Consider the following 57,461-nt stretch of genomic DNA (forward strand, 5'->3'; position numbering starts at 1 on the left):
CAATAGCCCGGCCCGTAAGGGTCCAGGTGTGTGGGTGGGTAGGGGAGCGTCGTGTGGCGAGTGAAGCAGCGGTGTGAACCAGTTGTGGACGCCACACGAGTGAGAATGCAGGCATGAGTAGCGAATGCAGGGTGAGAAACCCTGCCGCCGGATGACCAAGGGTTCCAGGGTCAAGCTAATCTGCCCTGGGTAAGTCGGGACCTAAGGCGAGGCCGAGAGGCGTAGTCGATGGACAACGGGTTGATATTCCCGTACCCGCGAAGAAGCGCAAACGCTGAACCTTCCTGTACTAACCACCTCCTGAGACGGATCCCTTCGGGGTGAGGTTGATGGGGCTGGGAACTTGGGGGGTAGTAGGTGAGCGATGGGGTGACGCAGGAAGGTAGTCCAGCCCGGGCGGTGGTTGTCCCGGGGTAAGCCTGTAGGGCGAGACATAGGCAAATCCGTGTCTCATACAGCCTGAGAGGTGATGCCGAGCCGATTATGGTGAAGTGGATGATCCTATGCTGCCGAGAAAAGCCTCTAGCGAGTTTCGAGCGGCCCGTACCCCAAACCGACACAGGTGGTCAGGTAGAGAATACCAAGGCGATCGGGTGAACTGTGGTTAAGGAACTCGGCAAATTACCCCCGTAACTTCGGGAGAAGGGGGGCCGGAGACGTGATCCCACTTGCTGGGGGAGCGTTGTATGGCCGCAGAGACCAGGGGGAAGCGACTGTTTACTAAAAACACAGGTCCGTGCGAAGTCGTAAGACGATGTATACGGACTGACGCCTGCCCGGTGCTGGAACGTTAAGGGGACCGGTTAATCCTTCGGGGTGAAGCTGAGAACTTAAGCGCCAGTAAACGGCGGTGGTAACTATAACCATCCTAAGGTAGCGAAATTCCTTGTCGGGTAAGTTCCGACCTGCACGAATGGCGTAACGACTTCCCCACTGTCTCAACCACAGGCCCGGCGAAATTGCAGTACGAGTAAAGATGCTCGTTACGCGCGGCAGGACGGAAAGACCCCGGGACCTTCACTATAGCTTGACATTGGTATTTGAATTAACTTGTGTAGGATAGGTGGGAGACTGTGAAGCGGGCACGCCAGTGTTCGTGGAGTCAACGTTGAAATACCACTCTGGTTGATTTGGGTATCTAACCTCGGACCGTGATCCGGTTCAGGGACAGTGTCTGGTGGGTAGTTTAACTGGGGCGGTTGCCTCCCAAAATGTAACGGAGGCGCCCAAAGGTTCCCTCAGCCTGGTTGGCAATCAGGTGTTGAGTGCAAGTGCACAAGGGAGCTTGACTGTGAGACTGACAGGTCGAGCAGGGACGAAAGTCGGGACTAGTGATCCGGCACTCGCATGTGGAAGCGGTGTCGCTCATCGGATAAAAGGTACCCCGGGGATAACAGGCTGATCTTCCCCAAGAGTCCATATCGACGGGATGGTTTGGCACCTCGATGTCGGCTCGTCGCATCCTGGGGCTGGAGTAGGTCCCAAGGGTTGGGCTGTTCGCCCATTAAAGCGGTACGCGAGCTGGGTTTAGAACGTCGTGAGACAGTTCGGTCCCTATCCGCCGTGCGCGTAGGATACTTGAGAAGGGCTGTCCCTAGTACGAGAGGACCGGGACGGACGAACCTCTGGTGTGCCAGTTGTTCCGCCAGGAGCACGGCTGGTTAGCTACGTTCGGAAGGGATAACCGCTGAAAGCATCTAAGCGGGAAGCCTGCTTCAAGATGAGGTATCCCACCCCTAGAGGGTTAAGGCCCCCAGCTAGACGACTGGGTTGATAGGCCAGAAATGTAAGCCCGGTAACGGGTTCAGTTGACTGGTACTAATAGGCCGAGGACTTCACCACCACACCAAAGCAAATAAGTCGCGTCCACTATACGGTTCACAGAAAACAACCCCCAGACGGTTGAGATCATGCCAGGAGCACATCCCGGTAGGTTTCCCATCCGGAGGATTGTTGTTCTGAGAGAGTTACGGCGGTCATAGCGAAGGGGAAACGCCCGGCAACATTCCGAACCCGGAAGCTAAGCCCTTCAGCGCCGATGGTACTGCCCTGGGGACGGGGTGGGAGAGTAGGACGCCGCCGGACACACTTTTAGCGAAGGCCCAACCCTGAAAAGGGTTGGGCCTTCGTCTATTTCCGCTCCCTATGGCTTTGCTGTGTATTCGGTAAGAAGACTGGCGGTGCCGTGCCGTGCCCGGGCATGCTCGTGGACATGACTGAGACTCGAGAACAGTTCGGGCTGTGCCGGCGGGCGTTGTTCGTGGGGGCCGGTGGGGTCGGGGCGGCGGCGTTGCTGGCGGCGTGTGGCGGGTCGGATCCCGCGACCCCCGAGGCGAAGAGCACGACCGCTCCGGCGCAGGGCGGGGCCACCTCGGCGGCGTCGGGGGTGTTGGCGAAGGCTTCGGAGATTCCGGTCGGTGGCGGCAAGGTCGTCAGCGGTGTGCTGCTTGTCCAGCCCCAGGCCGGTGTGATCAAGGGCTTCAGCGCCCGGTGCCCACACCAGGGCACCACAGTGGAAGCGCCGGAGAACGGTGTGATCACGTGCCCGGGGCACGGGTCGCAGTTCAAGGCGGAGGACGGGTCGTTGGTCCGGGGGCCTGCGACGAAGGGGCTGAACCCGGTGCTGTTGAAGATCACCGGGGACGACATCGCCAGAGAGTGATCTCGGGGCTAGTCTTCTACGGTGCCGGATTCGTCGACTGTCCTGACCTATCGTCCCGCCCCGGGGACGATTCCCGTCACACCGGGCGTGTACCGGTTCTTCGACCCCGCCGGCAAGGTGATCTACGTCGGCAAGGCGAAGAACCTGCGCAGCCGGTTGAGTTCGTACTTCGCGGATCCGTTGACGTTGCATCCGCGGACGTTCCAGATGGTCACCACCGCCGCCCGGGTGGAGTGGGCGGTGGTGAACACCGAGGTCGAGGCGCTGCAGTTGGAGTATGCCTGGATCAAGGAGTTCGATCCGCGGTTCAACGTGCGGTACCGGGATGACAAGACCTATCCGTATCTGGCGGTGACGCTGGACGAGGAGTACCCCCGGCTGCTGGTTCTTCGCGAAGCGAAGCGCAAGGGTGTCCGCTACTTCGGGCCCTACTCCCACGCCTGGGCGATCCGGGAGACCCTGGACCTGTTGCTGCGGGTGTTCCCCGCGCGGACGTGCTCGAAGGGGGTCTTCGCGCGGGCCCGGAAGATCGACCGGCCGTGTCTGCTGGGGTACATCGGGAAGTGTGCGGCGCCGTGCGTGGGCCGGGTGTCCGCCGACGAGCACCGGCAGATCGTGAACGACTTCTGCGACTTCATGGCCGGCAACACCGATCCGCTGCTCCGCAAGGTGGAGCGGGAGATGAACGAGGCCGCGGAGGAGTTGGAGTTCGAGCGTGCTGCCCGGCTCCGCGACGACCTGACGGCGTTGCGCAAGGCGATGGAGAAGCAGGCCGTCGTGTTCGACGAGGCGACCGACGCGGACGTGGTGGCGTTCGCGGAGGACCCGTTGCAGGCTGCGGTGCAGGTGTTCCACGTCCGCGACGGCCGGGTGCGGGGTCAGCGCGGCTGGATCGTGGAGAAGGTCGAGGACCTGGACCCGGGCGCGCTGGTGCACAGCTTCTGCACCCAGGTGTACGGGGACGGCGGCGACCCGCCGCGCGAGGTGCTGGTGCCCGAGCTCCCGTCCGACGCGCCGGCGCTGGCCGCGTGGCTGTCCGGGCTGCGCGGCTCGAAGGTGCAGCTGAAGATTCCTCAGCGCGGCGACAAGCGGGCGTTCCTGGAGACCGTGACCCGCAACGCCGAGCAGGCCCTGGCCCAGCACAAGCTGCGTCGGGCCGGGGACCTGAGCCTGCGGGGCAAGGCCCTCGAAGAGCTGACCGACGCGCTGTCGCTGGATACGTCGCCGCTGCGGATCGAGTGCTACGACGTGTCGCAGCTGCAGGGTACGGACGTGGTCGCGAGCATGGTGGTGTTCGAGGACGGGGTGGCGCGCAAGAGCGAGTACCGGCGGTTCATCATCCGGGGCGCGACCGATGACCTGTCGGCCATGTCGGAGGTGTTGCGGCGGCGGTTCGCCCAGCGCGGCGACAAGGCCGGGCCGGCGGGCGACGGGACGGTCGAGGAGCTGGCGGTGGGGCCGGCGCGGAAGGGGTTCGCGTACCCGCCGCAGCTGGTCGTGGTCGACGGTGGCGCTCCCCAGGTGGGGGCTGCGGCGGAGACCCTGGCCGGGATGGGCGTCACGGACGTCGCGGTGTGCGGGCTGGCCAAGCGGCTGGAGGAGGTGTGGCTGCCGGATGACGAGTATCCGGTGATCCTGCCGCGTACCTCGGAAGGCCTCTATCTTCTGCAACGGTTGCGGGACGAGGCGCACCGGTTCGCGATCACGTTCCACCGGGAGCGGCGTTCGAAGCGGATGACGGCCTCGGCGCTGGACACGATCCCGGGGCTCGGCGAGATCCGGAAGAAGGCGTTGCTGAAACGGTTCGGCTCGTTGAGGAAGCTGGCCGCTGCGAGCCTCGTGGAGATCAGTGAGGTGCCCGGGATCGGGCCCCGGACGGCGGAGGCGGTGCTCGCCAGCCTCGCTGGTGCGGAGAGTAACCCCACGACCGTGACGAGTGACCCAGGGGGTGCCGAAACCCCTGGTGAGGGGGCGGGGGACACTGGCGGATCGAGGACCGGAGACGAGGGGGGAGCGTGACGGAGCGCGGTGACCTGGACCTGGTGATTGTCACCGGGGTGTCGGGCGGTGGGCGGAGTACCGTGGCGCGGGCCCTGGAGAACGTCGGCTACTACGTGGTCGACAACCTGCCGCAGACGATGCTCGTGCCGATGGCGGAGTTGGCGTTCGAGGCCGGCGAGCCGGCGCGCCGGACCGGGATGGTCCTGGACGTGCGGAGCCGGGCGTTCTCGACCGACCTGACCGGTGCGGTGCGGGACCTGCGGGAGCGGGGCTTCCGGCCGAAGGTCGTCTTCGTGGACTCCGATCCCGACGTGCTCGTGCGCCGGTTCGAGAGTGTGCGCCGGTCGCACCCGTTGCAGGGGACCGGTCGGTTGTCCGACGGGATCGAGGCCGAGCGGCTGCTGCTCGCCGAGGCCCGCGAGCACGCCGACGTGCTGATCGACACCTCGCACCTCAACGTCAACCAGCTCCGGGCCCGGGTCGAGGAGCTGTTCGCCGCCCCGGACCAGCGGCAGCTGCGGGTGACGGTGCTGTCGTTCGGGTTCAAGTACGGGCTGCCTGTGGACGCGGATTTCGTGCTGGACGCGCGGTTCCTGCCCAACCCGTTCTGGGTGCCGGAGCTGCGGGAACGCAACGGGCGTGACGAGCCGGTCAGTGACTACGTGCTCGGTCAGCCGGGTGCGGAGGAGTTCGTCGGCGGGTACGCGCGGCTGCTGGAGGGCACGGTGCCGGGCTTCGAGCGGGAGGGCAAGCGTTACCTCACGGTCGCGGTCGGCTGCACCGGCGGCAAGCACCGCAGCGTCGCCATCTCCGAGGAGCTCGCCCAGCGGCTGCGGGGAGCGGGGCTGTCGGCCCACGCCCAGCACCGGGATCTGGGGCGCGAGTGATCCGGGTGGTCGCCTTCGGCGGCGGACACGGGCTCAGTGCCTCCCTGCGCGCGCTGCGGGCCATGCGCGACGACCTGAAACTGGACATCACGGCCGTGGTGACGGTCGCCGACGACGGCGGTTCCTCCGGCCGGCTGCGCGCCGAGCGGGGCTCGCTGCCGCCGGGTGATCTGCGCCAGGCCCTGGCGGCGCTGGCCGGTGACGAGCAGGCTCTGACGGCGGAGCTGTTGCAGCACCGGTTCGCCGGCGTTGATCCGCTCGCAGGGCACACCGTCGGGAACCTGATGCTCGTTGGACTCATGGAGCTGCTCGGTGACCCCGTGGCGGCACTTGACCACGCGGCCGGGCTCGTCGACGCGTGCGGCCGGGTGCTGCCGATGACCCGGACGGCGCTGGAGATCGAGGCGCAGGTCCTGGTCGACGGAGAGGTGGTCACGGTCCGGGGGCAGCACGAGGTGGCGGTCACCCCGGGCGACGTCCGGGAGGTCCGACTGCTTCCGGTGTCCCCGCCGGCCTGCGCCGAGGTGCTGGAGGCGGTGGGTGTCGCCGACTGGTTGGTCTTCGGACCCGGCTCCTGGTTCACGAGCGTGATCCCGCATCTGCTGGTGCCCGAGTTACGCCGGGCCATCGTCGCCAGTGACGCGCGGCGGCTCGTCGCGTTGAACCTGGCAGCCGAGAAGGAGACGGCGGGGCTGTCCCATGCGGACCACCTCGCCGCGTTGATGTCGTACATGCCGGAGTTGCGGGTGGATGTGGTTCTCGCCGATGACCGGGCCGTGGGGGATCCCGGTCCGGTGGAACGCGCGGCCGCGGCGCTCGGCGCACGCCTGGTGCTCGCGCCGGTAGCGGTCGACGAAGACACCCCACGGCACGATCCCGCCGCGCTGGCCGCGGCCCTGCAACCGATTCTGGGCTCCCCTGGGGCCCGCAGCACACGAGGTGGGCGACACGATGGCGATGACAGCCGCGGTCAAGGATGAGCTGAGCCGCGTTGACGTACCGAAGCCCTGCTGCCGCAAGGCCGAGATGGCTGCCCTGTTGCGGTTCGCGGGCGGGTTGCACATCGTCAGCGGTCGGGTGGTCGTCGAGGCGGAGCTGGACACCGGGGCGGTGGCCCGACGGCTGCGCCGGGACGTCGCGGAGGTCTACGGCTACCCGAGCGAGATCCACGTCCTGGCATCCGGCGGCCTGCGCAAGGGCAGCCACTACATCGTCCGGGTCGTGAAGGACGGGGAGTCCCTCGCCCGGCAGACGGGCCTGCTGGACGTGCGGGGCCGGCCGGTCCGCGGCCTGCCGCCGCACGTGGTCTCCGCCGGGGTGTGCTGCGCGATCGCGGCGTGGCGGGGCGCGTTCCTGGCGCACGGTTCCCTGACGGAGCCGGGCCGGTCCTCGGCGATGGAGATCACCTGCCCGGGGCCGGAGTCGGCGCTGGCACTGGTCGGGGCCGCCCGGCGGATCGGCGTGACGGCCAAGGCCCGCGAGGTGCGGGGCGTGGACCGGGTCGTGATCAAGGACGGCGACGCGATCGGGATGCTGCTCACCCGGCTCGGCGCGCACAGCAGCGTGCTGACCTGGGAGGAGCGCCGGGTCCGGCGTGAGGTCCGGGCCACGGCGAACCGGTTGGCGAACTTCGACGACGCGAACCTGCGCCGGTCGGCGCGCGCGGCCGTGGCGGCGGCGGCCAGGGTGACCCGGGCGTTGGAGATCCTCGAGGACGAGTCCCCGGGGCACCTGATCGCCGCCGGCCGGCTGCGGCTGGACCACCGGCAGGCGTCGCTGGAGGAGTTGGGCGCGCTCGCCGAGCCGCCGCTGACGAAGGACGCGATCGCCGGCCGGATTCGCCGGCTGCTGGCGCTGGCGGACAAGCGGGCCCGTGACCTGGGGATTCCCGACACGGAGTCGGCGGTCACCCCGGACATGCTGTCGGTGGACGTCTGAGCCGGGGGGCCGTCGGTCGCCGCCCGGCCCCGTGCGGAGCTGCCGACGCGGGGAGCTGGGCGGACGGCTGATCCGGGCGGGCCGCCGGGCTTCGCCGTACCCGGAAAAGGGTCTGGTTTGCCAGGGTGTGGGCACCCGGACAGCCGCGCGACACCCCGGACCGGGCCTCCGATAGGGTCGGGGTGTTCGGCGACGAGGCCGGGAGCGTTATCCCGGCCGCGCACCCATGGCCGGGTCAGTGGCTACCTTCGCCGGCGCGAGCTGCGCCGGCTCGAGCGGCGAGGAGATGGAACCTGTGACCATCCGGGTTGGCATCAACGGATTTGGCCGGATCGGCCGTAACTTCTACCGCGCGGTTCTCGCGTCGGGCGCGGACATCGAGATCGTCGGCGTCAACGACCTGACCGACAACGCGACGCTGGCGCACCTGCTGAAGTACGACAGCATCCTCGGCCGCCTGGGCCTCGAGGTGAAGGCGTCCTCGGACGAGATCACCGTCGGCGGCAAGACCATGAAGGCGTTCGCCGAGCGCGACCCGGCGAACCTCAACTGGGGCGACATCGGCGCGGACATCGTCATCGAGTCGACCGGTTTCTTCACCGACGGCCTCAAGGCGAAGACGCACATCGACAACGGTGCGAAGAAGGTCATCATCTCGGCTCCGGCCAAGAACGAGGACATCACGATCGTGATGGGCGTGAACCACGAGCTGTACAACGCCGACGAGCACAAGATCATCTCGAACGCGTCGTGCACCACGAACTGCCTGGCCCCGATGGCGAAGGTGCTCAACGACACCATCGGCATCAAGCAGGGTCTGATGACGACGATCCACGCGTACACCCAGGACCAGAACCTGCAGGACGGTCCGCACTCGGACCTGCGTCGGGCCCGCGCCGCCGCCCTCAACATCGTTCCGACGGGTACCGGCGCGGCGAAGGCCATCGGCCTGGTCCTCCCGGAGCTCAAGGGCAAGCTGGACGGCTTCGCGCTGCGGGTGCCGATCCCGACCGGTTCGGCCACGGACCTGACCTTCACGGCCAACCGCGAGACCTCCGTGGAGGAGGTCAACGCCGCGATCAAGGCCGCCGCCGAGGGCGCGCTGAAGGGCATCCTGGTCTACACCGAGGACCCGATCGTCTCCTCCGACATCGTCACCGACCCGGCGTCGTGCATCTTCGACTCGGGCCTGACGAAGGTCATCGGCGACCAGGTCAAGGTCGTCGGCTGGTACGACAACGAGTGGGGCTACTCCAACCGCCTCGTCGACCTGGTGAAGCTGGTCGGCTAGTCGGATGCGTACCCTCGACGATCTTCTGGCCGAGGGCGTGACGGGTCGGCGCGTACTGGTACGCGCCGACCTCAACGTTCCGCTCGACGGCGACCGCATCACCGACGACGGCCGGATCCGGGCCGCGTTGCCGACCTTGACGGCGCTGCTGTCGGCGGGCGCACGGGTGGTGCTGATCTCGCACCTGGGCCGCCCGAAGGGTGCTCCCGAGGACAAGTTCTCGCTGCGCCCGGTCTCTGCCCGGCTCGCTGAGCTGCTAGGTGCTCCGGTGGCGTTCGCGACCGACACGGTCGGGGACTCCGCGCGCGACGCCGTGGCGGGCCTGGCCGACGGTCAGCTCGCCCTGCTGGAGAACCTGCGGTTCAACGCCGGCGAGACCAGTAAGGACGACGCGGTCCGGGGCGCCTTCGCCGCCGAGCTGGCGTCTTTCGCGGACGCCTATGTCGACGACGCCTTCGGGGCCGTGCACCGCAAGCACGCCAGTGTGGTGGACATCGCGGGGCTGCTGCCGGCGTACGCCGGTGGGCTGGTGCTCCGCGAGGTCGAGGTGCTCCAGCGCCTGACGGAGAGCCCTGAGCGGCCGTACGTGGTCGTGCTCGGCGGGGCGAAGGTCTCCGACAAGCTGGCCGTCATCTCCAGCCTGCTGCCCAAGGTGGACCGGCTGCTGGTCGGCGGGGGCATGTGCTTCACGTTCTTCAAGGCGCAGGGCCACGAGATCGGGGCCTCGCTGCTGGAGGCCGACCAGCTCGACGCCTGCCGGGAACTGCTGGCCACGGGCAAGATCGTGCTGCCGACGGACGTGGTGGTCGCGGACAAGTTCGCGGCCGACGCTGCTGTCCGCACGGTACCGGTCGACGGGATCCCGGAGAACTGGCTGGGCCTGGACATCGGCCCCGAGTCGGGCGCGGCCTTCGCGGCCGAGGTGCTCGGCGCGCACACCGTCTTCTGGAACGGGCCGATGGGCGTGTTCGAGCTGGCCCCGTTCGCGGCGGGCACCCGGGCGGTGGCCGAGGCGCTGACGAAGATCGACGGCCTCGGGGTCGTCGGCGGCGGGGACTCCGCGGCGGCGGTGCGGGCCCTGGGGCTCGACGAGTCGGCGTTCGGGCACATCTCGACCGGTGGCGGCGCGTCGCTGGAGTACCTCGAAGGCAAGACCCTGCCCGGCCTGGAGGCCCTGGATGTCTGAGCGTCGTCCGCTGATCGCCGGCAACTGGAAGATGAACCTCAACCACCTCGAGGCCATCGCACTGACCCAGAAGCTGGCCTTCAGCCTCACGGAGAAGCAGCTCACGGCCGTGGAGGTCGTCGTGCTGCCGCCGTTCGTGGACCTGCGCAGCGTGCAGACGCTGATCGACGCGGACAAGCTGCTCCTCGGCTACGGGGCGCAGGACGTGTCCCCGTTCGACTCGGGCGCCTACACCGGGGACGTCTCCGGGGTGATGCTCGCGAAGCTGGGCTGCTCCTACGTGGTCGTCGGGCACTCCGAGCGCCGGCAGTACCACCAGGAGGACGACGCGGTCGTCAACAGCAAGGTGAAGGCGGCGATCAAGCACAAGATCACGCCGATCCTGTGCGTGGGCGAGGGCCTGGACGTCCGCGAGGCCGGCGCGCACGTGGCGCACACCACCGCCCAGCTGGCGGCGGCCCTCGACGGGGTCACCGCCGAGCAGGCGGCGAAGCTCGTCGTGGCGTACGAGCCGATCTGGGCGATCGGGACCGGCCGCACGGCCACCCCGGAGAACGCCCAGGAGGTCGTGGCGGCGCTGCGGGCCCAGTTGGCGGAGCTGTACGGCGCCGAGCTGGCCGGTGCGACCAGGGTCCTCTACGGCGGTTCGGTGAAGTCCGCGAACATCGCGGGCATCATGGACCAGCCGGACGTGGACGGCGCGCTGGTGGGCGGGGCGAGCATCGACGCGGAGGAGTTCGCGCGGATCTGCCGGTTCCCGGAGCATGTCAGCGTGTAGTCAGAGTTGTGCCCATGACCTGTGCGAAAGCTGTAAGCACGGGTGAGAATGGTAACTCTCCGTGACCGCCCGGACGCGTACAGCGTCCGGGCGGTCACGATTCGAAGCTGGTACTCAGGGTGGGTTTTCTCCATGCCTCAGGTGCCCCTACAGTGTCTCGAGCGGGTCGTTCCGCGCCGCCCCTGAAACCACCCCGAGGATGACGATGCACCACGGCACCCCTCTCACGGGTACACCGCGCCGAGCGCGGCGCGCAGCGTTCGCCGGCATCGTGGCGGTGACACTCGCGCTGTCCGCCGCGTGCACCCCCGACGGCGAGAAGGCCGCCCCGGCAGAGGTCAAGCCGCAGGCGGGCGGGACGCTCAACCTGATCCTGAGGGCCCAGCCGGACTTCCTCGACCCGACCCAGGTGTACCTGACCACGGCCATGAACATCAGCCGGTTGATCGACCGGACCCTGACCACCTTCAAGGACGCCGGCGGCGCCGAGGGCTCCGAGATCGTCCCCGACCTGGCCACGGACCTCGGCCGGCCCAGCGAGGGCGGCAAGGTGTGGGAGTTCACCCTGAAGAAGGGTGTGACCTGGGAGGACGGCTCGCCGATCACGTGCGCGCACGTGAAGTACGGCATCGAGCGGCGGTTCGCCAAGGAGTACACGAACGGGCCGACGTACCCGTCGCAGTACCTGGCGAACTCGGAGAACTACAAGGGTCCCTACGTCAACAAGAACAACAACGGCGCCGGCCTGTCCTCGATCCAGTGCCTCAACGAGAGCACGATCAAGTTCATCCTGAAGCTGCCGGTGGGCGACTTCCCCTACTCGCTGACGATGCCCGTGTGGAGCCCGGTGCCGCCGGAGCAGGACACGAAGGCCAACTACACGAACCGGCCGTTCGCCAGCGGGCCCTACAAGATCGCCCAGCAGTTCGACGGCAAGGGCGGGCCGATGGTGCTGGAGCGCAACCCGCACTGGAACCCGAGCACGGACGGCGTCCGCAAGGCGTACCCGGACAAGATCAATCTGATCATCCGGGAGAACCAGGACGAAGAGGTCACCGACGAGCTGATCAAGGATCAGGGCGAGTCGAAGACCTCGATCGCGCTGCAGACGGACGCGACCCCCAACTTCGTCCAGCAGATCGTCAACGACGCCGACCTGTCCAAGCGCGCGATGTCGGGGGCGATCCCGGGTACGGCGTACATCGGCATCAATACCACCAAGGTCACCGATCCGCGCTGTCGGCAGGCACTGATCCTGGCCTTCAACAAGCGCCGGTTCCGGGGCATGCTCGGCGGCTCGATCTTCGGCGACTACGCGACGACGATGATCCCGCCGGACCTCAAGGCGTACAAGAAGTTCGACGTGTTCGGCGTGGACGCCTCCGAGGAGGGCGCGCCCGAGAAGGCGCGGGCCCTGATGGAGCAGGCGGCCAAGGACGGCAAGCCCTGCGCCAAGACCCTCTCGGCGAACTTCCAGGACACCAAGCGCTGGCAGCGGGCCATGTCGACCGTGGTCGAGGCGTTCGCGCTGATCGACATCACGGTCAAGCTGGAGCCGTTCCCGGCCCGGGGCTATTACACGACGGCCGGCACCCCGAACAAGCAGGGCGACCTGACCGTCGGGACCTGGCTGCCGGACTGGCCGGGCGGGTCCAGCGTGATCCAGCCGAACTTCGACGGCCGGACCATCCCCAAGGACCGCAACACGTCGGGCAACTACAACTTCGCCCAGCTCAACGACCCGGACATCAACAAGAAGATCGACGCGGCGATGGCGGAGTCGAACCTCGACAAGCAGCAGGTCATGTGGGGCGACCTCGACGAGGAGATCCAGAAGAAGGCGCCGATCATCCCGGTCATCCACCCCAAGGTCCTCCGGATGTACGGCAGCAAGGTGCACAATGCCTTCATGCACCCGGCCTTCGGTGAAGCGGACATCTCGGCGATGTGGGTGGGCTAGTAGGCAGTGGCCCCGCCGGCTATCCTTGGTTCGGTTTTGTTGGACTCGAGAGGACTTCCCCCCAGATGGCTTACGTATTCGCAGGTGTGCTGATCGTCACCAGCATCATCTTGACGCTGCTCATCCTGCTGCACCGCGGCAAGGGCGGCGGTCTGTCGACCATGTTCGGCGGCGGTGCGGCGAGCACCCTCACCGGGTCGTCGGTGGCGGAGAAGAACCTCGACCGGTACACGATCCTGGCCGGCCTGCTGTGGCTCGCCTCGATCGTCGGCCTCGGGCTCCTGATCAAGGCCAACTCCGGCTCCTAGCTGCGACGACGCCCTCGTCGACGCACAACGGTCGTCTGGACACCTCACATCGGTCGTCTGGACATATATCCATAACCGCTTCGGTTGTTTAGACTCATGCGCGCGGTCCGATTACGGACCGCGCGCACGTGTATTCGCTATGTCGTACCCCCCGACGACAGGAGCAGCCGTGGCGAGCGGAAGCGCCATCAGAGGCACCAGGGTCGGCTCAGGGCCGATGAGCCTGGCGGAGCGTGGCCAGCCGGCCCCGCGCCACCGGGTCTCGTACTGGTGCGCCAACGGACACGAGACCGAGGCGGCCTTCTCCGCCGAGGTCCTGGAGCCCGATACGTGGGACTGCCCCCGTTGTGGGCTCCCCGCTGGACAGGACCGGGAGCACCCGCCGGACCGGCAGCGGACGGAGCCGTACAAGACACATCTGGCGTATGTGAAGGAGCGACGCAGTGACGCCGAAGGCGAGGTCATTCTCGCCGAGGCGTTGGCACGTTTGAGGCAGCTACGCGCCGGCTAAAGCCCTTGACCTAAGGCTCTTGGTCCAAGGCCCTTGATCTAAGGCCGGTGGCCGGCTGAGGGCGAATCTGGCAAGCGAAAGGCCGGTCCGCTAGGGCAGCGCCCTGCGGACCGGCCTTTCGTTAGCTAGCTCTCTGTGCGCAGTCCAGATTAGTTCTCAGCCGGCCTCAACGCAGCAGAGAGCGGTAGCTGGGTTCTAGGCGGGACGCCGCCGCCTCGTCCAGCAGCCACAGGGTGCGGTTGACGCCCCGGACCCCGGCCGCCGGGATCTGCACCGGCCCAGCGCCGTGCAGGGCCATGCCGACCGCGTCGGCCTTGCCGTCGCCCGCGGCGATCAACCACACCTCCTCGGCGGTGTTGACGGCCGACGGGGTGAGCGTGACCCGGATCGGCGGCGGCTTCGGGGCGCCCCGGACCGCCGTGACCGTCCGGCGGTCGTGGGTGGCCGGCGCCTCGGGGAACACCGAGGCGATGTGGCCGTCCTCGCCGACGCCCAGCAGGAGGACGTCGAAGTGCGGGAGCTCCTGGGGGTGGCCGGAGCGGCCGAGCAGCTCGGCGTACCGGGCGGCGCCGGCCTCCGGGTCCGCGCCGTCCGGACCGTCGGTCGCCGGCATCGGGTGCATCCGGGCCGGGTCGAGGGGCACCGAGTCCAACAGGGCCGCGCGGGCCTGGGTCTCGTTGCGCTCCGGGTCACCGCCGGGCAGGAACCGCTCGTCGCCCCACCACACGTCCACCCGGGACCAGTCGATCGCGTCCCGGGCCGGGCTGTCGCGGACCGCCGCGTACACGGCGGCGGCGACCCGGCCGCCAGTGAGCACCACCGAGGCCACGCCGCGGGCCGCCTGGGCGTCGATCAGCCGGGTGATCAGCCGGGCCGCCACGGCCTGGGCGAGCACCTCGGGGTCGGAGTGCACGACAACGCTGCCTGTCACAGGTCGCTCCTCTCGGGAACCACGGAAAATCGCGACCGCCGCCCGGGTTCGACGATGAACCGGAGGGCGGCGGGGGCGTACACGAAAAAGGGTCTAGACCGGTTCTTCCTCTGGCTCCGAGAGCGCCGGGTCGTGCCAGATGTGCACCCGAGTCGGCGAGCGCTCGCTGAGGCCCCGGATGCCGGTGGCCGCCTCCAACGCCGCAGCGTAGGGCTGGTCCGCGTCGATCCGGCGCAGCTCCTCGGCCAGCTCCTCGCCGAGGGGCCGGGCCATCAGCGGCAGGGTCCGGTCCGGGTAACCGGTCCGGCGCAGCACCGCCGTGGTGCCGTGCTTCTCCAGCGCCATCTGGTCGCCGTTGGCGAGGGTGACCGCCACGGACGCCAGCTCGGACGCCGGCGTGACCGTCGGGGTCACCCCGAGCCGGGCCTTGAGCCAGCCGGCCAGCAGGGTCGCGCTCGGGTCGCCCACCGGCGCGCCGATCGCGATGCTGGCCGCCGGTGCCGGTGCCGCCTCGAACGCGCCGGCGACCAGGGTGCGCCACGGGGTGAGCCGGGTCCACGCCAGATCCGTGTCGCCCGGCGCGTAGTCGTCGGCCCGCTGCTTCACCGCGAGCGTCGGATCCGCCGACAGGTACGCGTCGCTGATCCGCCGGTCCGCCACCACCCCCAACGGGTCGTAGGCGATGCCCTCCGGCGGGTCGCAGTGCCACCACGTGACCACCGGGACGTCCGGGGCCAGCAGCGGCATGGCCACCGACTCGGCGTGCAGGGCCAGCCGGCCGTGCATCCGCATCACGATGGCCTCGCACGGCCCGAGCCGGCCGCCGACCACGATCTCCGCGTCGAGCCGGGAGTTCGGGTTCAGCACGTCCCGGCGGACGATGATGAGCAGCCGGCACGGGTGCTGCTGCGCGGCGATCGTCGCCGCCGCCTCGGCCTCGCGGACGTGTTTCTCGTCCACGACGGCGATCAGCGTCAACGCGAGACCACTGGTCAGGCCGCCGGCGCTGCGCCGCTCGGCGGCGAGGGCCTTGACGACGTCGATGCCCGTGGTGTCCCACAGCGCGATCACGCGGGCCTCCCTTCGGTCGCGCCCGCGAGATCGCGCACGCGGCAGAGCTTCCTGACCGCTCGCTGGCGCTCGCTCATGCCCATGTCCCCCTGAGCCTCGTCATGCCCGCCTCCACTGGCGTCCGGTACGGGCCAGCATCTCGTCGGCGGCGCGCGGGCCCCACTCGCCGGCCCGGTAGGTGTGCGGCTTCGTCCCCGCCCAGAACTCCTCCAGCGGATCGATCACCCGCCAGGACGCCTCCACCTCGGCCGCGTCCGGGAACAGCGTCTTGTCGCCGATCAGCACGTCGAGAACCAGGCGCTCGTAGGCCTCGGGGCTGGACTCGGTGAACGCCTCGCCGTACTGGAAGTCCATCGCGATGTCCCGCAGCTCCATCGCCGTCCCCGGCACCTTGGAGCCGAACTTGAGCATCAGCCCCTCGTCGGGCTGCACCCGGATCACGAGCTGGTTGTTGCCGAGCATCTCCACGTCCGCCGCGTCGAACGGCAGGTGCGGGGCCTTCTTGAACAGCACGGCGATCTCGGTGACCCGCCGCGGCATCCGCTTCCCGGTCCGCAGGTGGAACGGCACGCCAGCCCAGCGCCGGTTCTTGATGTTGAGCTGCACTGCGGCGTACGTCTCCGTCGTGGAGTCCTGCGGGACGTTCTCCTCCTGGTGGTAGCCGTCCGCGCGCTGGCCGGCGACCCAGCCCTGCACGTACTGGCCCCGGATCGCGTGCGATTCCAGGTCCTCCGGCAGGGTGATCGCCCGGAGCACCTTGAGCTTCTCGGTCCGGATCTCCTCGGAGTCGAAACTCGTCGGCTCCTCCATCGCGGTCAGCGCCAGCAGCTGCAGCAGGTGGTTCTGCAGCACGTCGCGGGCGGCGCCGGCCGTGTCGTAGAACCCGGCCCGCGAACCGATCCCGACGTCCTCGGCCATCGTGATCTGCACCGAGTCCACGTAGTGCGAGTTCCACACGGGCTCGAACAGCGAGTTGGCGAAGCGCAGCGCCAGGATGTTCTGGACCGTCTCCTTGCCGAGGTAGTGGTCGATCCGGAACACGTCGTGCCCGGTGAACACGTCGTCGACCAGGTCGTTGAGCGCCTTGGCCGACTCCAGGTCGTTGCCGAACGGCTTCTCCACCACGACCCGGCGCCAGCCGCCGGACACGTTGTTGTTCGCCATCCCGGTGCGCTCGAGCTGCTTGAGCACCATCGGGAACGCCGGCGGCGGGATCGACAGGTAGAACGCGGCGTTGCCCGGGATGCCGTGCGTGGCGCGCAGCTCGTCGAGGGTCTCGGCCAGGTGGTCGAACGCCACGTCGTCGTCGAACGAGCCGCCCACGAACTTGATGTTGCCGACCAGCCTGGACCACACCTCGTCCCGCCACGGGGTCCTGGCGTGCTGCTGGGCCGACTTGCGGGCCAGTTCCTCGAAGTCGCCGTCGCCCCAGTCGCGCCGGGCGAAGCCGAGCACGACGAAGCCCGGGGGCAGCAGCCCCCGGTTCGCCAGGTCGTACACCGCGGGGATCAGTTTCTTGCGTGACAGGTCGCCGGTGACGCCGAAGATCACCAGGGCGCAGGGCTCCGGGATCCTCGGCAGCCGCCGGTCCTGCGGGTCGCGAAGGGGGTTGGTCACCGCAGCGCCGCCAGGAGCTGCGCGATGCCGGCGGCGCGGTCGGTCAGGTGCAGGTGCAGCACCGGGCGGTCCCGCTGGGCCAGCGCCTCGCGGTCACCGGCGGCCTGGGCCGCCTGCAACGCCCCGAAGGTGTACTCCTTGCCGCCGATCGGCAGATCCTCGGCCACGGCCCCCGTGATCTGCAGGAACACGCCCTTCGCCGGCCCGCCCTTGTGGTACTGCCCGGTCGAGTGCAGGAACCGCGGCCCCCACCCGAAGGTGACCGGCCGCCCGGTGCGCTCCGCGATCAGCGCGCGCAGCTTCTCCGCGTCGGCGTCGGCGTGCCGGTCGAGGTAGGCGAGCACTGCGACGTAGTTGTCGTCGCCGACGCCGTGGAAGAAGGCTTCCATGTCCCCGTACACCTCGACGGCCCCGTCGACCGACGACGCCTTCTCGGTCGGCAGCCCGGAGGCCAGCAGACGGTTCGTGTTGTCCTTGCTCTCCTGCACGTTCGGCTGGTCGAACGGGTTGATCACCAGCACCCGGCCAGCGAGGGCCGTGGCGAATTCCCAGGCCAGGAAGTGCGCGCCGAGCCCGCCCGACACGCTCAGCTCCGGGGCCGCCAGGCCGCCGCTGAGGAAGGAACCGCTGCTCATCGCCCCGCCGACCGTGCAGCGCAGCACGTCCGGACCGCCGGCCACGGGAGCCGTCGGGCTCTCCAGGACCACGGGCAGGATGCCGACGCCGGCCTTGCCGGTCGACTCCGCGATCAGCTGCTCGATCCAGTCGCCGAGGCCGACGATGCCGCTGCCGTCGTCGGCGATCGCGAGCTTGTCCCGGCCGGCCAGCGCCGCGGCGCCCAGGATCGCGCCCAGGGCCGTCGCCGGGCCCGCCGGGTCGGCCAGGGTCGCGTGCAGCGCAGCGGCCTCCGCGAGGAGCTCGGACACGTCCACGCCGGCCAACGCCGAGGGCACCAGGCCGAACGCGGTGAGCGCCGAGTAGCGCCCGCCGACGGTCGGGTCCGCGAGGAAGACCTCACGGGCCACGCCGGTCACCGCGGCCTCGAGCGGGGAGCCCGGGTCGGTGACCACGATCAGCTGGCGCGCCGGGTCCAGGCCCGCGTCCAGGTACGCCCGGCGGTGGCTGTCGGTCTCCACCGTCCCGCCGGACTTGCTCGACACGACCAGCACCGTGCGGTCCAGCCGGTCGGACACGGCCGCGCGGACCTGGCCCGGGTCGGTGGTGTCCAGCACGGTCAGGTCGACGCCCAGGGTCCGGCAGATGACCTCCGGGGCGAGCGAGGAGCCGCCCATCCCGGCGAGCACGACGTGGTCGAGCCCGTCGGCCAGCAGCTCCGCGCGCAGCTTCGCCAGCCGGTCGACGAGCTGCTGGGACGCTTCGAGCACCTTCAGCCAGCCGAGGCGGATGCTCGCCTCGGGCTCGGCCTCAGGGCCCCACAGGGTGGCGTCGCCGGCGGCGAGCAGCGCCGGCACATCCTCGGCCGTGAGCGCGGCCAGCACGCCCCCCGCGTCGACGGAACCGCGGACGGTCAGCCCGCCGCCGGCGATCAACGCGCGGCCTTGAGCTGGGCCTCGACGCTGGCGAGGAGCTCGTTCCAGCTGGTCTCGAACTTCACCACGCCGTCGCGCTCGAGGTGGTCGACCACGTCGTCGTAGTCGACGCCGGCCGCCGCGATGTCGGCCATCACCTGCTTGGCGTCGGCGTAGTGGCCGGTGATCGTGTCCGGGAGGGTCACGCCGTGGTCGGCGAAGGCCTCCATGGTCGCCTGGGGCATGGTGTTCACGGTACCGGGGGCGACCAGGTCCGCCACGTACATCACGTCCGAGTAGGCCGGGTTCTTCACGCCCGTGGACGCCCACAGTGGCCGCTGGGGACGGGCCCCGGCGTCGGCGAGCGCCTGCCAGCGCGCGGAGGCGAAGACGTGCTCGTAGGCCTCGTACGCGAGCCGGGCGTTGGCAACCGCGGCCTTGCCTGCGAGCGGGTGGCCGTCACCGAGCCGCTTGTCGATCTCGGTGTCCACCCGGGACACGAAGAACGACGCGACCGACGCGATCTTGGACACGTCGTGGCCGTTCGCGCGAGCCTGCTCCAGGCCGGCCAGGAACGCGTCCATCACGCCCTTGTACCGGTCCAGGCTGAAGATCAGCGTCACGTTCACCGAGATGCCGGCCGCGAGCGTGGCCGTGATCGCCGGCAGCCCGGCCAGGGTCGCCGGGATCTTGATGAACAGGTTCTCCCGGTCCACCAGCCACCACAGGCCTTTGGCCTCGGCGATCGTCTCCGCCGTCCGGTCGGCCAGCCGCGGGTCGACCTCGATCGACACCCGGCCGTCGAGCCCGTGGGAGGTGTCGAACGCCGGCCGCATCACGTCGCACGCCCAGCGCACGTCGTAGGTGGTCAGCATCCGGGTGGCCTCCTCGACGGAGAGCCCCCGGGTGGCCAGGTCCTTGACCTGCTCGGCGTAGTCCGAGCCCTCGGCCAGGGCCTTGGCGAAGATGGTCGGGTTGCTGGTGACCCCGCTGACGTGGTCCTCGCGGCGCAGCCGGTCCAGGCTGCCGGACGCGAGCCGTTCGCGGGAGAGGTCGTCCAGCCACACCGCGACGCCGGCCGTGGTCAGTTCGGCGAGTTTGTCGGACATGACTTATCCCTTCACTCGGGCGAGGGTCCTGCGGGCCGCCGCGACGACGTTGTCGACGGTGAAACCGAACTTCTCGAACAGCGTCTGGTACGGGGCGCTTGCCCCGAAGTGCTCGATGCTCACCGACTCGCCGGCGTCGCCGACCAGGTGCCGCCACGGCATGGCGATCCCGGCCTCGACGCTGACCCGGGCCCGCACGGCAGGCGGCAGCACGTGGTTGCGGTACTCCACCGGCTGGGCGTCGAACCACTCCTGGCAGGGCACGGACACGACCCGGGCGCTGATCCCCTCGGCGGCCAGCACCTCGCGGGCGCCGACGGCGAGCTGCACCTCGGAACCGGTGGCCATGATGATCACGTCGGTGCCGTCGGCGAGCACGTACCCGCCCTTGTCGGCGTCCGCCGCGGCCTCCGGGTCCAGGGTCGGCACGTTCTGCCGGGTCAGGGCCAGGGCGGTCGGCCGGTCGGTGTGCTCGAGGGCCTTGCGCCACGCGACGGCGGTCTCGTTGGCGTCGGCGGGGCGGACCACGTCGAGGCCGGGGATGGCCCGCAGTGCGGCCAGGTGCTCGATCGGCTGGTGGGTCGGGCCGTCCTCGCCGAGGCCGATGGAGTCGTGCGTCCAGACGTAGATCGTGGGCAGCTTCATCAGCGCCGCGAGCCGGACGGCCGGGCGCATGTAGTCGCTGAACACCAGGAACGTGCCGCCGTACGGCCGGGTGCCGCCGTGCAGCGCGATGCCGTTGAGGATCGAGCCCATGGCGTGCTCGCGGATGCCGAAGTGCAGCGTGCGGCCGTACTCGTTGCCCGGGTAGTCCTTCGTTGCGAACTCCGCCGGGACGAACGACTGCGCGCCGTCCATCGTCGTGTTGTTGCTGCCGGCGAGGTCGGCCGAGCCGCCCCACAGCTCGGGCAGCGTCTCGGCGAGGGCGTTGAGCACCTTGCCGGACGCGACCCGGGTGGCCTGGCCCTTCGGGTCGGCGGGGAACGTCGGGAGCTTGTCCGTCCAGCCGGCCGGCAGCTCCTTGCGGGCGAGCCGCTCGAACAGCGCGTGCCGCTCCGGGTTCGCCGCGGCCCAGGCGTCGAACGACTCCTGCCACTCGGCGCGGGCGGCCTTCGCCCGGTCGTTGACCGTGCGGGCGTGCGCGAGGACGTCGTCGGCGACGACGAACGACCGGGTCGGGTCGAACCCGAGCACCTTCTTGGTCGCGGCGGCCTCCTCGGCGCCGAGCGCCGAGCCGTGCGCGGCGTAGGTGTTCTGCTTCTTCGGCGCGGGCCAGCCGATGATCGTCCGCAGCGCGATGAAGGACGGCTTGCCGGTCTCGCTCTTAGCGGCCTCCAGCGCGGCGAACAGGGCGGCCACGTCCTCGTGGTACTCGCCGGTCTTGAGCCAGTCGACCCGTTGCACGTGCCAGCCGTACGCCTCGTACCGCGCGCACACGTCCTCGGAGAACGCGATGTGCGTGTCGCCCTCGATCGAGATCTCGTTGTCGTCCCAGACCACGCACAGGTTGCCGAGCTTCTGGTGGCCGGCGAGGGAACTGGCCTCGGAGGTGACGCCCTCCTCCAGGTCGCCGTCGGAGGCGAACACCCAGATGTCGTGGTCGAACGGGCTGGCGCCCGGGGCGGCCTCGGGGTCGAACAGGCCGCGCTCGCGCCGGGCGGCCATCGCCATCCCGACCGCGTTGGCCAGACCCTGGCCGAGCGGGCCGGTGGTGGTCTCGACGCCGGCGGTGTGCCCGTGCTCCGGGTGGCCCGGGGTCAGCGAGCCCCACTGGCGCAGCTGCTCCAGGTCCTCGAGCGTCAGCCCGTAACCGGACAGGTACAGCTGGATGTACAGCGTCAGGGACGAGTGCCCGCAGGACAGGACGAAACGGTCCCTGCCCGCCCACGCCGGATCGGCCGGGTCGTGCCGCATCACCTTGTTGAACAGCAGGAATGCCGCAGGGGCCAGGCTCATCGCTGTGCCCGGATGCCCGTTGCCCGCCCGCTCCACCGCGTCGATCGCCAGTACCCGCGTCGTATCCACCGCACGACGGTCGAGGTCGGACCAGTCCAGAGTCACGATTCCAAGCCCCTCATATCCCGAGAACGTCTCCGTTGACCCTACCTATCCGGGTCGGGGGCCGAGCGCTGAACCACCCGTGTACCCCGCGCTGCTGCGAACCAGGTCACGGGCATACCCTGTTCTACGTTTTGTAGACACAGCCGGAGGGTGGCCAGATACCGGTGAGTACCGTCGCCGAACGCCCGGCAGAGCAGGTCGCGCGCGTGGGACTGGTCCGGGCGTACATCTCCCTGACGAAGCCGCGCATCGTCGAGCTGCTGCTCGTCACGACCGTGCCGGCGATGCTCCTGGCGAAGCGCGGGATGCCGTCGCCGTGGCTGATCCTGGCCACCGTCGTCGGCGGCACGCTCGCCGCCGGCAGCGCCAACGTGCTCAACTGCTGGTACGACCGCGACATCGACCCGCTGATGCGCCGTACCCAGTCCCGGCCGCTGGTCACGGGCCGGATCACGCCGCGCGGGGCCCTCACGTTCGGCCTCACGCTCGGCACGGTGGCCGTCGCGCTGATGGCGCTGACGACCAACTGGCTGGCCACGGCCCTGACATTCGCCGCGATCGTCTACTACGCGGTGATCTACACGATGTGGCTGAAGCGCACGACCCCGCACAACACCGTCCTCGGCGGGGCCTGCGGCGCGGCGCCGGTGCTGATCGGTTGGGCCGCGGTGACCGGCGGCCTGTCGTGGAGCGCGTGGCTGTTGTTCGCCGTGATGTTCTTCTGGCAGCCACCCCATTTCTGGGCGCTGGCCATGAAGTTCAAGGACGATTACGCGGCGGCGAGCATCCCGATGCTCCCCGTGGTCGCCTCGGCGCGGCGGGTCGCGCTGGAGAGCGTGATCTACACCGTGCTCACCGTGGTCGCCTCCCTCGCGCTCTGGCCGGTCGCACACCTCAGTTGGGTGTACGGGGTCCCGGCCGCCGCCGCGGGTGCGGTCTTCACCCGTGAGGCCGTCCGGTTCTACGTCCAGACGAGGCGCGGCGGCGAGCTCAGGACGATGCGGTTGTTCCACTGGTCGCTCACCTACGTGACGGTGTTGTTCGTGGCCGTGGCGGTTGACGCATTGTTGACAGGCTGATCTATCCGTTTCGGATATGTCGAGATTTAGCATCCTCGATAAGAGTAAGCATCGTCACACTCTTGGTCCGATGTTAAGCGCGGGTAAGCAGAAGGTGCCTACTGTGGTGGCATGGCTGACGCATCGACTGCACCCGCAACGGAGCCGGACAGTACCGGCTCGCTCGAGATCCCGAGCGGACTCGTGGCGGACATCGAAGAGTTCAAGGAAGCCCACGACGGCGCCAGCGCCGTGATCGAGTACGTGGGCCGGAAGGGCGCCCGCATCGTGCTCGTCGGCGAGGACGGCTCCTGGGGTGACCAGTTCGCCCCGGCGACGGACGTGGCCCGCGAGGCCTGCTCCCAGGCCGGTGTCTCGATCCTCTCCTCCTGGGAGCGCGAGATCAGCGACCGGATGCGCGGCGGCTCCAAGCTGCTGCGGGCCATGAAGCGCAGCGTCTTCGCCCGTTAGACCTCCCGCCAGGTGTGATGTGATGGGCCGATGAAGATCGTCGCCCTCGCCACCTGCGCGAAACTGCCGGAACTCGACGAGGAGGAGCGGCTCGTTCTCGGGCCGCTCTCCGATCTCGGCATCCGTGCCGTCCCCGCCGTGTGGGACGACCCGACGGTCGACTGGTCGTCGTTCGACCTCACCGTCCTCCGCACCACCTGGGACTACGCCACCCGGCGCGACGAGTTCCTCACCTGGGCCCACACGGTCCCCCACCTGCTCAACCCGGCCGCGACGGTCGAGGCGAACACCGACAAGCGGTATCTGGCCTCCCTCGCCGTCCCCACGGTCCCCACCGTCTTCCTGGCCCCTGGCGAGGCCTTCACGGCCCCCGACGGCGAATACGTCCTCAAGCCCACGGTGAGCGCCGGCAGCCTCGACACGGGCCGCTACGGCCCCGCCGACGCGCCCCTGGCCGCCGCGCACGTCGCCCGGCTGCACGCCGCCGGCCGGACGGTGATGGTCCAGCCCTACCTCGCGGCCGTCGACGACGCGGGGGAGACGGCTCTCCTGTACTTCAACGGCGAGTTCAGCCACGCGATCCGCAAGGGCCCGATGCTGACCGGCCCCGACCTCGGCACGGACGCGCTGTTCCACGGGGAGGAGATCACGGCCCGGGTGCCGTCCGCCGCCGAACGGGCGCTGGGCGACGCCCTGGTCGGCACGCTCGACGCACCGCTGTACGCCAGGGTGGACCTGATCCCCGGCCCGGACGGCACCCCGGTCCTCGTCGAGCTGGAGCTGACCGAGCCGTCGTTGTTCCTCGGCCAGGACGCGGGCGCCCCGGCCCGGTTCGCCCGCGCGATCGCCGCCCGGCTCTGATCCGCCAGCCGGGGTGGGCGTGGACCCGGACCTGCAGTGCTGTCCGCCCGGCGGCAGCGCAGGAACCGACCACGTTTCCCGGAGCGGGTGGCGGGTTAGGGGACGCTGGAGTGCCGCTGGAGACCGGGGCAGGTGTCGCCGTAACCGGAAAAAGGGGTTCGGGGTCGGGCGCCGTCGGGAAACGGCGCCCGGCCCCGGTCGCTAGGCGTCCGTGATGCCCCACCGGCGGCGGATCGCGCGGTCGGCGAACCCGAACACCGTGTCCACGCCCAGCCCGATCACCAGGATCACGATCATCGTGGCGATCAGCCCCGGCGCGTCGTTGAACTCCCGGGCGAAGTTCAGGTTCGCGCCCAGCGACGGCTGCCCGGCGATGCTGACCAGTAGCTCACCGGCCATCAGGCTCCGCCAGGAGAACGCCCAGCCCTGCTTGAGGCCGGCCACGATCGAGGGCAGGGACGCCGGCGCGATCACCCGGTAGTACAGCTGGAAGCCGCGCGCGCCGATGTTGCGGCCCGCCTTGAGCAGCAGCGGGGGTACGTAGTCCACACCGGCGATCACCCCGTTCGCGATCGACGGGGCGGCCCCGATGACCACGACGAACATGATCGCGCTCTCGGTGAGCTTGTAGAGCAGGATCGCCAGCGGGAACCAGGCGATCGACGGCATCGTCTGCAACGCCGTGATCATGGAGCCCACCGCGGCCCGCAGCAGTTTCACGCGGGCGACGGCGAACCCGACCACGAACCCCACCCCGACGGACAGCAGGAACCCGAGCAGCGCCCGGCGCATCGTGGTGAGGACCGAGTGCCAGAAGTGCCAGGTCCCGGCGTCCTTCCACAGCTGGGCGAAGCTGTCGGCCGGCGAGGCCAGCGCGTAGGAGGGCCGGAACTCCGTCCAGACGGCGATCTGCCAGACGAGCAGCACGAGGCCGAGCGCGAGCAGCTTCGGCCACAGGCCGGCCCACAGGGACCTGGTGCGCCGCCGGCGCGGACGCGGACCCGGGGCGAGGAAGCCCGCGTCGAAGGCCATGATCCCGGAGCCCGGATCAGGCGCTGGTGCGTCGGTCGTCGTGTGGGTCACGGTGTCACCCGACATGCTGGGCCACCTCCTCGCGGAGCCGGTCGGTGACCTCGGCGGCCAGCGCCGAGACCTCGGGGGAGTCGATCCGGCGTGGCCGGGGGATGTCCACCGAGCCCTGCCACTTGAGCCGGCCGGGCCGGCTGGACAGCAGGACGATCCTGTCGCCCAGCCGGGCGGCCTCGCGGACGTTGTGCGTCACGAACAGCACGGTCAGCCCGCGCTCCTGGGTGATCCGCTCCAGCTCGTCGTGCAGCAGGTCGCGGGTCATGGCGTCCAGCGCGCCGAACGGCTCGTCCATCAGCAGCACGGGGGAGTCCAGCGCCAGGGTGCGGGCCAGGGCGACCCGCTGCCGCATGCCGCCGGACAGCTCGTGCGGCCGTTTGCCGGCGAAGTCGGACAGGTTCACCGTGGCCAGCAGCTCGGCCACCCGGGCCTCGCGGGCGGGCCTGGGCACCTTGCGCAGCTTCAGGGGCAGGCCCACGTTGCCCGCGACGGTCAGCCACGGGAACAACGCCGGCTCCTGGAACATGAGCGCCGGGTTGGGGCCGGCCTCGATGATGCCCGAGCTGGGGGTGTCGAGGCCTGCGACCAGGGACAGCAGGGTGCTCTTCCCGCAGCCGGACGCGCCGACGATGCAGACGAACTCGCCGGGGGAGACGTCCAGGGACAACCGGTCCAGCGCGGTCACGGCCTCGGGGCCGTGACCGAAGGTCCGACTGACCTCCCGGATGGAGATCATGACTTCACCGAGGGCTTTCCGTTCGCCTTGAGGACCTCGTTGAGCAGGCTCAGGTCGTAGAGCCCCTTGAGTTCGGTCTTGTCGAGCAGCCCGACGGCCGTGGCGTGGTCGGCACCGCTGACCAGAGAGGACGCGATCGGGTCGTTGGTGAACTCCAGCGTCTTCCACGCCGCGGCGATCTGCTTGGGGTCCAGCGGCTTGCCGGTGAGCTTGCCGATCCCCTCGGAGACGGCCTTCTGGGCGTCCTCCGGGTGCGCGTTGACGAACTCGTTGGCGGCGACCTGGCCGGCGATCAGGTTCTTCACGACGTCGCGGTGCTTCTTGAGGAAGTCGGCGCGCACGACCAGGTTGGTGATCACGAAGCGCTTGTCCGGCCACAGGTCCCGCTCGTCGACCAGGACCTTGCCGCCGGCGGCGACGAGCCGGCTCGCGAACGGCTCCGGCACCCACGCGCCGTCGATGGCGTTGTTGTTGAACGCGTCGACCGTGACGCTGTTCTCCTGCGGGACGACGTTCACGTCGCCGCCGCCCTCCTTGGTGGCGGTCAGCCCGTGCTCCTTGAGCCAGAACCGCAGGGCCACGTCCTGGGTGTTGCCCAGCTGCGGCGTCGCGATCTTCTTGCCCTTGAGCTGCGCCGGGTCGGTGATGCCGGGCTTCACGACGAACGCGACCCCGCCGGACGCCGAGCCGGAGATCACCCGGATCGCCTCGCCCTTGGACTTGGCGAAGGCGTTCACGGTCGGGTTCGGCCCGATGTAGACGGCGTCGACCGCGTCGGAGAACAGCGCCTCGACGGCGGCCGGGCCGGCGTTGAAGGTGCTCGTCTTGAGTTCGACGTTCGCGCCGAGCTTCTCGGCGAACAGGCCCTTCTCGACGCCGACGATCGCCGAGGCGTGGGTGAGGTTGGGGAAGTAGCCGAGGCGCAGCGTCGTCTTGCCGGCCGGGGACTCGTCGGACGAACCGCAGCCCGTGAGCAGTGTTGTCGCCAGGATCCCGAGCACCGCCGTCGCGCCGAGCAGACGTCTCATCACGCTGTCCTTCCCTATAATCTCTACTTAGTTAGTAGGGATAATGGGTGACCGGATACCCGACGTCAACTCGTCTTTTGGTTAACCCTTGGTACGCAACTCGTTCCACACGGCGAGCGTCGCGATCCAGACAGCGCAGGCCCCGGCCATGTGCGCGCCGACCAGAATGACCGGTAGGTGGGTGAAATACTGGACGAATCCAATAATTCCCTGCGCCAGTTCGACCACGACCAGAATGCCGACCGCCCGGCTGGGGGCGTTTGTCGCCTTCAACGCCAGCCACAGCGCGAGCGTGAGTCCGACCAGCAGGAACACGGCGTCGGTGTGCAGTTGGGCGACGGCCTGGGGGTCGAACCCGGTCCGGGCGGCCTTGACGTCACCCGCGTGCGGCCCGCTGCCGCTCACCACGGTGCCGAGCAGGAGCACGGCCGCGCTGGTGCCACACAGGGCCCAGACCAGGGCCCGCAGCGGTCCCGGCACGACCCACGCCGCCGGCTTGTCTTTCCTGACACGGGCATAGAGGGTGTACGCCGGCACCAGTGCCACCATCGACAACAGGAAGTGGCTGGCCACGATCCACGGGTTGAGCGTCATCCGCACGGTGACCCCGCCGACCACGGCCTGCGCGGCCACGGCGGCGACCACGAGCGCGCCGGGCACGATCAGTTCGCGCCGCTTGTGCAGTACGGCGAGGACGAGCGCCGCGATGGCGAGCGGTCCGACGATCCCGATCAGGGTCCGGTTGCCGAACTCGATCAGGCCGTGCACCCCCAGCTCCCGCGTCGGGGTGTAGGACCCGTCCGTGCACTGCGGCCAGGTGTCGCAGCCCAGCCCCGAGCCGGTGAGCCGCACGGCTCCGCCGGTCACGACGATCAGGGCGTTGGCGATGAGCGAGGCGAGCGCGACCCGCGTGAGTAGTACTGGGCTCCGGAACACCGACACAGCGTAGAAGTTCCGCCCGGCGACCCCGGGAGCGGGGCCGCCGGGCACCCGAACCGCTACCCCCGTGGCAGTGGTGCGGGCAGGGGGTGCTCGAGCACCCTGTGGGCCCGGACGGCAGATCGGCAGCCCGACCTCCCTGCTCAGGGCGAGCGTCGCTGGAGCCGCACCGCGGACCTCCGGTAGTATTGAACGCGTTCAACTCGGGCTGACGGTACCAGAAAAATTTGAACGCGTTCAAGGGTGTTCGGGGTCACTGTCGGTCGGGTTTGCCCTGAGCCCCTGAAATAAGTGACACTGGTGTTGTGAAAAAGGTGGCGGCGGAGCTGAGTGCCTCGCCCCTCCCTGCCGTGGGCGGGGCGGGCGTGGACGTGCGCACCCGCGACCGGGTCGCCCAGCTCCTGCTGGAGAACGGCGCGGCGACCGCCGCCGAACTCGGCGGGACCCTGGGCCTGAGCCCCGCGGCGATCCGCAGACACCTCGACGCGATGCACGCCGACGGCCTGATCGAGTGCCGCGACCGCCCGAGCCGCGTCCAGCGCGGCCGGGGCCGTCCCGCGAAGGCCTTCGAGCTCACCGACGCCGGCCGGGCCGCCGGTGGCCCGCACACCTACGACGACCTCGCCCGCGACGCGCTGCGCTGGATCGCGCAGCACGGCGGCACCGGGGCGGTCAACGCGTTCCTCGCCGAGCAGGTCGCCGGGCTCGAGACCCGGGCCCGCGCGGCGATGGCCGACGCGGGTGACGAGCCTCTCGCCCGCGCGGAGGCCCTCGCCGGCGCGCTGTCGGCCGAGGGATACGCTGCCGGCGCGACCGCGATCGCCTCCGGCGGGCAGCTGTGCCAGCACCACTGCCCGGTGGCGCACGTCGCCGCCGAGTTCCCGCAGCTCTGCGAGGCAGAGACGCAGGTGATCAGCCGGCTCGTCGGCACGCACGTGCAACGACTGGCCACCATCGCAAACGGCGACGGGGTGTGCACCACGTACATCCCGGACCCGAGAAGAGCCACCCCCGAGAGCGTGAGGACATACTCATGACCGCAGAGACCGTCGTCGTCACCCAAGAGGAGCACCTCGCTGCTCTCGGCCGTTACGAGTATGGCTGGGCCGACAAGGACACCGCTGGCGCCAACTCGCGCCGTGGCCTCAACGAGGACGTGGTCCGCAACATCTCGGGGCTCAAGAGCGAGCCGCAGTGGATGCTGGACCTGCGCCTGAAGGGCCTGCGGCTGTTCGACCGCAAGCCCATGCCGGCGTGGGGCGCGGATCTCAGCGGCATCGACTTCGACAACATCAAGTACTTCGTCCGGTCCACGGAGAAGCAGGCCGCCAGCTGGGAGGACCTGCCCGAGGACATCAAGAACACGTACGACAAGCTGGGCATCCCGGAGGCCGAGAAGCAGCGCCTCGTCGCCGGCGTCGCCGCGCAGTACGAGTCCGAGGTCGTCTACCACTCGATCCGCGAGGACCTCGAGAAGCAGGGCGTGCTGTTCCTGGACACCGACACGGCGCTCAAGGAGCAGCCGGAGCTGTTCCAGGAGTACTTCGGCACCGTGATCCCGGTCGGCGACAACAAGTTCGCCGCGCTGAACACCTCGGTGTGGTCCGGCGGGTCGTTCATCTACGTCCCCAAGGGCGTGCACGTGGACATCCCGCTGCAGGCGTACTTCCGGATCAACACGGAGAACATGGGCCAGTTCGAGCGGACCCTGATCATCGTCGACGAGGACGCGTACGTGCACTACGTGGAGGGCTGCACCGCCCCGATCTACTCGTCGGACTCGCTGCACTCCGCCGTCGTGGAGATCATCGTGAAGAAGGGCGGCCGCTGCCGCTACACGACGATCCAGAACTGGTCGACCAACGTCTACAACCTGGTCACCAAGCGCGCCGTGTGCCACGAGGGCGCGACGATGGAGTGGGTCGACGGCAACCTCGGCTCCAAGGTCACGATGAAGTACCCGGCCGTGTACATGGTCGGCGAGCACGCGCACGGCGAGGTGCTCTCGGTGGCCATGGCCGGCGAGAACCAGCACCAGGACGCCGGGGCGAAGATGGTGCACGCCGCGCCGCACACGTCCTCCACGATCATCTCCAAGTCGATCGCCCGGGGCGGCGGCCGCACGTCCTACCGGGGCCTGGTCCAGGTCATGGACGGCGCGCACCACTCCAAGAGCACCGTCAAGTGCGACGCGCTGCTCGTGGACACGATCTCCCGCTCGGACACGTACCCCTACGTCGACGTCCGCGAGGACGACGTCCAGATGGGGCACGAGGCGACCGTCTCCAAGATCAGCGACGACCAGCTCTTCTACCTGATGAGCCGTGGGCTGACCGAGGACGAGGCCATGGCGACCATCGTGCGCGGCTTCATCGAGCCGATCGCGAAGGAGCTCCCGATGGAGTACGCGCTCGAGTTGAACCGTTTGATCGAGCTCCAGATGGAGGGTGCGGTCGGCTGACGCCGCCGGCCTGACCTCCACGAACGTTTGAAGATGGGAGCTCCGCTCAGAATGACTGCCACTGTTATCCCGCCGAAGACCCGCGCGCAGGAGCTTCGCTCGTACGAACCCGCCGACTTCCCGGCCCTCAACGGCCGGGAGGAGGAGTGGAGGTTCACCCCGCTCAAGCGTCTGCTCGGCCTCGCCGACGGGGACGCGGCGGGGGCGGCGGCCGGCCCACGGCACGAGTACGCCCAGAACCTGCCCGGGGTCACCGTCGGCGAGATCGCCAAGGGTGACGCCCGGTTCGGCGCGACGCTCGTCCCGTTCGACCGGCCGAGCGCCCTCGCCTACGCGGGCGCCGAGAAGGCCCTGCTCATCGAGATCGGCCGCGAGGCGGTCCCGGCGGAGCCCGTCTCCGTGCGGGTGATCGGCGGCGGCGTCGACGGGGTCGCCCACGGGCACACCGTGATCGACGTCGGCCCGATGGCCGAGGTCGCCGTGATCCTGGAGCAGTCCGGCCCGGCCGTGCTCGGCGACAACGTCGAGGTCCTCGTCGCCGACAGCGCCCGGCTCACCCTGGTCACGGTCGCCGACTGGGACCGCGAGTCGGTGCAGGCCCAGCACGTGAAGTTCCGGCTCGGCCGCGACGCCAAGGTCACGCACGTGCAGGTGACGCTCGGCGGGGACCTGGTCCGGCAGTACACCTCCGCTGAGTACACCGGGCGGGGTGGTGACTTCGAGAGCTTCGGCCTCTACTTCGCCGACGCCGGCCAGCACCAGGAGCACCGGCTCCTCGTCGACCACACCGTGCCCGACTGCCGCAGCCACGTGACCTACCGGGGCGCGCTGCAGGGCGAGGGCGCGCACACCGTCTGGGTCGGCGACGTGCTGATCCGCACGGAGGCGACCGGCACGGACACGTACGAGATCAACCGGAACCTGATCCTCACCGACGGCGCGCGCGCCGACTCGATCCCGAACCTGGAGATCGAGACCGGCGAGGTCGTCGGGGCTGGACACGCGAGCGCGACCGGCCGGTTCGACGACGAGCACCTGTTCTACCTGATGAGCCGGGGCATCACCGAGCCCGAGGCCCGTCGCCTGGTGGTCCGGGGCTTCTTCGCCGAGCTGCTGGCGAAGATCCCGGCCGAGGAGCTGCGCGAGCGGCTCAGCGCGGTGATCGACGCCCGGCTCACGGCGGTGGGTGAATGACCCGGATCTGTTCCGTGGACGATGTGCCCAAGGGGGCCGTCGTCCGGGCGGAGATCGACGGCACGGCCATCGCGGTCGTGCACGCCGAGGACGACAACTTCTACGCCATCCGTGACGAGTGCTCGCACGCCGCGATCGCCCTGTCGGAGGGCGAGGTCGACGGCTGCACGATCGAGTGCTGGCTGCACGGTTCGCGGTTCGACCTGCGGACGGGCGAGCCGTCCGGCCTGCCGGCCACCGAGCCGGTCCCTGTTTACCCCGTCGAGGTGCGTGACGGCGAGATTCACATTGGAGTGGTGGGCAAGTGAGCGTTCTGGAGATCAAGGACCTGCAGGTCGCGGTCAAGCTGGCCGAGGGTGAGCTGAAGCCGATCCTGTCCGGGGTCAACCTGACGATCCGGGCCGGCGAGACCCACGCGATCATGGGTCCGAACGGCTCGGGCAAGTCCACGCTCGCGTACTCGATCGCCGGGCACCCGAAGTACCAGATCACCGGGGGCTCGGTGACCCTCGACGGGCACAACGTCCTCGAGATGACCGTGGACGAGCGGGCGCGCGCCGGCCTCTTCCTGGCCATGCAGTACCCGGTGGAGGTGCCCGGCGTCAGCGTCGCGAACTTCCTCCGCACCGCCAAGACCGCCATCGACGGCGAGGCGCCGAAGCTGCGCACCTGGGCCAAGGAGCTCAAGGACGCCATGGCGGCCGTGCAGATGGACCCGGCGTTCGCCCAGCGCAACGTCAACGAGGGCTTCTCCGGCGGCGAGAAGAAGCGGCACGAGATCGTGCAGCTCGAGCTGCTCAAGCCGAAGATGGCGATCCTCGACGAGACCGACTCCGGCCTCGACATCGACGCCCTGCGCGTCGTGTCCGAGGGCATCAACCGGGTCAAGGAGCGCGGCGAGACCGGCCTGCTGCTGATCACGCACTACACCCGGATCCTGCGGTACGTGAAGCCCGACTTCGTGCACGTCTTCGTCGGCGGCCGCATCGTCGAGCAGGGCGGCCCGGAGCTGGCCGAGCACCTCGAGGCCAAGGGCTACGAGCGGTTCCTCCCGACAGGAGTCTGACATGGCGTTGACCATCCCGGAGGGGATGCCGCAGTACGAGGACGCGCCGCGCTTCGACGTGGCGAAGGTACGCGCCGACTTCCCGATCCTCGACCGGGTGGTCAACGGTAATCCTCTCGTCTACCTCGACAGCGCGAACACCTCGCAGAAGCCGCAGCAGGTGATCGACGCGATCGCCGTGCACTACGCGTTCCACAACGCGAACGTGTCCCGCTCGGTGCACACCCTGGGCACCGAGGCAACGGACGCGTACGAGGGCGCCCGGGCCAGGATCGCGGACTTCATCGGCGCGCCCTCGTCCGACGAGCTGATCTTCACGAAGAACTCCTCCGAGGCGATCAACCTGGTGGCGCACGCCTTCCGGGAACGCTCGGAGGACGACCGGTTCAGGATCGGCCCGGGCGACGAGATCCTGATCTCGGAGATGGAGCACCATTCCAACATCGTGCCGTGGCAGATGCTCGCGGAGCGCACGGGCGCGACCCTGCGCTGGTTCGGGATCACCGACCACGGCCGGCTGGACATGTCGAACCTCGACGACCTGCTGACCGAGCGCACCAAGATCGTGTCGATCGTGCACATGTCCAACATCCTGGGCACGGTCAACCCGACGGCGGCGCTGACGAAGCGGGCCCGCGAGGTGGGCGCGCTGGTGATGCTCGACGCGTCGCAGTCGGTGCCGCACCTGCCGATGAACGTGGTCGACTACGACGTCGACTTCATCGCGTTCACCGGGCACAAGATGCTCGGCCCGACCGGGATCGGCTGCCTGTGGGGCCGCGCCGAACTGCTCGACGCGATGCCCCCGTTCCTCGGCGGCGGCTCGATGATCGAGACCGTGACGATGGAGAAGACCACGTACGCGGCGGCGCCGGCCAAGTTCGAGGCCGGTACCCCGCCGATCGCGGAGGCCATCGGGCTGGGCGCTGCGGTGGACTACCTCACGGCGCTCGGCATGCCGGCCGTCCAGTGGCACGAGAAGGAGATCACGGCGTACGCGCTCGACGCGCTCGCCACGGTCCCCGGGCTGCGGATCATCGGCCCCGAGGTGCCGGTCGGCCGGGGCGGGACGATCTCGTTCGCGCTGGACAAGATCCACCCCCACGACGTGGGTCAGGTCCTCGACGCGGAGGGCGTGCAGGTCAGGGTCGGGCACCACTGTGCCAAGCCGACGTGCGTGCGGTTCGGCGTACCGGCGATGACCCGTGCCTCGTTCTACGTGTACACGACGACCGACGAGGTCGACGCGCTCGTGCGCGGGCTCGAGCAGGTTCGGAAGGTCTTCGGCTGATGCAGCTTGACCAGCTCTACCAGGAGATCATCCTGGATCACTACCGCCGCCCGAAGGGCAAGGGCCTCCGGGAGCCGTTCGGCGCGGAGGTGCACCACGTCAACCCGACCTGCGGCGACGAGATCACGCTGCGGGTCTGGCTCGTCGGCGGTGTCGTCAAGGACATCTCCTACGACGGCCAGGGCTGTTCGATCAGCCAGGCCGCAGCGAGCGTGATGTACGAACTGCTCGCCGGCGCCAAGCTCGCGACGGCCCTGGAGTTGGGCGACGTGTTCGTCGAGCTGATGGGTTCGCGCGGCAAGATGGAACCGGACGAGGAATTGCTGGGCGACGGAGTGGCCTTCGCCGGGGTCTCGAAGTATCCGGCCCGGGTGAAGTGCGCGTTGTTGCCATGGATGGCGTTCAAGGACGCGGCCGCCCGTGCCGCTGCGGTAGGGGAGTAGAAGCCATGAGTGAAGCTGTCGAGCTGGCCACCGAGCCGAAGCCCAAGCCCAGCGAGGAGGACCTTCTCGAGGCCCTCAAGGACGTCGTCGACCCGGAGCTCGGCATCAACGTCGTCGACCTCGGCCTGATCTACGGCCTGCACGTCGACGACGAGCTGGTCTGCACCGTCGACATGACCCTGACCTCGGCGGCCTGCCCGCTCACCGACGTGATCGAGGAGCAGGCCCGCGCGGCGCTGCTGACCGGTCCGGGCGGCGGGCTGGCCACGGACCTGCGGATCAACTGGGTGTGGCTGCCGCCGTGGGGCCCGGACAAGATCACGGACGAGGGCCGCGAGCAGCTCCGGGCACTCGGTTTCAACGTCTGACCGTTTGGACCCGGCGTGGACGACGCTGGACTGCGCAATTCTGGCTCCCATGTACAACACCGGTACATTGGGAGCCCGAATTGCTTGCCAGCCCCGCCCACGCCGGGCCACGTCGCCTTAGATCAAGAGCCAGATCAAGATCATTTGGCGGTTACGGCGGGGCGTTTCCGGCGTGCGTCGGTCGTCCCCCTGAATCGACAAAAAAGGGCGCTCCCGTCAGGGAGCGCCCTTTGTGGCTTACTTGGCGGCGGCTTTCCTCGCCTCGCCCCGGAGCTGCGCGTCACGCTTCTCCGCCGACTTCTTCTTCTTGATCCGGTCCTTCGTCCAGCGGACCTTGCCACGCGCTCCTCTACCCATTCGGGAATTGTAGCCCCAATAATTAAGAATTCCCCGATGGGTCCCGACGGAGCCAACTGATCCCGAGTTCGTCGGCGGTGTACGCCACCAGGGCGCGGAGTTCGGCTGCCTCGGGGGTGTCGCCGAGCGCGTCGGCGAGGGTGCTCTGCGCGGCCGCGAGCTGCGGGCGGGCCCCGGCGGCGGCGCGCTGCTGCACGGACAGCCGGAACAGGGGGACCGTGTCGTCCCCGGTGGCGAGGTGCCGGCTCGCGTACGACTCGAGCAGCACGTCCCCGGTGTCACGGGCCCACTGCCGCACCTTCTCGTAGCCGGCGGTGGCCGTGGGGGTGTCGCCGCGCAGGTTCTCGGTGGAGACCGCGTGCCAGAAGAGGGGCCAGCCGCCGAGTTCCGGGGCGTCGAGCACGCCGCCGAACGTCTTCACCGGGTCGGCGTCCAGGCCGGGGAGGTCGAGGGAGAACAGCGTGCCCCAGTAGGTGAGCTGGCCGGTGAGCAGGGCCGCGAGGGGGGTGTCGCCGAGGGCGGCGATCGCGGTCAGCGCCGGGGTGACGTCGCCGAGCTGCCAGAGGAAGCGGTCGACGGTGATCTCGGCGGCGAGCGCTGCGAGGAGCGGATCGCCGGGGCCCGCGCCGCGCGCGGTGGCAGGGGTCGATGAGGTGGCCGGGGCGGGCGTGGCGCTGAGGTGCGCGAGGGCCAGGTCCCATTGGCCGGCGCGCTGGAGGTGGCGGGCCACGGCGAGGTCCGGACGGGACATGTAGGCTTCGTCAAGCGTCATGGGACCTACCATGCCCCGCGATCGTGTAGGTGGTCAAGTGCGTTACGAGGACTACATTGCCAATCTGGCCCGGCTCGCTGTCGAGCTCGCCAACGGCGACGGCCCGACAGCGTTCAGCGACGAGATGTTCGGCCAGCACCGGGTCGACCGGCCGACCCCGGACGAGCTGGCCGCCCTGCTGGCCGAGCTGCGCCCCGCGCTGGACGCCGTGGCCGACGGCGGCCCGCTGGCCCCGGTGAACGCGATGCTGGAGCGCCACCCGCCCAGGCTGCACATCAGTGACCACGACGGGTTGGGCGACCCACACCTGCACCATGCGTACGACGGGGAGCCAGCTCTGGACTGGCTCGCCCGGGGTTGCGGCGCGGCCCTCGCGCACATCGCGTGCGGGGTGCCCGAAGTGGTGCTCGGCCGGTGCGGGGCGCGCGGCTGCCCGAACTTCTTCGTGGACGCCTCCCGCAACCACAGCCGGCGGTTCTGCGGCAACACGTGCGCCAGCCGCACCACGGTCGCCGCCCACCGCAGCCGCGCCAAGGGGAACTGAACTCAGAGATTCTTCAGGGCCTCGCGGACCGACAGCGGCGACAACACTCCCCGACGCGCCTCGACGAACCCGCGGACCAGCTCCGGTTCCGTGTACGCGTACTCCCGCAGCGCCCAGCCGATCGCCTTGCGGATGAAGAAGTCCTTGTGCCCCGCGAGATCGGAGCAGTAACCGAAGAGCCGGACGGCGTCCGTGCGCGCCTTGTAGCCCAGCTGGTGCAGCACCGCCGTCCGGGCCAGCCACAGGTTCTCGCCGCCCGCCCAGGCGTCCATCGTCGCGACCAGCTCCGGGGACGCCGTCACGAGCGGGCCGACGACGTGCGAGGCGAGCGCGTCCACGGTGTCCCACCACGAGTGGGTCACGAGCAGGAACCGGACGGTGTCCAGGAACTCGGGACCGGCTACGCGGATGTGGCGGGTCACGTAGTCAGTACAAAAATAGTGGTATTCGCGCTCTTTCAAAGCCCAGCAGGCGCGCGCCACCGCCTCCAGCTCCGCCCCGGTCGGTTTCGGCAGCTCCCGCCACACCACGCGGCCGAGCGTGCGCCGGGCCGGGGACGGGATGCCGAGGAACGCGAACTGGTCGCGCATGTACGCCGACATCCTCGCCGCCTGCTCCGGGTCTCCGGCGGCCTCGAACGTCGAGGTCAGCGCGGCCAGCATCGTCGACGTCGTCATAGCGTCGAGCATGCCAGCCGGGTGTGACATAGCGTTGCGCCATGGCGAGCAGACCGGCAGTGGGCGGCGGACGATGGGTGGACGTGGCCCCGGCGCGGCTGGAGAAGTGGATCGCCGGCTTCGGCGAGCGGCACGGCGGGGCGACGGCCGACGGGCTGACCCTGACCGGTGGGGACGGCGAGACCGCGGAGTTCCACCTGACCGTGGGCTCGGCGGGCAGCCTGCCGGAGCTGGTCGAGGCGGCCAACGCGCCCTACCGGATCGCGCTGATCCTGGCCCGGCGCGGCGGGTACGCGGTCGGCGTCGCCGCCGGGGACCGGTTGACCGCCTCGAAGGTGGACTCCAAGTACGTGCAGAGCCGCACAGCCGCCGGGGGCTGGTCCCAGCAGCGGTTCGCCCGCCGCCGCGCCAACCAGGCCCGGCAGGTCTGGGACGCGGCGGCGGACACGGCCGTCCGGGTGCTGGTGCCGGCGTTGCCGGTCACAGCCCTGGTGTGCGGCGGGGACCGCCAGGCCGTCGACGAGATTCTCGCCGACCCCCGGCTCGCCGCACTGGCCGCGGTGCGGGTCGACCGGTTTCTCGAGGTGGCCGACCCCCGACTCGCGGTGCTGGAGCAGGCCGTCGCGCAGGCCCGGTCCGTGCGGGTGCTGCTGAGTTCCTAGCGGGGATCCCCGCCCCGGGAGCCACCGGGGCGGGGAGTTCGGACCGGCCCGGGACGCCCACCCCCCTCGGGACGCGCCCCGGACCGGAGCTGTTTGCGCAGCGTAGAAGCGCGAAGGCCACGGAATCTGCGCCGGGATCCCGGATCGAGGGTCCCCGTAGGGTCGCCCTGAGGGTTGTGTGACTTACCGCATACAACAGGTCGCGGAACGTGCTGAGCTGGGAACTCTCGCCACAAACGGGTCGGGCGGGCAGACTGGCGTGATGCAGGATGTCGCCGCCGTCCTCGGCCGTACGGAGGTCCTCGACAGGTGCCGCAGCCGGCTCGACCGGGGCGGTGGGCTGCTGCTGCACGGCCCCGCCGGCATCGGCAAGACCACCCTGGTCGACGCGCTGGCCGCCGAGGCCGGAGCAGCCGGGCTCCTGGTGCTGCGCAGTACCCCGTCGGTCGCCGAGGCCGACCTGCCCTACCTGGCGCTAGCCGACCTGTTCGGCGGGGTGATGGTCGCCGCGGGTCCCGTCCTGCCGGTGCCCCAGCGGGTCGCGCTGGACACCGCCCTGCTCCGCCGGGTGCCGGCCCCGGGGTCGCGGGTCGACCCCCTGGCGGTGCGGCTCGCGGTCGTGGAGCTGCTGCGGTATCTGACGACGCGGCGCGGGGTGCTCCTCGTCCTCGACGACGTGCAGTGGCTCGACCAGGCCAGCCTCGACGTGCTCGCGTTCGCCGCGCGCAGGCTCACGGGTGGCCGGCTGCGGGTCCTCGCCGCCGAGCGTACGGAGAGCGGGCCCACTAGGACCGCCGTCGTCCCGGCCCCGGAGGAGGAGGTCGAACTCGGTCCGCTGCCGGAGGACGTGCTCGCCGACCTGCTCCGGGCCCGGCTCGACCTGCGGCTCGTCGGCCCCGGGCTCAGCCGGCTGTGCGCGGCCAGCGACGGCAACCCGTTCTACGCCCTGGAGCTGGGCCGTTCCCTGCGCCGGACCGGCACCCAGCCGTGGCCGGACGAGCCGCTGCCGGTGCCGGCCCGGCTCCGGTCCCTGGTCGCGGCCCGACTCGGGGACCTGCCCCCGGAGTCCGGCCCGCCGCTGCTGCTCGTCGCGCTCACCGGCCGGCCCGAGCGGGTGCCCGTGTCGCGCACCGATCCCGGGGTCGTCGCCGCGCTGGAGGCCGGGGTGCTCGTCTTCGGCGCCGGCGGCCGGCTGCGGTTCAGCCACCCGCTGCTCAGCGACCTGGTGCAGGCCGAGGCCGCGCCGGCGGACCTGCGCGCGGCGCACGCCCGGCTCGCCGCCAGCGCCGACGACCCGGTGGAACGCGCCCGGCACCAGGCCCTGGCCGTGACCAGCCCCTCAGCGCGGCTCGCCGACGACCTGTCGGCCGCTGCCGTGGTCGCCGAGGACCGGGGCGCGCCCGGCACGGCGGCGGAGCTGGCCCAGCTCGCGGCGGAGCGCACGGTCGCCGACCCGGTGCTGGCGGCGTCCCGGCTGGTCGCCGCCGGCTGGTACGCGCACCGTGCCGGCCTCGCCGACCGGACCCGGGCGTTGTGTGGGGAGATCCTGGCCGGCGAGGTGGCTCCCGCGCGGGTCGAGGCCCGGCTGCTCCTGATGGAGCTGTGCGGCGGGGACATGACCGGGGTCCGCGCGCTCCTCGCCGCGGCCCGGGCGGACGCGGGCGGCGACGACCGGCTGACCGGTTGGGTGCACCGCTACCGGGCCGAGCTCGCCGTCCGTGAGACCGGCTGCGAGTCCGCCCGCGGGGACCTCGACGTCGCCGAGCGGCTGGCCGAACGCTGCGGGGACACCGAGCTGCTGCTCGACACGCTCACCATCCGGCTGTCCGTGGAGGTGACCACCGATCCGGAGCATGCCCGCGAGGTGCTCGACCGCGGCCTGCGGCTGGCCGAGGGGCGGGAGCTGACCCGCGGATCGGCGATGATGCGCCGGTATGCGGCGCTGGCCATCATGCGCGCCGGCGACCTGGAGCGCGCCGTGGACGTGGTGGATCGCCTGCGCGCCGACGTCGAGCGCGCGGGCATGGTCACCGAGCTGTTCGAGGTCCTGCAACTGTCGGCGGTCGCGTACGCCCGGCAGGGGCGGTGCGGGGACGCGTACACCGTCGGACTGCTCGCCGGCCAGCTCCGGATGGAGGTCGAGCCGACCGCCGGCCGGGGCCTCGTGCACCAGGGCACCGCAGAACTGTTCGGCGGCACGGTCGAACGGGCCGTCGAACTGCTGGACGCCGCGATCGACATCCAGGAACGCATCCACGACCAGGAATGGCTCGCTCTCGGCCTGCTCGGCAGGGGCCGCGCGGACATCCTGCTCGACCGGCTCGAGTCCGCCGCCGGCCGGCTGGACCGGGCCCGCACCCTGCTGCACAAGCTGGGCCTCACCGACCCGGCGCAGGCCGTGATCGACGCCGACCTGGTCGAGACCCTGGCGCTGTCGGGCAACCCGGAGCAGGCGGCGATCGTGCTCGCGGAGGCCCGCGCCGAGGCGGTCCGGTTGCAGCGGGACACCGTGCTCCTCGGCTTCACCCGGGCCGACTGCGTCATCGAGGCGGTCCGGGGCCGCCAGCGCGAGGCCGCCGACCGGCTGCGCACCGCCCTCGCCGGCTCCGGGGAGCTGCCGGTCGACGTGGCCCGCGCCTGGCTGACTCTCGGGGAGCTGGAGTGGCGGGCCCGGCGGCCGGGGCTGGCCCGGGTGGCGCTGCGGGAGGCCGCGGACCGGTTCGCGATGGTCGGGTGCCGGCCGTGGCACCGGTACGCCGTGGAACGGCTCGCGCGGCGGGACGCGGAGGGCGGCCCGGCCACGGAGACGGAACGCCGGATCATCGAGCTGGTCCGCGCGGGCGCCACGAACCGCGAGATCGCCGCGACCCTGCACCTGTCCGTGAAGGCCGTCGAGGCGAACCTGACCAGGCTCTACCGCCGGCTCGGCGTCCGCAACCGGGCCGGCCTGGCCCGCGCGTCCTCCTGACCCAGGGGCCCCGGTCGGGTGCGCGGCCGGGCCGTGCCGGAAAGAGCCTGAAAACCATCATCCGGTTACGGCGACACCTGCCCCGGCACGCGGCGGCCGCCCGGGGCTGATCGCCTCGGGATCCTCGACGCCCCGGGCGTCGCCCGTGCCGCGACCGGTCACGCCCGGTGCCGGAACGTCTGCCGGTACGCCGCCGGTGGCGCCCCGACGATCCGCCCGAAGTGCGCCCGCAAGCTCGCCGCAGTGCCGAATCCGCAGGTCGCGGCGATCCAGCGCACGGGCTGATCGCTGGTCTCCAGGAGCTCCTGTGCCCGGTACACCCGTTGGTGCAGCAGCCACTGCAACGGGGACATCCCGAGCGCCGCGGCGAACCTGCGCTCCAGGGTCCGGACGCTGACGTTCGCCTGCTCGGCCAGGTCCGCGGTGACGAGCGGCATGTGCAGGTTTCCGCCGACCCAGCCCAGCAGCGGGGCGAGCCAGTCGTCGGTGGCCGGCGGGGCCGGGCGGTGGAACTGGGCCTGCCCGCCCGCGCGGTGCGGCGGGGTGACCATCCGGCGGGCGAGGTCGGCGGCGACGGCGGCCCCGTGGTCGACCCGGACCACGTGCAGGCAGGCGTCGATCCCGGCGGCCGTCCCCGCTGAGGTGATCACGTTCTCGTCCTCGAGGTAGAGCACGGAGGCGTCGACCCGCACGGCCGGGTGGTGCCGGGCCAGCCGCTCGGCGTGCATCCAGTGCGTCGTCGCGCGCCGCCCGTCCAGGATCCCGGCGGCGGCCAGCACGAAGGCCCCGGTGCAGATCGACAGGATGCGCGCGCCGCGGGCGTGGGCGTCCCGCACGACCCGCACCAGGTCCGCCGGCGGGTCGTCGAGGTCGGGGCAGGCCGGCACGATCAGGGTGTCGGCCCGTTCCAGGTCGGGGCTGTGCCCGGCGGGGAGCTGGAAGCCGGGGCCGAGCGTCACCGGCCGGTCGCCGACGACGGCGATCGAGAACTCGTACCACGGCCGGGGGACCCGGGGCCGGTCCGCGAACACCTCGCACGGCACGGCGACCTCGAAGATCGGCATCCGGTCGGAGAGTGCCAGGACGACGACGTGCGGCTGCGCGGGCATGACGCGAATCTAGCGCACCCTGTCGTTTGCGGCACTCCCTGTCGGGTTCCGGGGCCGGCAGACTGGTGATCATGCGCAGCGAACCGACGCCGGGACAGGCGATCACCGTGTACGGGGCCTACGGGCACACAGGCAAGTTCGTCGCCGCGGAGCTGCGGCGGCGCGGGTGGACCCCGATCCACTCGGGGCGGGACGCCGCCAAACTGGCGGCCGCGGCCCGGGGCGGGGAGGTCCGCCCGGCGTCGGTGGAGGATCCCGACGCGCTCGACCGCGCGCTCGCCGGTGCCGTGGCGGTCATCAACTGCGCCGGCCCGTTCGCCGAGACCACGCCGCCGCTGATCGACGCGGCGCGCCGCGCGGGCATCCCCTACCTGGACGTCACCGGGGAGGCCCTCGTCGCGATCAGCACGTTCGAGCGCTACGCGGACGGCGACCGCAGCATCGTGATCGCGCCGACGATGGCCTTCTTCGGGGCACTGGGCGACCTCCTGGCCACCGCCGCCGCGCGGGACTGGGACGCGGTGGACGAGGTGTCGGTCGCGGTAGCCCTCGACAGCTGGAAGCCGACCCTGGGCAGCACGAAGGCGGGGGAGCGCAGGGCCGGCCGGCGGGTCGTGTACCGGGACGGCGGTTTCACGGTCCTCCCGGGCGACAACCCGCCACCGACGGGCACCTGGGAGTTCCCCGCGCCCTTCGGCACCCAGGAGGTGGTGGGCGAGGTGTCCGCCACGGACATCGTGACCATCCCGCGCCATCTACGCACCCCGGTCGTGCACGCTTACCTGAACACGCGTCCGCTCGCCGACCTCCGCGATCCGGAGACCACCGGGCCCGAGGCGGTCGACGACCGTGGACGGTCCGCGCAGCGGTTCCTCGTCGAGGTGGTGGTCCGCAGGGGGAACGAGGAGCGCCGGGTGTCGGCCCACGGGCAGGACATCTACTGGTTCACGGCCCCGATCGTGGTCGAGGCCGCCGAGCGTGTCCTCGACGGCCGGGCGAAGGTCACCGGCGTCGCGACGGCCGGCGAGCTGTTCGACGCCCGCGACTTCCTGGAGTCGCTCCCGTTCGACCAGCTGTCCCTCTGAGGAGACGCGGGGGTCCCGCCGAGACGGGGCCCCCGCGCGAACTCAGCCGAGCGACGTCCCGAACGTGTTGCACTGCTTCGGGTCCCCGGTCTCGAAGCCCCGGCCGAACCACTGCTGCCGCTGCACGCTCGACCCGTGCGTCCACGAGTCCTTGTTGATGCTGCCGGTGGCCTTCTTCTGGATCGCGTCGTCCCCGACGGCCGCCGCCGCGGTCAGCGCCTCGTTGATGTCCTGCTGGGTGATCGACGTGAAGATGGCGTTGCCGGACTTGTCGGTGGTCGCGGTGGCGGCCTTGGCCCACACGCCCGCGTAGCAGTCGGCCTGCAGCTCGAGCATCACCGAGTACTGGTTGGCGTTCCCGGGGTCGCGCTGCTGGGCCCGGCGCATCTGCGCCTCGGTGCCCAACAGGTTCTGCACATGGTGCCCGTACTCGTGCGCCAGCACGTACGCCTGCGCGAACTGCCCCGGCGCCCCGAACCGCTTCGCCAGCTCGTCGTAGAAGCTCAGGTCGATGTACACCTTCTTGTCGCCCGGGCAGTAGAACGGCCCGACGCCCGAGGTGGCGTTCCCGCAGGCGGTGTTGACCGAGCCGGAGAAGAACTGGGTGGGCGCGAGCTGGTACGCCCGACCGAAGTTGGTCTGGAGCCCGGAGCGCCAGTAGTTCTGGATCGAGTTCACGAAGAGGGTGTTGCGGCACTTGACGTCCTTGAACCGGTCGGGGTTCGTGACGGCGCACTTCGACTGCAGGTCGGAGTTGTCGACGTTCTGCGAGGTGGTGCCGCCGTCATTGAGCAGCCCGCCCATCCCGCCGAGGTTGCCGCCGACGCCGAGGAAGCCGAGCAGGCACAGGATCAGCAGCCCGACGATCCCGCCGCCGAACAGCCCGCCCCTGCCGCCGAGCACCGACCCGAGCCCGCCGCCACCCCCGCCACCGGAGTCGGCCCCCGGAAAGGACATCCCGCCCGGGAACGGAGAGCCGCCGCCGGAGGACCCCGACGCGTCCTCGACCTGTGACGTGTCGATCTCGGCCTTCTCGTTGAATTCCACGCGCACAGATTAACGGTCAGTTCGTCCCCCGTGGCACACGTGACGCAAAACCCATTTTGATCATGAATGTGGCCCCGGTAGACTCGGCACGTGCCTCTTCTCCTCGACTGACCCCGACGGTGCCCGTTCCCGTCCTTGTCACCCCCTTTTGTTCCGAGAGTGAGCACGTCAACCATGATTTCCGTCAGCGGCCTCGAGCTGCGCGCCGGTGCCCGCATCTTGCTGTCCGACACCACCCTGCGCGTCCAGCCCGGCGACCGGATCGGCCTCGTCGGCCGCAACGGCGCGGGCAAGACCACCACCCTGAAGGTCCTGGCCGGCGAGGGAACGCCGTACACGGGCCAGATCGAGACCAAGGGCCCGATCGGATACCTGCCGCAGGACCCCCGCACCGGCGACCCCGAGCAGCGGGCCAGCGACCGGGTGCTGTCCGCGCGCGGGCTCGACGTCATCATGGCCGAGATGAAGGCCGTCGAGGCCCAGCTCGCCACGGACCACAGCGACAAACTGGTCCGCAAGTACGGCGGGCTGGAGGACCGGTTCGCAGCCCTCGGGGGCTACGCGGCCGAGGCCGAGGCCGCCCGGATCTGTTCCAACCTGGGCCTGCCCGACCGGGTGCTCGCCCAGAACCTGGGCACCCTCTCCGGTGGTCAGCGCCGCCGGATCGAGCTGGCGCGGATCCTGTTCTCCGACGGCGCGGAGGGCGGCATCCTGCTGCTCGACGAGCCGACGAACCACCTCGACGCCGACTCGATCACCTGGCTGCGCGGCTACCTCGCCGGGCACAAGAGCGGGCTGATCGTGATCAGTCACGACGCCTCGCTGCTCGACGCCGTGGTCAACAAGGTGTGGTATCTGGACGCGAACCGCTCGATGGTCGACCAGTACAGCCTGGGGTGGAAGGCCTATCTCACCCAGCGCGAGTCCGACGAGCGCCGCCGCAAGCGCGAGCGGGCCAACGCGGAGAAGAAGGCCGGCGCGCTGTTCGCGCAGGCGGACAAGATGCGGGCCAAGGCCACCAAGACCGTGGCCGCGCAGAACATGGCCAAGCGCGCCGAGAAGATGATCAGCGGGCTGGAGGAGGTCCGGGCCAGCGACAGGGTCGCCAAGGTCCGGTTCCCGGCCCCGGTGCCGTGCGGCAAGACCCCGCTGACGGCGTCCGGGCTGAGCAAGTCCTACGGCTCGTTGGAGATCTTCACCGACGTGGACGTGGCCGTCGACCGGGGCTCCCGGGTCGCGATCATCGGCCTGAACGGCGCGGGCAAGACGACCCTGCTGCGGATGCTCGGCGGCGTGGTCGAGTCCGACACCGGCGAGGTGGTCGCCGGGCACGGCCTGCGGATCGGCTACTACGCCCAGGAGCACGAGACCCTGGACGTGGACCGCACGGTTCTCGACCACATGCGCTCGGCGTCCTCGGCGATCGGCCCGCACGGCACCGGCCAGACCGACACGGAGCTGCGCAAGATCCTCGGCGCGTTCCTGTTCACCGGCGACGACGTGGACAAGCCGGCCGGCGTGCTCTCCGGCGGCGAGAAGACCCGGCTCGCCCTGGCGGGCCTGGTCTGCTCCGGCGCGAACGTGCTGCTCCTCGACGAGCCGACGAACAACCTGGACCCGGCGAGCCGCGAGCAGGTGCTCGACGCGATCGCCAACTACCCGGGTGCGATCGTGCTGGTCACGCACGACCCGGGTGCCGTGCTCGCCCTCAAGCCGGACCGGGCGATCCTGCTGCCCGACGGCGTCGAGGACGCCTGGTCCGACGACCTGCTGGAGCTCATCGAGCTGGCGTAGCCGCGCGGAGCGTGGCTGGGCCCACTTTTTCAGGGCCTAGAGCTACAAGCAAGAAGAGCGCCTTCATCTGGTACCGGATGAAGGCGCTCTTTTGTCTCACCTGGGGTCGCGGCTGGCTCACCAGGGGGTCGCGACGACCGCCTCGATCACCATCGCCGTGAGAGCCCCTGCGGTGACCAGGAGTAGTGGGGGGTGTACAGGTGGCCCCCCCTGGCGTTCCGGGGCCGTGGCGGCCACCAGGAGCCACGGGAAGAACGGCAGCCACGCGTGCTCCACCCCGCCGCGCGCGAACCCGGCGAGCACGGAGAACAGGATGGATCGCCACCAGAGCCCCGACCAGGAACGGCCAGCCCGGCGTGTTCCGCAGCTTGCGCACGCTGGCCATCAGCGCCGGACCGGCAGCGATCAGGAGCGCGACCAGGCTGATCCCGCTCCACCACAGCGCCGAGCGGTGCGGCTCGATCCGGGCAGCGAAGTCCGCCTGCGCGGTGAGCAGCCCGTCGAACCAGTTGAACCCGGCCCAGGTGGCCAGGAGCACCGGGATCAGCGCGCCCAGCCCGCTGGCCAGGTGCAGCAGGGGGCGGCGGCGGGCGAAGTACAGGCAGACGACGGACAGCCCCAGCCACGGCACCGAGTACGAGAACAGCGCCGCAACGCCCAGCACCAGCCCCGCCGACAGGGTCAGCCCCGCGGCCTTCCACCCGGTCCGGACGTGTTTGCTGCCGCGCTCGCCGAGCATCACCCCGGTCGCGCCGAGCAGTGCCACGATCCCGTCCAGGCTGACCGCCGTCCAGATCGCGTACGGGGCCAGGACCAGCACCGGCACGAACGCCCGCGCGGCGGCGTCCCCGCACGAGCCGCGCACGGCGACCAGCACGACGGGCACCGTCAGCAGGCCGACGGCCGTCAGGAGCGTGCCGATCACCAGGTCGGGCAGGCCGGCCTCGCGCAGCCAGCCGAGCAGCAGCAGCGGGCCGGGCGGGTGTCCGACGCCGGTGGAGTCGTCGGAGAACGTCAGGGCGCGGGTAAGGCCGCCCGGGCCGTCGACGAGTGCCAGGCCGACCGCCCAGGCGAGCCCGGCGACGTAACCGAACCCGAGCACGTGTCCCCACCGCAGTCCGTCGAGCAGTCCGCGGGCGGAGGCGAGCAGCACGGCCACCGCGACGGCTGGTGCGAGAAGCGTCCCGGGGCCGAGGTGGAAGCGGTAATGTCCCAGGAAGGGGGCACTTGCGGTGCCCAGATGTGCCCCTCCGTGCACGGCCAACCACGTGAGCGTGAGCCCGACGCCGGCGAGCGTCAACCAGGTCACCAGTTCACGCCGTTCGATCCGGGTCGGTTGTGTCGTCACGGAGCAAGAGGCTATCGGGTACCCGACACGAGCGCGCGTGTTGGTTGGCTTCCGGGGCATATCTGGCGCATGATCTTTGGAAACGATCTCATGGGTGGGATCGGCAACCGCTCACAGCGAGACGTGAGGGATAGATGATGGTAGCCACCGGCACCAGCACCACCACCGAGAAGGGGCGCCGGATCATCGGGGCCGAGCGTCAGACCCTGGCCAAGGACCTCGTCGAGCGGTATGCCGCCGGCGAGAGCATCCGGGCCCTGGCCACCTCGACCGGACGCTCGTACGGCTTCGTGCACCGGGTGCTCTCGGAGTCCGAGGTCCAGCTTCGGCAGCGAGGCGGCGCACGGCGTCGTAAGAAGGCGTGACCTGCCTGGACAGGGGGCGTCGGTGACGGCACCGGCGCCTCACACCTCCGAGGTGTCCCCGACGGGGGTGCGGCTCGACGTCGTCGGCCAGGTCGCGACGGTCACGCTGTGCCGCCCCGAGGTGCTCAACGCGCAGACCCCCGCACTCTGGGCGGCGCTGCGCGACTTCGGTCGACAGTTGACGGGCGACGTCCGGGTCGTGGTCGTCAAGGGCGAGGGCCGGTCGTTCTCGGCCGGGCTCGACGCCGCGGCGATGGCGGGCGGGGAGCTGGCCGGCGGGCTGTCCCTCGCCGAGATGGCCAAGCTCTCCGAGGACGAGTGCGCCGCGCTGATCGCGACGTACCAGGAGGCGTTCAGCTGGCTCCGCCGGCCGGACATCGTGACGGTGGCGGCCGTGCAGGGCCACGCGATCGGGGCCGGTTTCCAGCTCGCCCTGGCGTGTGACCTGCGGGTGCTCGCCGACGACGCGAAGTTCACCATGGCGGAGCCGACGTTGGGCCTCGTTCCGGACCTCGGCGGCACGCAGCCGCTCGTCCAGCTCGTCGGCTACTCCAGGGCGCTGGAGATCTGCGCGACCGGCCGGCGGGTGGGCGCGTTGGAGGCCGAGCGGATCGGCCTGGCGACGCTGGTCGTGCCGGGCGAGGAGCTGTCCGACGCCGTGGACGACCTGGTCGCGGCCCTGCTGGGCCCGAACAGGGACGCCGTGGTCGAGACGAAGGCGCTGCTGCTGGGCGCTGCGGACCGTTCCTACGAGGAGCAGTTGGCCGCCGAGCGCTCCGCCCAGGTCCGCCGGCTACGTGATCTTGTCGGCCTGGGGGAATAAGTAAGGGTCGACAACCGCTACCGCTCCTGACAATATCTCGGACGGGCTCCGCACTTGCTGAGCCGTCTGTGAAGATGGCAGGTGGGGTGGCTGTATGGCGATGGGTGGCGGCGGTTTCGGGGGCGGTGGCCTCGGCGGCGAGATGGTCCGGGCGATGCGTCGCGAGGACCAGCTCGGTGACCGCAAGTTGGCCAAGGGCAGTTGGCGGCGGATCGCCGCGTTCGCCCGGCCCTACCGGCGCGACATCATCCTGTTCCTGATCCTGGTCGTCCTCGACGCCGTGGTCGGCGTGGCCACTCCCGTGTTCGCTGGGCGGGTGGTCGACGCCATCACGAAGCCCGGCCCGGGTGCCCAGCGCGCCGTCGTCACGATCGCCCTGATCATCGCCGGGCTGATGATCGCCGACGCGTTCCTGTCGATCACCCAGCGCTGGTTCTCCTCCCGGATCGGCGAGGGCATCATCCTCGACCTGCGCACCAAGGTGTACGACCACGTGCAGCGCATGCCGTTGCAGTTCTTCACCCGGACCAGGACCGGCGCGCTCGTCAGCCGGCTGAACAGCGACGTCACGGGCGCCCAGCGCGCGTTCACGTCCACGCTGTCGGGGGTGGTCAGCAACGCGATCTCCCTGATCCTCACCGTCGCCGTCATGTTCACCATGTCCTGGCAGGTCACCCTGTTGTCCCTGGTCCTGGTGCCGGCGTTCATCCTGCCGGCGCGCACCGTCGGGCGGAGACTCGCGGCGATGACCCGGGAGTCGTACCAGTTGAACGCCGACATGACGACCACCATGACCGAGCGGTTCGGGGTGTCCGGCGCCCTGCTGATCAAACTGTTCGGCCGGCCCGAGACGGAGGCCCAGCGGTTCGAGCAGAGCGCGCACCGGGTCCGCGACATCGGGGTCGTCACCGCGATGTACGGCCGGGCGTTCTTCACCGCGATGCTGCTCGTCTCCGGCCTGGCCCAGGCGCTGACCTACGGGCTCGGCGGCTCGCTGGCGGTGTCCGGGGCGATCAGCGCCGGTACCGTGGTGTCCCTCGCCCTGCTGCTCACCCGGCTCTACGGGCCGCTGACCGCGCTGTCCAACGTCCGGGTCGACGTGATGAGCGCCCTGGTCAGCTTCGAGCGGGTCTTCGAGATCATCGACCTGCCGCCGGGCATCAGCGAGAAGTCCCCGACCGTGCCGTTGCCGGGCGGGCCGGTGCGGGTGGAGTTCCGGGACGTGACGTTCAAGTACCCGAGCGCCGCCGAGGTGTCGCTGGCCTCGTTGGAGGACGTGGCGGTGCTCGACCGGCGGGAGAACGACCTCGTGCTGCGCGGGGTGTCGTTCACCGTCGAGCCGGGGCAGCTCGTGGCCCTTGTCGGGTCCTCCGGCGCCGGCAAGTCCACGACGTCGATGCTGGTGCCCCGGGTGTACGACGTGACCGACGGGGCCGTGCTCGTCAACGGCGTGGACGTCCGCGACACCTCCCTCGACGAGCTCCGGGACACCGTCGGCGTCGTCACCCAGGACTCGCACCTGTTCCACGAGACGATCGCGGAGAACCTGCGGTACGCGAAGCCGGACGCCACCGAGGCCGAGATGCTGGAGGCGCTGGAACGCGCGCAGGTCGGGGACCTGATCCGCACGCTGCCCGACGGGCTGGACACCCTGGTCGGGGAGCGCGGCTACCGGTTCTCCGGCGGGGAGAAGCAGCGGATCGCGATCGCGCGGCTGCTGTTGAAGGCGCCGGGATTCGTGATCCTGGACGAGGCGACCGCGCACCTGGACTCCGAGTCGGAGGCCGCGGTGCAGCGGGCGCTGGGGGAGGCCCTCACCGGGCGGACCGCGCTGGTGATCGCGCACCGGCTGTCGACCGTGCGGGACGCCGATCAGATCATCGTGCTGGACGGCGGGCGGATCGTGGAGCGGGGGACGCACGAGGAGCTGGTGGGGTCCGGGGGGTTGTACTCGGATCTGTACCGGACGCAGTTCGCGGTGTTGGACGTGGGGTGAGGGCGGCGGGCCGGGGCGCGGAGCGCCCCGGCCCGCCGGCCGCGCGGACAGCCGCCTGCCCTACGCCACGGTCCACTGCTGGTTGACCCCGCCGTGGCAGGCCCACACGATCACCTTCGTGTTGTTGGCCGTGCCGCCGCCGTTGGCGTCCAGGCAGAGCCCGGCGTTCCTCACCGTCGCGCCGGTCACGGTCCACTGTTGGGCCGCCGCGCCCGTGCACGTCGACAGGACCACGTTCGACCCCGTCACCGTCGCGCACTTGCCCAGGGCCCGCAGGGTCCCGTCCCCGGGCCGGTTCCACGCCTGGTTCGCCCCGCCGTGGCAGTCCCACAGCACGAGCTGCGTGCCGTCCGTGGTGACGCTGCCCGGCACGTCCACGCACCGGCCGCTGCCGACGCCCCGGATCGGCCCGGTGGCCGGGGCCGCGACCCCGGGGCCGGCGTGGAAGCCGCGGCTGGCGGTGACCGCGCCGCCGAAGTAGTCGACGGCGTCGCCCGGGACGGTCGTGCCGCTGTCCAGGGCGGGGGAGCCGGTCCGCAGCCGGTAGTCGGCGGGGGCCGTGGAGCCCGGGGCGACCAGCAGCGGGTCGGAGGTCAGCGTGTTCGTTCCGCCGGCCGGGGCCGAGCCGCCGGAGACCAGGTTGCGGTCGAGCACGTAGCCCCCGGCGCGCAGGGTGAACGACGCGCTTCCCGCGCCCTGCTTCAGGACCACGTTGTTCGAGAAGGTCACGTTCCGCCGGGTCGTGTTGTTCTCGTTGACCACGGTCTGCGAGACACCCGGTCCGATGTAGATCGTGTTGTGGTGCACGGTGGCCGACTCGATGGTTCCGGAGCAGTTCTCCACGCCCCGGTAGGAGTCGTTGACGCTCAGGTTGTAACGGACCACGGCGTCGCGGAGGATGCCGGTCGCGTTGCACAGCAACAGGAAGCCGCCGGCGTTGTCGTGGGTGTAGTTGTACTGGAACACCACCCCGACCGTGCCCTGGTCGACGTCGAGCCCCATCCCGTCCCGGGTGGTCTGCCCGCCGGACACCTCGTTGTACTGGAACACCGCCCGGTCCGAGTCGTACGTCCACAGCCCCGCGTTGTACCCGGCCGACCGCTTCTGGAACCCCTGGATCCGGTTGTGCTCGATCAGCGCGTCGACGGTGTTGCCGGGTACGATCCCGTCGCCGCCGGTGTCGGTGACCGTGTTGCCCCGGATCACCACGCCGGTCCACGGCACGAACACCCCGGCGCTCTGCGTCTCGAAGCCCGACCGGTTCCAGGTGGACACGAAGAACACCCCGCTGCGGTCGACCTTCGTGACCGTGTTGTTCAGCAGCTGCACGTCGTCGAACGTCGTCTGGGTGACCGTGCCCTTGACCCAGAACTCGATGCCGCCGCTGCCGCCGATGTCCTTCTTGTCGTCGCCGTTGACGTCGTGCACGTTCAGGTTCTCCAGCACGAAGTGGTGCGCGGTGCCGTAGTCCTCCAGCTCGACGAGCACGCCGCGCCGGTTGCCCGCGGCGGCCCCGGTGTTGGTGATCTCGAGGTTGCGCAGCTCCCAGTAGGCGGTGTTGCGCAGGTACACGGCGTTCGGCGCGCCGTTGCCGGCGATCCTCGGGGCGGCCCCGGTGCCGTAGGCGTCGACCGTGACCGGGGTGCCGGCCGCGCCAGCCCCGGTCGGGGCCAGGGTGCCGACGCAGGTGGTGCCGCGCTTGAACAGCAGCTGGTCACCGGCCCCGAACCCGTGCGCGTTGACCGGAGCCAGAGCATTCCAGGGGGTACCGGCGGAGCCGTCCCCGCCGACCGCGGCCGAGCAGTCGACATAGTGCGCCCGGGGCCCGTCGGCGAGGGCGGGCGCGGGCACGGCGAGGGCGAACACGATCGCCAGGGGAGCGACACGACGCAACATGGCCGCAGCGTATTCGTGCAAGTTAGTGAAGGCAATAGCTCATGTTCGATCAATGATGAGCAGGAATCTTGCTAGAGGCCGCGGAGTGCCCCGCCGTCCACGGGCACCGTCACGCCGCTGACGTAGCTCGCCGCCGGGGACAACAGGAACGCCGCCACCGCGCCGAACTCGTGCGGCGCGCCCAACCGGCGCAGCGGGATCGCGGCCCGCGCCTCCTCCTCGGCCCGCGCGGCGTCCCCGGTCGCGGCCAGCAGCTCCTGGTTGCGCTCGGTCATGATCCGGCCCGGCAGCAGGCTGAGCACCCGGACACCGTGCGGCCCGTACTCCCTGGCCATGTCCTTGGCGACCCCGGCCAGCCCCGGCCGCAGCCCGTTGGAGATTCCCAGCCCGTCGATCGGCTCCCTGGCCGACGAGGACAGCACGAAGCCGATCACGCCACCCGACGTGAGCTGGCGCGCGGCGGCACGTGCCATCCGGACGGCGCCGAGGAAGACGGTCTCGAACGCGTCCCGCCAGGCGTCGTCGCCGGTCCCGGCCGCGGTGCCCCGGGCCGGTCCGCCGACGGAGACGAGGACGCCGTCGACCCGGCCGAACTGCTCCACCGCGGTGGTGAGCAGCAGGTCCGGGGTGCCGGGGTCGGCCAGGTCGGCCGGGACCCCGACGGCGTTCGCGCCGAGGGCCCCGACGGCCTCCTCCAGCTTCCCCGCGCCCCGCGAGGAGAGGACGACCTTCGCGCCGTCGGCGACGAGGGCCTGGGCGGTGGCGAACCCGAGGCCTCGGGAGCCGCCGGTGATGACATAGACGCGGTCGCGCAGTCCGAGATCCATGGGGCCGACCATACCGGCGGAACCGGGGTCGGTGACGTAGCGTACCCGAATGATGGGTTTGTCAGGGTTTGCGGACCGCGGCCTCGACGAGGTCGAGCACAGGGCCGAGGTCATCGGTCGGGCGGCCCATCGCGAGGTGCTTGACCAGGCCGTCGTAGGCCAGCTCCAGGAAGCGCTGCAGGGTGGCGACCGGCACGTCGTCGCGCAGCACCCCGGCGTCGCGCTGCCGTTCGAGCCGCTCGCGGGTCGCGGCGGCGATGGCCCCGGACCGCTCGGACCACTGCTCGGCGAACTCCGGGTCGGTGCGCAGCCGGCGGCCCACCTCCAGCTGGGTGCCGAGCCAGCCGGCCACGTCGGGGTTCGCGAGCAGGTCGCGCATCACCTGGACCAGGCCGTTGCGGGCGACCGTCGCCGCCATCTCGGCGGCGTCGTCGGCGGCGACGGCGAGGAACAGGGAGTCCTTGTCGCGGAAGTGGTGGAAGATGGCGCCCCGGGACAGCCCGGTCTCCTCCTCGAGGCGGCGGACCGTGGCGCCCTCGTAGCCGTGCCGGGCGAAGCACGCCCGCGCGCCGGCGAGGATCTCGTGGCGCCGGGCGGCGAGCTGATCCTGGCTGACTCTGGGCACAAAGTGATCGTGACATGCCGTTGTGCTTATTGCAATCCGTACGTACGGCTTGCAAGGTGGGAGCCATGATCGTTGATCCGAGTGTACGGGTGGCACAACTGGCCGACGAGTTGCGGGCCATCGCGGCCACGTCGTTGTACTTCAGTCAGGATCCCCACGACCGCGCGCGATTCGAACAGATCCGTGTCGTCGCCGCCGAACTGCAGTCCGTCGTCGACCGCCGCGACGCGTCCGAGATACGGGCGATATTCGACGACGACCTCACTCCGCGCACCCCACTCGCCGGTGCCGACGCCGTCATCTTCGACGCCGAGGGCCGGCTCCTGATCACCGACCGGGCCGACGGCCGGGGATGGTGCGTCCCGGGCGGGCTCGTCGAGGTCGGCGAGTCCCCGTCCGAGGCCGCCGTCCGCGAGGCGTACGAGGAGGTCGGCCTCACCGTGCGGGCCGTGGAACTACTCGCCGTCTACGACAACCGGAAAGTGTTACCGCCGGGAAGGGTTCATGTTTTTCACCATGTGCACCGGTGCGAGGTCGTCTCGGGGGAACCTGCCCCGACGCACGAGGTGCGGGATTTCGGGTGGTTCCGTGAGTCCGAAATCGACAAACTGACGTTCTTTTCGATACATGCCACCCTTGTCCGCGATGCCTTTCGGGGAAGTAAACAAACGCTGTTCCACTGACCGGCTCTGTTGCGCCGCGCGAAACTGGCGTAACGTCCCGCGCGTGCCGCTGCTACTCCTCGACCTGGACAACACGCTGGTCGACAGAACCGGCGCGTTCCGATTGTGGGCAAAGGAATTCCTCCCCGTGATCGGCGCGCCGGACTCCGACCTGGAGTGGCTCATGAAGCTGGACTCCGACGGGTTCACCCCGCGCGACGAGGTCGCCTCCGCGATGCGCGCCCGCTACCTCCTGGACGCCCCCGTGGAGGACATCGTCGCCGAGTTACGGATGGGCGTCGTCGAACACACCCGGCTCGACCCGCTGATCGCCTGCGCGTTGCAGATCGCCGACCGGGCCGGCTGGATGCCCGTGATCGTCACCAACGGCACCCAGCGCCAGCAGGAGGCCAAGATGCGCCGGGTGGGCCTGGAGCGCTACGTCGCCGGCTGGGTCATCTCCGAGGAGGTCGGCGTCCGCAAGCCCGACCCGCGCATCTTCGAGCTCGCCGCCAACCGCGCCCGGCACCGGCTCGACGGCGCCTGGATGATCGGCGACAACCCGGCGGCCGACATCGGCGGGGCGACCCGGGCGGGGATCCCGAGCGTGTGGATCAGCCACGGGCGGCACTGGACGGAACCCCGGTTCGCGCCGACGCACACGGCGGGCAACTGCCTGGCTGCGGTGTACAAAGTCCTGGCGTCCTGAGGACGCGCCGCCGCGCGCAGGGCGAGTGGCGCGGCGTAGCCGGAAAATGCCGTTGATCTGGCCCTTGATCTAAGGCCGGTGGCCGGCTGAGGGCGAATCTGGCAAGCGAAAGGCCGGTCCGCTAGGGCAGCGCCCTGCGGACCGGCCTTTCGCGCCGTCCAGATTAGTTCTCAGCCGGTCGGCACTACCCGACGCGGACCATGCCGCGGAGGACGTACTGGAGGATGCCGCCGTTGCGGTAGTAGTCCGCCTCGCCCGGGGTGTCGATCCGCACGACCGCGTCGAACTCGACCCCGTCGGCCTTCACGTGCACGGTCTCGGGGATGCCGCCGTCGTTGAGCGCCGTGACCCCGGTGATCTCAAAGGTCTCGGTGCCGGTCAGGCCCAGCGACTCGGCGTTCTGGCCCGCCGGGTACTGCAGCGGCAGGACGCCCATGCCGATCAGGTTCGACCGGTGGATGCGCTCGTAGGACTCGGCGATGACGGCCTTGACGCCCAGCAGCGCGGTGCCCTTGGCCGCCCAGTCCCGGGAGGAGCCGGAGCCGTACTCCTTGCCCGACAGGATCACCAGCGGCACGCCGGCCGCCTGGTAGGCCTGCGAGGCGTCGTAGATGCTCTCCACGGCGCCGGACAGGAAGTTCGTGGTGAACCCGCCCTCGGTGCCGGGCGCGATCTGGTTGCGCAGCCGGATGTTGGCGAACGTGCCCCGGATCATCACCTCGTGGTTGCCCCGGCGGGAGCCGTACGAGTTGAAGTCGCGCCGCTCGACACCGTGCTCCGCCAGGTACTTGCCCGCCGGCGAGTCGGCCTTGATCGTGCTGGCCGGCGAGATGTGGTCGGTGGTGACCGAGTCGCCGAGCTTGGCGAGCACCCGCGCGCCGGTGAAGTCCACGACGGGCGTGGTCTCCATCGTCATGCCCTCAAAGTACGGGGGCTTGCGCACGTAGGTCGACTCCTGGTCCCACGCGAACGTGTTACCGGTCGGGGTCGGCAGGCCCTGCCACTTCTCGTCGCCGGCGAACACGTCGGCGTAGGAGTCGGCGAACTGGGCCGGGTCGATCGCGGAGGCCACGACCTCGTTGATCTCGTGCGCGCTCGGCCAGATGTCCTTGAGGAAGACCGGCTGGCCGTCCGAGCCGGTGCCCAGCGGCTCGGTGAGCAGGTCGATGTCCATCGTGCCGGCCAGGGCGTACGCGATGACGAGCGGCGGGGACGCCAGGTAGTTCATCTTCACGTCCGGGTTGATCCGGCCCTCGAAGTTGCGGTTGCCCGACAGCACGGACACGACGGTGAGGTCGTGCTCGTTCACGGCGGCGCTGGCCTCCGGCAGGATCGGGCCGGAGTTGCCGATGCAGGTGGTGCAGCCGTAGCCGACCAGGTTGAAGCCGAGCTTCTCCAGGTACGGCGTCAGGCCCGAGCGGTCGTAGTAGTCCGTGACGACCTTGGAACCGGGGGCCAGGGTGGTCTTCACCCACGGCTTGCGGGTCAGGCCCTTGTCCACCGCGTTGCGGGCCAGCAGCGCCGCGCCCAGCATGACCTGCGGGTTCGACGTGTTGGTGCACGAGGTGATGGCGGCGATCACGACGTGGCCGTGGTCCAGCTCGTAGCTGTTGCCGTCGGTACCGGTGACCGTGACCTTCTTGGAGGCCCGGCGCTGCATCGCGGTGGCCGACTCGTGCGGCTCGCTGTGCCCGTTGACGCCGTGGAAGGCGGGGGAGTCGCTCGCCGGGAACGACTCGGCGGACGCCTCGTCGAGACCAGACTCGACGCCGTCGGTGCCCACGTAGTCCACGAGCGCGGCGCGGAAGCCGGCCTTGGAGGACTTCAGCGGGACCCGGTCCTGCGGGCGCTTCGGGCCGGCGATCGAGGGCTCGATGCTCGACAGGTCGAGCTCCAGGCGCTCCGAGTAGTTCGGCTCGGCGGCGGCGTCGTGCCAGAGGCCCTGGGCCTTCGCGTACGCCTCGACCAGCGCCGTCTCCGCCGCCGACCGACCGGTCAGCGTCAGGTACTTGATGGTCTCGTCGTCCAGCGGGAAGATCGCGACCGTCGAGCCGTACTCCGGCGACATGTTGCCGATCGTCGCCCGGTTGGCCAGCGGCACGGCGGAGACGCCCGGCCCGTAGAACTCGACGAACTTGCCGACGACGCCGTGCTTGCGCAGCATCTCGGTGATCGTGAGCACCAGGTCGGTTGCGGTGACGCCCTCGGGCAGCTCGCCGGACAGCTTGAAGCCGACGACCTTCGGGATCAGCATGCTGACCGGCTGGCCGAGCATCGCGGCCTCGGCCTCGATGCCGCCGACGCCCCAGCCGAGCACGCCCAGGCCGTTGACCATGGTGGTGTGCGAGTCGGT

At 70.4% G+C, this 57,461-nt stretch carries 51 protein-coding genes and 2 rRNA genes (2 of these 53 running past the window's edge); 34 read left to right on the forward strand and 19 right to left on the reverse strand.

What is annotated here, in order from left to right; all coding sequences use genetic code 11:
- From IW245_RS37085 to IW245_RS37145, 13 genes are all read left to right on the forward strand, one after another.
- Positions 1-1,842 (forward strand): 23S ribosomal RNA (locus IW245_RS37085); it begins 1,269 nt to the left of the window's first position.
- 126 nt (positions 1,843-1,968) lie between these two features.
- A 5S ribosomal RNA gene (gene rrf, locus IW245_RS37090) occupies positions 1,969-2,085 on the forward strand.
- Positions 2,086-2,212: 127 nt separating this feature from the next.
- A complete protein-coding gene (locus IW245_RS37095) occupies positions 2,213-2,662 on the forward strand; it encodes a Rieske (2Fe-2S) protein (protein WP_197007731.1) in 450 nt (149 codons plus the stop codon).
- A 21-nt stretch (positions 2,663-2,683) separates the two neighbouring features.
- Positions 2,684-4,681, forward strand: coding sequence for an excinuclease ABC subunit UvrC (gene uvrC / locus IW245_RS37100; protein WP_197007732.1), 1,998 nt, complete (start codon positions 2,684-2,686; stop codon positions 4,679-4,681).
- Positions 4,678-5,550, forward strand: coding sequence for an RNase adapter RapZ (gene rapZ / locus IW245_RS37105; protein ID WP_197007733.1), 873 nt, complete (start codon positions 4,678-4,680; stop codon positions 5,548-5,550). Before uvrC ends, rapZ begins: the two co-directional genes overlap by 4 nt.
- A complete protein-coding gene (locus IW245_RS37110) occupies positions 5,547-6,530 on the forward strand; it encodes a gluconeogenesis factor YvcK family protein (RefSeq protein WP_197007734.1) in 984 nt (327 codons plus the stop codon). Before rapZ ends, IW245_RS37110 begins: the two co-directional genes overlap by 4 nt.
- Entirely contained in the window at positions 6,502-7,488 is a 987-nt protein-coding gene (whiA, locus tag IW245_RS37115) for a DNA-binding protein WhiA (protein WP_197007735.1), read from the forward strand. Before IW245_RS37110 ends, whiA begins: the two co-directional genes overlap by 29 nt.
- Before the next feature lie 295 nt (positions 7,489-7,783).
- Complete coding sequence (gap, locus tag IW245_RS37120; protein WP_197007736.1) at positions 7,784-8,779, forward strand: type I glyceraldehyde-3-phosphate dehydrogenase; 996 nt, start codon at positions 7,784-7,786, stop codon at positions 8,777-8,779.
- A gap of 4 nt (positions 8,780-8,783) precedes the next feature.
- On the forward strand, positions 8,784-9,965 hold the full coding sequence (locus tag IW245_RS37125) for a phosphoglycerate kinase (RefSeq protein WP_197007737.1): 1,182 nt from the start codon (positions 8,784-8,786) through the stop codon (positions 9,963-9,965).
- Positions 9,958-10,743 (forward strand): triose-phosphate isomerase, encoded by a 786-nt coding sequence (gene tpiA / locus IW245_RS37130; RefSeq protein WP_197007738.1) that lies wholly within the window; start codon positions 9,958-9,960, stop codon positions 10,741-10,743. Before IW245_RS37125 ends, tpiA begins: the two co-directional genes overlap by 8 nt.
- A 277-nt stretch (positions 10,744-11,020) precedes the next feature.
- Positions 11,021-12,703, forward strand: a complete 1,683-nt coding sequence (locus IW245_RS37135; RefSeq protein ID WP_197007739.1) for an ABC transporter substrate-binding protein — start codon at positions 11,021-11,023, stop codon at positions 12,701-12,703.
- 65 nt (positions 12,704-12,768) lie between these two features.
- Positions 12,769-13,011 (forward strand): preprotein translocase subunit SecG, encoded by a 243-nt coding sequence (gene secG / locus IW245_RS37140; protein WP_197007740.1) that lies wholly within the window; start codon positions 12,769-12,771, stop codon positions 13,009-13,011.
- Positions 13,012-13,150: 139 nt separating this feature from the next.
- Positions 13,151-13,522 carry an RNA polymerase-binding protein RbpA gene (locus IW245_RS37145; protein ID WP_269215966.1) on the forward strand — a complete coding sequence of 124 codons (372 nt, stop codon included), beginning with the start codon at positions 13,151-13,153 and terminating at the stop codon, positions 13,520-13,522.
- Positions 13,523-13,688: 166 nt separating this feature from the next.
- Here the strand turns inward: IW245_RS37145 and pgl are convergent, their stop codons facing one another.
- The 6 genes from pgl to tkt form a co-directional block, all read right to left on the reverse strand.
- Positions 13,689-14,453: a 6-phosphogluconolactonase gene (pgl, locus tag IW245_RS37150; protein WP_197007742.1), complete on the reverse strand. Its 765-nt coding sequence runs from the start codon at positions 14,451-14,453 to the stop codon at positions 13,689-13,691.
- 93 nt (positions 14,454-14,546) lie between these two features.
- Positions 14,547-15,524, reverse strand: a complete 978-nt coding sequence (locus tag IW245_RS37155; protein WP_197007743.1) for a glucose-6-phosphate dehydrogenase assembly protein OpcA — start codon at positions 15,522-15,524, stop codon at positions 14,547-14,549.
- Between the two features lie 99 nt (positions 15,525-15,623).
- Positions 15,624-17,141: a glucose-6-phosphate dehydrogenase gene (gene zwf / locus IW245_RS37160; protein ID WP_197007744.1), complete on the reverse strand. Its 1,518-nt coding sequence runs from the start codon at positions 17,139-17,141 to the stop codon at positions 15,624-15,626.
- Positions 17,138-18,691: a phosphoglucose isomerase-related protein gene (locus IW245_RS37165; RefSeq protein ID WP_197007745.1), complete on the reverse strand. Its 1,554-nt coding sequence runs from the start codon at positions 18,689-18,691 to the stop codon at positions 17,138-17,140. The genes zwf and IW245_RS37165 overlap by 4 nt, the downstream gene beginning before the upstream one ends.
- Complete coding sequence (gene tal / locus IW245_RS37170) at positions 18,688-19,779, reverse strand: transaldolase (RefSeq protein ID WP_197007746.1); 1,092 nt, start codon at positions 19,777-19,779, stop codon at positions 18,688-18,690. Before tal ends, IW245_RS37165 begins: the two co-directional genes overlap by 4 nt.
- A 3-nt stretch (positions 19,780-19,782) precedes the next feature.
- A complete protein-coding gene (tkt, locus tag IW245_RS37175; protein ID WP_197007747.1) occupies positions 19,783-21,840 on the reverse strand; it encodes a transketolase in 2,058 nt (685 codons plus the stop codon).
- A gap of 164 nt (positions 21,841-22,004) precedes the next feature.
- Between tkt and IW245_RS37180 the strand changes: the two genes are divergently transcribed.
- The 3 genes from IW245_RS37180 to IW245_RS37190 all read left to right on the forward strand — a co-directional run bounded on the left by IW245_RS37180 (position 22,005) and on the right by IW245_RS37190 (position 24,230).
- Positions 22,005-22,919 (forward strand): heme o synthase, encoded by a 915-nt coding sequence (locus IW245_RS37180; RefSeq protein ID WP_233472991.1) that lies wholly within the window; start codon positions 22,005-22,007, stop codon positions 22,917-22,919.
- A gap of 111 nt (positions 22,920-23,030) precedes the next feature.
- On the forward strand, positions 23,031-23,369 hold the full coding sequence (locus IW245_RS37185; RefSeq protein WP_197007748.1) for a hypothetical protein: 339 nt from the start codon (positions 23,031-23,033) through the stop codon (positions 23,367-23,369).
- 30 nt (positions 23,370-23,399) lie between these two features.
- Positions 23,400-24,230: an ATP-grasp domain-containing protein gene (locus IW245_RS37190; protein ID WP_197007749.1), complete on the forward strand. Its 831-nt coding sequence runs from the start codon at positions 23,400-23,402 to the stop codon at positions 24,228-24,230.
- Between the two features lie 201 nt (positions 24,231-24,431).
- On the opposite strand, the gene IW245_RS37195 is transcribed toward IW245_RS37190, so the two are convergent.
- From IW245_RS37195 to IW245_RS37210, 4 genes are all read right to left on the reverse strand, one after another.
- Complete coding sequence (locus IW245_RS37195; RefSeq protein WP_197007750.1) at positions 24,432-25,328, reverse strand: ABC transporter permease; 897 nt, start codon at positions 25,326-25,328, stop codon at positions 24,432-24,434.
- Positions 25,318-26,052 (reverse strand): ABC transporter ATP-binding protein, encoded by a 735-nt coding sequence (locus IW245_RS37200; RefSeq protein ID WP_197007751.1) that lies wholly within the window; start codon positions 26,050-26,052, stop codon positions 25,318-25,320. The genes IW245_RS37195 and IW245_RS37200 overlap by 11 nt, the downstream gene beginning before the upstream one ends.
- Positions 26,049-27,080, reverse strand: coding sequence for an ABC transporter substrate-binding protein (locus tag IW245_RS37205; protein ID WP_197007752.1), 1,032 nt, complete (start codon positions 27,078-27,080; stop codon positions 26,049-26,051). The genes IW245_RS37200 and IW245_RS37205 overlap by 4 nt, the downstream gene beginning before the upstream one ends.
- Positions 27,081-27,161: 81 nt before the next feature.
- Entirely contained in the window at positions 27,162-28,016 is an 855-nt protein-coding gene (locus IW245_RS37210; RefSeq protein WP_197007753.1) for a COX15/CtaA family protein, read from the reverse strand.
- Positions 28,017-28,324: 308 nt separating this feature from the next.
- On the opposite strand from IW245_RS37210, the gene IW245_RS37215 reads away from it, so the two are divergent.
- The 8 genes from IW245_RS37215 to IW245_RS37250 are packed head-to-tail and all read left to right on the forward strand — an operon-like array spanning position 28,325 to position 34,842.
- Positions 28,325-29,056: a helix-turn-helix transcriptional regulator gene (locus tag IW245_RS37215; RefSeq protein ID WP_197007754.1), complete on the forward strand. Its 732-nt coding sequence runs from the start codon at positions 28,325-28,327 to the stop codon at positions 29,054-29,056.
- Positions 29,053-30,480, forward strand: a complete 1,428-nt coding sequence (gene sufB, locus IW245_RS37220; protein WP_197007755.1) for a Fe-S cluster assembly protein SufB — start codon at positions 29,053-29,055, stop codon at positions 30,478-30,480. The genes IW245_RS37215 and sufB overlap by 4 nt, the downstream gene beginning before the upstream one ends.
- A 51-nt stretch (positions 30,481-30,531) precedes the next feature.
- The gene (sufD, locus tag IW245_RS37225) at positions 30,532-31,674 is read left to right on the forward strand and encodes a Fe-S cluster assembly protein SufD (RefSeq protein WP_197007756.1); all 1,143 of its coding nucleotides are present in this window, start codon (positions 30,532-30,534) and stop codon (positions 31,672-31,674) included.
- Complete coding sequence (locus tag IW245_RS37230; RefSeq protein ID WP_197007757.1) at positions 31,671-31,982, forward strand: non-heme iron oxygenase ferredoxin subunit; 312 nt, start codon at positions 31,671-31,673, stop codon at positions 31,980-31,982. The genes sufD and IW245_RS37230 overlap by 4 nt, the downstream gene beginning before the upstream one ends.
- Complete coding sequence (gene sufC / locus IW245_RS37235) at positions 31,979-32,740, forward strand: Fe-S cluster assembly ATPase SufC (protein WP_197007758.1); 762 nt, start codon at positions 31,979-31,981, stop codon at positions 32,738-32,740. The genes IW245_RS37230 and sufC overlap by 4 nt, the downstream gene beginning before the upstream one ends.
- A gap of 1 nt (position 32,741) precedes the next feature.
- On the forward strand, positions 32,742-34,031 hold the full coding sequence (locus tag IW245_RS37240) for a cysteine desulfurase (protein ID WP_197007759.1): 1,290 nt from the start codon (positions 32,742-32,744) through the stop codon (positions 34,029-34,031).
- Positions 34,031-34,474, forward strand: coding sequence for a Fe-S cluster assembly sulfur transfer protein SufU (gene sufU, locus IW245_RS37245; protein WP_197007760.1), 444 nt, complete (start codon positions 34,031-34,033; stop codon positions 34,472-34,474). The genes IW245_RS37240 and sufU overlap by 1 nt, the downstream gene beginning before the upstream one ends.
- A gap of 5 nt (positions 34,475-34,479) precedes the next feature.
- Positions 34,480-34,842, forward strand: a complete 363-nt coding sequence (locus IW245_RS37250; RefSeq protein WP_197007761.1) for a metal-sulfur cluster assembly factor — start codon at positions 34,480-34,482, stop codon at positions 34,840-34,842.
- Between the two features lie 379 nt (positions 34,843-35,221).
- Here the strand turns inward: IW245_RS37250 and IW245_RS37255 are convergent, their stop codons facing one another.
- Positions 35,222-35,971, reverse strand: a complete 750-nt coding sequence (locus IW245_RS37255; RefSeq protein WP_197007762.1) for a hypothetical protein — start codon at positions 35,969-35,971, stop codon at positions 35,222-35,224.
- 37 nt (positions 35,972-36,008) lie between these two features.
- Between IW245_RS37255 and IW245_RS37260 the strand changes: the two genes are divergently transcribed.
- Positions 36,009-36,515 (forward strand): CGNR zinc finger domain-containing protein, encoded by a 507-nt coding sequence (locus tag IW245_RS37260; protein ID WP_197007763.1) that lies wholly within the window; start codon positions 36,009-36,011, stop codon positions 36,513-36,515.
- A gap of 2 nt (positions 36,516-36,517) precedes the next feature.
- On the opposite strand, the gene IW245_RS37265 is transcribed toward IW245_RS37260, so the two are convergent.
- Entirely contained in the window at positions 36,518-37,192 is a 675-nt protein-coding gene (locus tag IW245_RS37265; protein ID WP_197007764.1) for a DNA alkylation repair protein, read from the reverse strand.
- 41 nt (positions 37,193-37,233) lie between these two features.
- Between IW245_RS37265 and IW245_RS37270 the strand changes: the two genes are divergently transcribed.
- Positions 37,234-37,854: an acVLRF1 family peptidyl-tRNA hydrolase gene (locus tag IW245_RS37270; RefSeq protein ID WP_197007765.1), complete on the forward strand. Its 621-nt coding sequence runs from the start codon at positions 37,234-37,236 to the stop codon at positions 37,852-37,854.
- Between the two features lie 262 nt (positions 37,855-38,116).
- Positions 38,117-40,822, forward strand: a complete 2,706-nt coding sequence (locus tag IW245_RS37275) for an AAA family ATPase (protein ID WP_197007766.1) — start codon at positions 38,117-38,119, stop codon at positions 40,820-40,822.
- A 158-nt stretch (positions 40,823-40,980) separates the two neighbouring features.
- Here IW245_RS37275 and IW245_RS37280 read toward each other — a convergent pair whose 3' ends face one another.
- Positions 40,981-41,931, reverse strand: coding sequence for a helix-turn-helix domain-containing protein (locus IW245_RS37280; RefSeq protein WP_197007767.1), 951 nt, complete (start codon positions 41,929-41,931; stop codon positions 40,981-40,983).
- A gap of 71 nt (positions 41,932-42,002) precedes the next feature.
- On the opposite strand from IW245_RS37280, the gene IW245_RS37285 reads away from it, so the two are divergent.
- Positions 42,003-43,016, forward strand: coding sequence for an NAD(P)H-binding protein (locus tag IW245_RS37285; protein ID WP_197007768.1), 1,014 nt, complete (start codon positions 42,003-42,005; stop codon positions 43,014-43,016).
- A gap of 42 nt (positions 43,017-43,058) precedes the next feature.
- Here the strand turns inward: IW245_RS37285 and ypfJ are convergent, their stop codons facing one another.
- Positions 43,059-44,063: a KPN_02809 family neutral zinc metallopeptidase gene (gene ypfJ / locus IW245_RS37290; protein WP_197007769.1), complete on the reverse strand. Its 1,005-nt coding sequence runs from the start codon at positions 44,061-44,063 to the stop codon at positions 43,059-43,061.
- Positions 44,064-44,237: 174 nt separating this feature from the next.
- On the opposite strand from ypfJ, the gene IW245_RS37295 reads away from it, so the two are divergent.
- On the forward strand, positions 44,238-45,857 hold the full coding sequence (locus IW245_RS37295; RefSeq protein WP_197007770.1) for an ABC-F family ATP-binding cassette domain-containing protein: 1,620 nt from the start codon (positions 44,238-44,240) through the stop codon (positions 45,855-45,857).
- On the opposite strand, the gene IW245_RS37300 is transcribed toward IW245_RS37295, so the two are convergent.
- Positions 45,841-47,205 (reverse strand): hypothetical protein, encoded by a 1,365-nt coding sequence (locus IW245_RS37300; RefSeq protein ID WP_231399061.1) that lies wholly within the window; start codon positions 47,203-47,205, stop codon positions 45,841-45,843. The two genes, IW245_RS37295 and IW245_RS37300, sit on opposite strands and share 17 nt — an antisense overlap.
- Positions 47,206-47,342: 137 nt before the next feature.
- Here IW245_RS37300 and IW245_RS37305 point away from each other — a divergent pair, with 137 nt between their 5' ends.
- The 3 genes from IW245_RS37305 to IW245_RS37315 all read left to right on the forward strand — a co-directional run bounded on the left by IW245_RS37305 (position 47,343) and on the right by IW245_RS37315 (position 50,389).
- A complete protein-coding gene (locus IW245_RS37305; RefSeq protein WP_197008887.1) occupies positions 47,343-47,570 on the forward strand; it encodes a helix-turn-helix domain-containing protein in 228 nt (75 codons plus the stop codon).
- Between the two features lie 22 nt (positions 47,571-47,592).
- Positions 47,593-48,393 carry an enoyl-CoA hydratase/isomerase family protein gene (locus IW245_RS37310; RefSeq protein ID WP_372445292.1) on the forward strand — a complete coding sequence of 267 codons (801 nt, stop codon included), beginning with the start codon at positions 47,593-47,595 and terminating at the stop codon, positions 48,391-48,393.
- A gap of 100 nt (positions 48,394-48,493) precedes the next feature.
- Entirely contained in the window at positions 48,494-50,389 is a 1,896-nt protein-coding gene (locus IW245_RS37315) for an ABC transporter ATP-binding protein (protein WP_372445321.1), read from the forward strand.
- A 60-nt stretch (positions 50,390-50,449) separates the two neighbouring features.
- Here IW245_RS37315 and IW245_RS37320 read toward each other — a convergent pair whose 3' ends face one another.
- From IW245_RS37320 to IW245_RS37330, 3 genes are all read right to left on the reverse strand, one after another.
- Entirely contained in the window at positions 50,450-52,285 is a 1,836-nt protein-coding gene (locus IW245_RS37320) for an RICIN domain-containing protein (protein ID WP_197007772.1), read from the reverse strand.
- A 71-nt stretch (positions 52,286-52,356) separates the two neighbouring features.
- Positions 52,357-53,112, reverse strand: a complete 756-nt coding sequence (locus IW245_RS37325) for an SDR family oxidoreductase (protein ID WP_197007773.1) — start codon at positions 53,110-53,112, stop codon at positions 52,357-52,359.
- 61 nt (positions 53,113-53,173) lie between these two features.
- Positions 53,174-53,737 (reverse strand): TetR/AcrR family transcriptional regulator, encoded by a 564-nt coding sequence (locus IW245_RS37330; RefSeq protein WP_197007774.1) that lies wholly within the window; start codon positions 53,735-53,737, stop codon positions 53,174-53,176.
- A gap of 65 nt (positions 53,738-53,802) precedes the next feature.
- On the opposite strand from IW245_RS37330, the gene IW245_RS37335 reads away from it, so the two are divergent.
- Together IW245_RS37335 and IW245_RS37340 are read left to right on the forward strand one after the other, a co-directional pair.
- A complete protein-coding gene (locus tag IW245_RS37335) occupies positions 53,803-54,420 on the forward strand; it encodes an NUDIX hydrolase N-terminal domain-containing protein (protein ID WP_197007775.1) in 618 nt (205 codons plus the stop codon).
- Between the two features lie 43 nt (positions 54,421-54,463).
- Entirely contained in the window at positions 54,464-55,108 is a 645-nt protein-coding gene (locus IW245_RS37340; RefSeq protein ID WP_197007776.1) for an HAD family hydrolase, read from the forward strand.
- Positions 55,109-55,292: 184 nt separating this feature from the next.
- On the opposite strand, the gene acnA is transcribed toward IW245_RS37340, so the two are convergent.
- A protein-coding gene (gene acnA / locus IW245_RS37345) for an aconitate hydratase AcnA (RefSeq protein WP_197007777.1) crosses the window boundary here: on the reverse strand, positions 55,293-57,461 show its 3' portion. The gene runs 624 nt beyond the window's last position; only the last 2,169 of its 2,793 coding nucleotides appear in the window; its start codon lies beyond the right edge, outside the window; the stop codon is at positions 55,293-55,295.

The sequence above is a fragment of the Longispora fulva genome (genome assembly GCF_015751905.1).
GTDB lineage: Bacteria > Actinomycetota > Actinomycetes > Mycobacteriales > Micromonosporaceae > Longispora > Longispora fulva.

Excerpts from the sequence above, each read along its gene's own strand:
- IW245_RS37315 (WP_372445321.1), top strand. The coding sequence starts at position 48,494 with ATGGGTGGCGGCGGTTTCGGGGGCGGTGGCCTCGGCGGCGAGATGGTC.
- IW245_RS37145 (WP_269215966.1), top strand. The coding sequence starts at position 13,151 with ATGTCGTACCCCCCGACGACAGGAGCAGCCGTGGCGAGCGGAAGCGCC.
- IW245_RS37265 (WP_197007764.1), bottom strand. The coding sequence starts at position 37,192 with ATGACGACGTCGACGATGCTGGCCGCGCTGACCTCGACGTTCGAGGCC.
- sufU (WP_197007760.1), top strand. The coding sequence starts at position 34,031 with ATGCAGCTTGACCAGCTCTACCAGGAGATCATCCTGGATCACTACCGC.
- tal (WP_197007746.1), bottom strand. The coding sequence starts at position 19,779 with ATGTCCGACAAACTCGCCGAACTGACCACGGCCGGCGTCGCGGTGTGG.
- IW245_RS37335 (WP_197007775.1), top strand. The coding sequence starts at position 53,803 with ATGATCGTTGATCCGAGTGTACGGGTGGCACAACTGGCCGACGAGTTG.
- IW245_RS37285 (WP_197007768.1), top strand. The coding sequence starts at position 42,003 with ATGCGCAGCGAACCGACGCCGGGACAGGCGATCACCGTGTACGGGGCC.
- sufB (WP_197007755.1), top strand. The coding sequence starts at position 29,053 with ATGACCGCAGAGACCGTCGTCGTCACCCAAGAGGAGCACCTCGCTGCT.
- tpiA (WP_197007738.1), top strand. The coding sequence starts at position 9,958 with ATGTCTGAGCGTCGTCCGCTGATCGCCGGCAACTGGAAGATGAACCTC.
- IW245_RS37295 (WP_197007770.1), top strand. The coding sequence starts at position 44,238 with ATGATTTCCGTCAGCGGCCTCGAGCTGCGCGCCGGTGCCCGCATCTTG.
- IW245_RS37275 (WP_197007766.1), top strand. The coding sequence starts at position 38,117 with ATGCAGGATGTCGCCGCCGTCCTCGGCCGTACGGAGGTCCTCGACAGG.
- IW245_RS37270 (WP_197007765.1), top strand. The coding sequence starts at position 37,234 with ATGGCGAGCAGACCGGCAGTGGGCGGCGGACGATGGGTGGACGTGGCC.
- IW245_RS37240 (WP_197007759.1), top strand. The coding sequence starts at position 32,742 with ATGGCGTTGACCATCCCGGAGGGGATGCCGCAGTACGAGGACGCGCCG.
- IW245_RS37305 (WP_197008887.1), top strand. The coding sequence starts at position 47,343 with ATGGTAGCCACCGGCACCAGCACCACCACCGAGAAGGGGCGCCGGATC.
- IW245_RS37200 (WP_197007751.1), bottom strand. The coding sequence starts at position 26,052 with ATGATCTCCATCCGGGAGGTCAGTCGGACCTTCGGTCACGGCCCCGAG.
- secG (WP_197007740.1), top strand. The coding sequence starts at position 12,769 with ATGGCTTACGTATTCGCAGGTGTGCTGATCGTCACCAGCATCATCTTG.
- IW245_RS37255 (WP_197007762.1), bottom strand. The coding sequence starts at position 35,971 with ATGACGCTTGACGAAGCCTACATGTCCCGTCCGGACCTCGCCGTGGCC.
- IW245_RS37250 (WP_197007761.1), top strand. The coding sequence starts at position 34,480 with ATGAGTGAAGCTGTCGAGCTGGCCACCGAGCCGAAGCCCAAGCCCAGC.
- IW245_RS37280 (WP_197007767.1), bottom strand. The coding sequence starts at position 41,931 with ATGCCCGCGCAGCCGCACGTCGTCGTCCTGGCACTCTCCGACCGGATG.
- IW245_RS37230 (WP_197007757.1), top strand. The coding sequence starts at position 31,671 with ATGACCCGGATCTGTTCCGTGGACGATGTGCCCAAGGGGGCCGTCGTC.
- IW245_RS37190 (WP_197007749.1), top strand. The coding sequence starts at position 23,400 with ATGAAGATCGTCGCCCTCGCCACCTGCGCGAAACTGCCGGAACTCGAC.
- IW245_RS37195 (WP_197007750.1), bottom strand. The coding sequence starts at position 25,328 with ATGTCGGGTGACACCGTGACCCACACGACGACCGACGCACCAGCGCCT.
- IW245_RS37185 (WP_197007748.1), top strand. The coding sequence starts at position 23,031 with ATGGCTGACGCATCGACTGCACCCGCAACGGAGCCGGACAGTACCGGC.
- IW245_RS37325 (WP_197007773.1), bottom strand. The coding sequence starts at position 53,112 with ATGGATCTCGGACTGCGCGACCGCGTCTATGTCATCACCGGCGGCTCC.
- sufD (WP_197007756.1), top strand. The coding sequence starts at position 30,532 with ATGACTGCCACTGTTATCCCGCCGAAGACCCGCGCGCAGGAGCTTCGC.
- IW245_RS37125 (WP_197007737.1), top strand. The coding sequence starts at position 8,784 with ATGCGTACCCTCGACGATCTTCTGGCCGAGGGCGTGACGGGTCGGCGC.
- IW245_RS37205 (WP_197007752.1), bottom strand. The coding sequence starts at position 27,080 with ATGAGACGTCTGCTCGGCGCGACGGCGGTGCTCGGGATCCTGGCGACA.
- IW245_RS37095 (WP_197007731.1), top strand. The coding sequence starts at position 2,213 with ATGACTGAGACTCGAGAACAGTTCGGGCTGTGCCGGCGGGCGTTGTTC.
- IW245_RS37320 (WP_197007772.1), bottom strand. The coding sequence starts at position 52,285 with ATGTTGCGTCGTGTCGCTCCCCTGGCGATCGTGTTCGCCCTCGCCGTG.
- whiA (WP_197007735.1), top strand. The coding sequence starts at position 6,502 with ATGGCGATGACAGCCGCGGTCAAGGATGAGCTGAGCCGCGTTGACGTA.